Source organism: Pseudoalteromonas denitrificans DSM 6059 (genome assembly GCF_900112265.1).
GTDB lineage: Bacteria > Pseudomonadota > Gammaproteobacteria > Enterobacterales > Alteromonadaceae > Pseudoalteromonas > Pseudoalteromonas denitrificans.
In genome coordinates this window covers 120,543-178,213 of record NZ_FOLO01000006.1, presented here as the reverse complement: position 1 = coordinate 178,213, position 57,671 = coordinate 120,543, and the positions used below count along the sequence as shown (strand labels likewise).

The window sequence follows — 57,671 nt, the reverse complement described above, 5'->3', positions numbered from 1 at the left end:
TAATAAATTGAACTTTATTCACTTTAAAAGTAATTTAAATAAAATTGCTTACTTTTATAATCCGGATAACCTCATGGTTATTCTGTTTCAATGAGGTTTGAGGGGAGGGGGAGTACTTTCTATTCTTATTCGACAGTATAGAATTCCTGATATAAACTTTTATGTAATATTAGGACAATAACTTAGATAAAATTTATTTGTTAATGTCTATTTTTATTTTGGTGCTTAAAGGAATGATAATTGGCTTAAAATTTCTTTAAGGAATAAATTATTAGGAGTTCTTTAAATGAAAAACTCTAAACTATATTCAATCTCTTCATTATTTATTTTATTAATAGTGCAAGGTTGCACTAGTTTTAATACTAAAAATGACAAGTCTGATCTAAATATAACAAATAGGTCTGACAATGAGTTAATGACCAAAGATGAAACACAGATTGAAATATATAATTCTTCACAAGACACTCACCATAAAAATATAAAAAAAGATTCCAAAAATGAGCTGGTTAGTGAGATTGAGCGTGAAATACAGCACCTGACTATGGACTTAGTTGCTAAATTAAAAAAGCTGAACGTGAATCAATCTATAGTCGTAATGCCTGTCAGCTTGTCTAGCCAAATGCCATCTTCATTTTCAGAAGCAAGAGAGCATATTGCATCTTTATTTATTAATGAGTTATTTGAATTTGGTTTTCCTGTTGCTGTTTATCAGAAAGAACAAAAGATTTCCGATTTAACTTTAGAGTCCCATATAAGCCTCTATCAAGGGCGGTATATTATTAATAGTTATATTAAAAGTACGGCTTCAGGATATATTCAGTCAACAGCAAAGGCGACTTTATCTACAAATTTACTTGAGCAGTTGGAAGATGGTGTTAAGGTACTTAGATAGTATTGTTAAACTTAAGGTTCATTAAATTCAATATTATATTGTAAAGTTATAGATGAGGATGAGTTTTGTACTTTTGTTAGTGTTAAAGTACCACCAACATATATGTCTAGAATGCCATCACTGCCTATTCGGATCCAAGTTTCAGCTTCTGAAATGGGGGCCGATACATCGTCGCCAAGGTTGTTTTTTAAGCGACCTTTAGGGGCGAAAAATACACCTCCTGAAATATCATCAACTTTATGCAATATAATTTTTAACATCAAATTAGCATCACCAAATATTTTATAGTGACCTAAAGTGTGAGAGTCAATGCAAATTGTTTGTGGGCTCGTCATTGTTTCTGTGAAAGGGTCTAATTCACAAGAACCAATCCTAGGTATAGTTTGCCCAAAAGAAATTGTTTTTTGTTGTTGGATATACTCTTCTAGTGCCAGTGCAGGGATTGGGTAGAATAATACTGAGCTTAAAAAAGAAATTACCTTAATTTTTAAATTAACATTTATTTTTAACAATGAAATTACCTCTTGCATGTTATTAAAGCTGAACTATGAAACCTATACCTTTGATTGATTCTGGTAAGTTTTCCATTTGAGTTTGGGCTTCTATTCTATCTGAGTATTGGCCAATGTAGACTTTGCAAAAGTCATTTTCATGCCTGTTAAATGTGTTTCTTAGTTTTAGTAAAGTGAGTTCATTTATTTTTTCAATGCAATAGTTTACTTTTGAATAAGCACCAACTTGAATGCTAAAAAGATTGTTGTTTAGAGTCTTAATTTCATTTGGCATAAGTTGTGATTTAACTGCTATTTTTATAGGTTTCATTTGTATGGCGGGTATTAGAGCTTTGTTATCTGAGTGATGAATGGGCGCATCTATTTTAGTATTAATTATAGTTGTAAGTTTCGCTTTGGTTTCGATAGCAAGCTCATTTATTGCATCTGTGGTGTTTGTTTTGATAGGAGTGAGGGTGAAATCAGTTGCAGTATAATATTCAACAGCCCCGTTTAACTCTAAATGAATTTGTTTGGGTGCTGATTTTAGTCCTTTATTTTTCAAATACTTAGGGTCTATTTGTAATGTGTATTCACCAGGCCACATTTTACTAAAGTAATATTCATTATCTAAATCTGCGGTTACCTGTTGGATCAACTTGTTATGTGTATTTAATATTTGCATAGGAATAAACTTGGCACTTGCTGATGCCTCTGCAATTTCTATCTTTCCTTCGACTTCAGTTGCATAATTAAAAGGTATATCTAAGCTAATAACCCCTCCTGGGTGAGTATAAAACCTAAAATTTTCATGGATCGCTTTAAGTTGGGGTGAGTGAGTATTATCTGTTTCAAAATAAACCTTTACTGGAGAATTTGCAGAAGTACCAGGTAAATAAGCTGTACCAAATTTGTTTGTTTGTATGTTTTTCCAATATGGATATGAACCAAATTCAACACTAACAAGAGCATCATCATATTCGTCGTATAAAGCATTTTTGTTATTATCTATAAAAGTAAATAAATCTAAGGTTCCTGTGGCGGGAGAGTAAGTGTTTTTTAAATTGAATATTTGATTATGATAATCATAATCTAATGCAAAATTGACACCTAAGCTTATTTGCCAGCGGCTATCATCTGAATAATTAGTTCCTAAAATTAAGTTGTAATCATCACGACGCCAACTTAAAAAATTTGAAATTCGATATTTATCATCTGATTGATAATTAATGGACATATTTGTATTGAGTCTGTTTGAGATACGCCAATTTAAAGTACTATTAATTGATTTGAACTTTCCTCCTGAGCGGTTATTACTAAAATCAAACTTTCCAGAAGCCCTAAAATTCAAGTTTTTAGTAATTGGGATAGATGCCGAAATCTGATCAACTACTGAGGTATTTCCGATATCATTATTTTTAGTTTGAGACCAATTAACTGCATTACTAAAGCTCACTTTCTTATAACGCCAAGAGATTCGTCCTGTGAGGTGGTTTTGTTTTGAGTCAAAGCTAGTTTCATTTTGAAGTTGTGATGATGCATTGGTTGAACCGCTAATACCATAACCTAAAGATCCAATTCTGCCATTTAAACTACCGCTAAATCCTAACTTATCTGGAATTTTTTCGTTAGTACCTAAAACTTGGTAATTATCGGAATAGCTCATGCCCAGTTGATAATGCGTCCAGCGACCAATAGCCCCAGTTAAGTTACTATCTAAATTATAACTATGTGCTTCTTGTACTTTCAGGTTTAGGTTGAGTAGTGCGCTGGGTAGCTGCCGGGTAACGGATACGATAGCTTCTTCGGCACTATTATTATTTTCTAAATCTTTTTCAAGGAATAAGGAAAGACCTAGGCTTGTTTTGTTGTTAAGTCCATATTCACCTTGAATAAATCCTGCTGGAGCAAAATCAATATCATTGTTGAGAACGTTATTGCTATTTAGTAGACTATGATTTGTATCAAAAACACCGCCTTTGTACTTGATTTCTCCTGGTTTAAGTAAGTTTTGGCCAACTAATACATCTCTTACTATTGTCTGTTGCTCGCCAAAAGAACCATAGGTTTTAATTTCAAAACGATTGCTACCATAATTTGTTTCAACATCTTTAAATACAATGCGACCATTTTCATCAACAACGCCCGTATCGATTAAAAAACCATTTTGATATAACTCAGCTTGCCAATTAGCAGTTGCATATTCATCAAGTGTAATTTTTCCAAAACTATTATCGTAGCGTTCTTTAAAACTGGTAAATACTAAGCCTACACCTGTGTAACTGCTGCCTGAGCGTGTATTAGAAGCAGAAACATCACCAAATGAATAACGGTTAATATTAGCAATTAGTTTCTCTGTAGGGTTAAGTTTACTGCGAGAAAGAGTTAAGCGTTTTTTTAATGATCCTGTATTGGTTTGTGCAATGCTAATATTGGCTGAATGAAAAAGTATGTCGTTAAAAGTATTTAAATTTACATTATAGTTATCGTCCGTATCACTAGCTGTGACAGCAAAGCTGATATTACCGCTGGGTGGTGTAAATGCTCTATATTGATCATTGATAATAAAACTATAACCAAGATCTGTCATTTTTGTCGGTTTAAATACTTCTCTTTGGGCTCGAGCTATTCTGCTTTGCAATGGGAATGGCTGAGTTTTTGGGGCCAACAATACGGTGAGATTTGGGTTATCAACGGTTATGTCAGCGTCTATTAAATATCCTAAGGTTTGGGTATCAATAAATAGTTGGTTATCACTTATCAGTATTGATACATTCCAATTAATTTCATTAGATTGCTCTTGCAGAGATAGAGTTATTTCCTTCCCGTTAAGTTGTCCCTTAAAGCTTTTATCTCTTTTATCATAATTTAAATTAATTTCTAATGCTGATATTGAGGCATTAAATGGTAATAGCAAAACGTTATTATGAATATAAATATCTGAGCTATTAAATAACATTAAGCCATCATCTAATATTAAGTCATAAATTTCATAGTTTAAAGGAGACTCTTCCAACCAAATAGTTTTAGCTAAAAGGCGTTCTGAAAAGATTAAAATAAATATTAAGAATAAATTTAATTTAATTATATTTATCATTAGACTATCTACTGGTTTAATTCAAAGCTGGTTGTTAAGTCACCACCAAAACGGTTTTGCTCTTCAAACTTAATGGTGAGTTTTCCTTTGGGAGGCCTTTTTAAAGTGATACTGATGGGGATATCGGTTGTTTGTTGATAATGAGACAGTCCTTTTAATATGCCTATTTCATCTCCTGTTTCGTCTAGTATACTAATATCGCCGTATAAAGAGCGTTGACCTATGCGATTTAATACAAGTTCAATTATCTGATACTTTTCTTTTTTAACAAGTTTTGCCTTCGTAATTTTAACTATTGCATCAAGCTTTCCTTTTCTGACAACTACGGGAATATGGAAAACAAAATTAGGGATTAAATTAAGTCCATTAATTAGTTTAGGTTCAGCATTTTTACACTCTAGGTTGAAGTAGCTCACCCATTCACCATCAATTTGTTGTTTTAAACCTCGGGCTAGTATTTTTACTTTTTGGCTTGCTCTTGGTGGAATATACACGTTTTTAGGGGAAGCTCTTAACATACCTGAAGCACTGGTATTTAATTTAGAACCTTTTTTAGCCAAAGTGAGCTTTCCTGTATCTGATATTAAATAATCAACAAAATTAATTTTGCAGGCAGCTTTGCTACTACCTTGATTAAAAATACGATAATTGTGGTAAGGGTTATCTTCGGTGAGTAAAACTCGATATTCAATAAAGTGAATGTTAGGTTGAGAAAATAAAGGCAAGGAAATAAAAAATAATATACTGGTAAAATAGCAAGTTTTGTTACAAGTAAAGAGTGTAGACATATAGTATTCCTTTAATGATTCGGGAAAAATTACTTTATGTTATAGCTGCTTAAAGTTAGTTGTTGAGCAAAATAAACACTCTCATTTTAAAAGTATTTATTGTGCTCAATTTTTAATTTTTAATAGGTCGCTGTAATATTATAGTTGGCTGTATAAGGAGTGTTCGCAACCAAGTCAGTACCGCCTATGGTTATAGTCCCTCCAACTACCACACCCATTTGAAAAGCAGCACTATCCCCTAAAGTGCCGCTAGTTGGAGTGTCTGCAAACAAGATTGTTGCAGTAGCAAATGTAACTGCACTATCATCTCTGACCATAAAACCTTTAGGTGAAAAAGAAAAGTCACCACCGGTGGCTACTGAGCCTAAGGTAAGTGTGAAAGACTGATCTGTTTGCCCTTTTACTGTATACACACCAGCAAGATTGTTACCAGCACCAGTTGCAACAGCTAAACAGCCTGTGCCAGTAATCGCATCTTCAATATCAGCATTTGGAATAGTGCCATTGTTACCATTATTTGCAGCAAGTACATTTACATCCATAGTACAGGTTGATGCGGCTGTTCCTATGACATTTTGGCCAAAGGATAGTGCATTATTTTGCGTTATTTCAAGGTCTTGAATGGTCACGAAACCGACATTGAAAGGGGCGACAACAGCAGAGGTTGATAAGGAAGCAGAGATTAAAACTGTTCCTGCTAGAGCACGAGTTATCATGTTTTTTTTCATAATGTTATCCTATTTGAAATAAAATTGCCTGAATTGTAAAGTCAAACTGATACGCTTCTGAGGCAGTTTACCCATAATGTACTTTCGTCTGGAACTATCACTAGTGACAGATGTAAAGTTACCCTTAATGATATTAGTACATTTTTTGTACTTTTTTTAGTTTTTCATTTTTATGAGAGTCGAAGAAGTACCTTCTAAGCAATAAAAAGAACATGACGGGGAATTTCAAACATTCGAATTAAAATTAAGATTGTTATAAACAGGGGCTACTCTGAATTATTTAATAAATAGGGTATATAAAGTACCTATTAGTGGAGTTGGAATTTAAACTTATTGACCTTTAATAATAAGATCATTCCCAGCCACGGTAGGAAAGGCACTTTTCATGACAAAGTAAGGCATAGAAAGTGAATTTGCTGCCAAAATATTAGCATTACTCATTTTCATTAATCGAGAGTTAATATTTATGCCAGACTTGCTGTAATTTATGATGCCAGAAACAACGAATGTGTTTGCAGAAATACTGTGTGACTGACGTTTAAAAATGAAACTACCATATTCAGTGGTTTTAATATGGGTATTAAGGTTTGGCTCAAGTAATTTGAAGCCTGCTTGATGTAAAGAAATTATCAGTATCTCAGCGAGTTTATTACCAAAGGCATGTGTATTGTTTAAATTATCATCTAAATCTACATAAGATGTAACGCTAACGCCTGAAATTGTACTAATGTCAACTTGGCTGGCGAGCTCAAATGCAATGCGATCGGCATATTTTTTTAATAGTTTATAGCTTGAAGATGTTTCTTTTATTTCGGTATTTTCAAGCGAGTTAGGCTTGTAACCATAACCATATTGGCTAAATCGACTGGCATAATGCTCATCATGGTACTGCATAGAAGAGCAACCTAAAATGATAAAGATTAAAAAACCACTAAAGCAATAACGTTTCATCAGTTTGCCTTTCGTTAATTAAAAAGAAAATGAAAAAGCTCATTTACTAATATAAGTTTAAGCAGTCATTGTGCTTTTTGTACATTTATACACGATATTTTTTCTTTATTTGGTTATGGTCGTTTATTGTTAAGTACTGAACTCGGTGATTTTACTACATGAAATTGATACATATAAATAAATGCTTCAGGGTACCTTAGTTCTATTTTGTGCCAATAGTCTAAAGTTTGTTTATCTTTATTTGTGGGGTTTTGCGCTAAAATAAGTTTGAACTCTTCTCTATTTTTAATTGTTGGGGACATGCTTACAAAAGATAAATTGCACTTATTTAATAATGCTTTAATTTCTGGGATTGAATACTCTATTTGTTGAGGATGGATTAATAAATCATATAAACCGTTTAAATAAAAAAAATCAGATACTTGATACCATGCATTAGCTTTATTTTCAGTCGTTAATTGGCTTCGCCATTGTTTTATTCCTGAGCGTGTTATGCCTTCCTCATCCGTTTTTAAAAATGTCATAATATTTTTTTTAATATTTTTTAAACTTTTTCTTGCTGCTCTGCTGTAAAATCCCAGAAACATACGACCATTATCAGTAAGTACTTTATTTAACGCAGCTAATCCATCACTGGGACATGCCATATGGTGTAAAACTCCAGTACATACTATATAATCAAATCTCAGCCCTAAAGTATCAATATCTAAAATATCAAGAAGTATAAAATTTACATTTGAAATGTCATATTTTTTTGTCATTAGTTCAGCATAAGCTATGCTAGTTGGACTTAAATCTATTGCAGTTATATGAGACATCTTATGAGTGATGGCAAAATCGATTAATTGCTGTCCGGTACCGCACCCTGCAAATAAAATATCTGTTTCATTCGTTTTAACCTGATTGCTTACCTTTACACTCTTCCATTTTGGATAAGGGTTCTCCATATAAAATGATTGAACAAGCTTAGATGTTTTCTGATTGATGATGCCTTTATTTTTACTTAAAGAAACATCAGTATAAAATTGTAAATCTGAAGTGAGACTTTTGAATTGATCATTTTTAAATAGATCTTGATTTTTTTTCCAAAGCATCAAAGACTCTTCAAAAGATGAATGGCAAATCAAAAGTAAAAAGTGTTCTAGTGTAGTGTTTTGATTATCTAGTATTTTATTTAGGTAAAGTCTGTCTTGCTTGGTATTTGAATAGAGGCCATCATTCAATAAGGTTTGACAAGCCAAGGACGATAGAAAAGGTAAATATGCGTGAATGTCATCACCTTCAACAGCGCGACTTAGTATTTCTTGCCTGCTAATAAGGATTAAATTTTCGGTAAAATAGTCTGTGATTAAGCTTCTCTCAATAAGTTTGCAAAAAACTTCATCTTGTAACAATAGGTCTATTGCATGAGTAAACGAATTACTTGCTAAGGATAGTGCTTTTGGGTGTTTAGAGATCAGCTGACGCCATAATAAAGGTATAACTCTAAATTCTAATTTTACTAGTTCCATCGCTAATTTTAAAGGTTTTTCTAGTAATGGTACATATGATTTTAGTTCACTTTTTTCAAGTATATTTAACAGTTCTTCTAAATCTTGATATTGATTATTACCATGACCTAATGCATTTAGAATACTGGTGATCGCTTTATTCCAGTTTTTTAAATTTGAATAACAAATTGCTAAGTTAGAATACGCAGCTGATAAATTGGGATTTAGATGTAATATAAACTCTAACCCTGTTATTGCTTCATGATATTTACCTTGTCCTATAAGTTGCTTACAAGCTTTTAAGTAATCTTGAGTCATAAAATGTATTCTATATAAATAATATTGGTTTTAATTATTACTTATAAAAAATTTATTGTTAGTCTGAATGCTATTTTATTAATGCTCCACAATGGAAGCTTCACTAAAATGCATTTGCAAATTATTTTATATGATATCAGTATTTGACGACCTGATTTTCAAGTGAATTCAAACCTTATGAACTTCTACTACATTTATAATTTTTACGTTCTCGCTTTACTAAATCGACGTTGAATTTATAATTCGTATCAACAAAGAGGCTTGGTAGTTTCTATTTTGAATGAACTTTTAGGGAGAAATAATTCTAGCACTGAAGCTATGTGTAAATGGATAGATTAACGATAGTCTTTTTTGTATAAATCTTTTCATAATTATTGCTCATTGATAGAGAGCAATAATTATTTCATTTGGAATTTTAAAGTAATATCTAACTTAATAAAAAATATGAAACTATTCTTATTAAGTTAGATACGTAATTAACTCTTCTGAACCACCAATATGTTTACCCGAAATAAAGATTTGAGGCACAGTATCTTTGCCTGTGATTGCTTTTATACTTGTAATTGATGCATCTTTCCCTAGTGCGATTTCTTCAAAAGTTAAGCCTTTTTCTTTTAATAAGGTTTTAGCTTTTTGACAAAATTGACAACCAGGTTTTGTAAAAATTGAAATTGCTTCTACTGGTTTTTGATTTGGGTTGATGTAATTCAACATGGTATCGGCATCTGATACTTCAAATGGGTCTCCGGGTACATCTGCTTCAATGAACATTTTATCAATTACGCCATTTTTGACTAACATTGAATAACGCCAACTACGCTTACCAAACCCTATGTCTGACTTATCAACTAACATGCCCATGCTATCAGTAAATTCACCATTTCCATCAGGTATCAATTGAATGTTTTCAGCTTCTTGATTAGCAGCCCAAGCATTCATCACAAATGTATCGTTTACTGAAATACATATTATTTCATCAACGCCATTTTCTTTGAAAGTAGCAGCTAACTCATTAAATCTAGGTAGGTGAGTTGATGAGCATGTTGGTGTAAAAGCACCTGGTAATGAAAATACAACAACGGTTTTATTTTTAAATAGTTCATTTGTTGATAGTGTAATCCAGTCATCATTTTTACGCATTGGAAATGTGATACTTGGAATTGTGTGACCTTCAATATTATTGAGCATAATGAACCTTATAAGTTAGTCTGATTTATCGTCTGAGTTCAGTATTGCTTAAATTTTATAATAGGTCTAATTGATTGTAGTTATCAACGCAATCTATAAAATAGATTGAATTCAAAATAGCCATTGTTTTAATGATTAGTTAAGTGTTTTATTGCAATGTTAAATTAGGAAATGTTACTTATAACTCAGGCTCTTTAAGTTCGACTAAAAGTACGATATCACTTGTTTGAATATTGGCGAGTAATTTATCACCGATACTATTTGCTATGGCGCTGCGAGTATAAACTTGATTAACTCTAACTTGATTAGCGCTTGTAATTATATATGGCTGCTTATTGCCTTCAGGATCTGTAAAATATGATTGATATGCGATTGAAAATGACTGCCCTTTTTTAACACCATGCTCTTTGCCTAAATTAAAAGTAATTGTATTTTCTTTTATATGTTTTATTTGACCTTGTAGAGGTAGACAAGATAATTTTTCTTGTAAATCAAGGCTGATTTGATTTGACAAATTATTAATTGATTGCCCATATTCTGAATGCCAAAATTTTTGACTTTTCACATCGACTCTAGCTGTTTTTTTGAATCGCCAAATTCCACTTGTCGAGTAATCTTTCTGCATTACAATTTCTTGAGTTAAAGCATTAAAAAGAATAAGTTCATACCCAAAAAAACGTTCAAAGCGATTTGACTGCCAAAACATGAATTCTGAATTTTGTTTTTCACCCATAGAAATATCTTTAATTTTAGATATTAAAACATATTGACTATCACTTTTATGAGCCAATTGCTCAATGATTCTAGGGTTAAAGTTATAATGTTGGTTAAAAAACTCTTCGGTTCTTATTGCATGTTGGTAATACGGTCTTGGAGTTATCGCTCTGTCGGCTAACTTTATTGATTTGAAAATCTTTTCGCCAAATATTTTATTTATGTCAAAAATTTGACCTGTTCGGGCATGTTCTCTGTTGGGCATTTGTACTTGAGTGATAGCTAAACTTTTTTTAAATTCTGAAGCAAAACATTGTTGTTCATTTGCAAAGATATCTAAACGTAAAGTCACAGACACTGTATCTTTAGAATAAACTTCATCTATTAGCTCTATTCTTTCAATTTCACCATGAGAGCTAATATGTGTTTGCTCTTGTGTCATTACACCATTAGCAACTGTTTGTATGCTTGATACCGATGCTCCCGCAAATATAAGAGCTTGTTTTATTGCATCCTCTATTGCTCTGTTTTTTGCACTATTGTTATCACCATCTCTAACTTGAGATTGTCCTGTTGATTCATACCATTGAGCTTGGGAAAGTAAAGGAAAGTATAAGAAAAATAAACACAAAAATTTGTACATAAAAAACTCTCTAATATTTATTTGATCTAAAATAATAAACCATGAAGTTTTACATAAAGCAATTGTTATACCAAGGGTGAAAGCAAAGGTAAAAATGGGCATATAATGTGCATGTACGTTAAGATTAAATTAATCACCTTATAAAATGGCTGGCATTATGAAGAAACCTTTGATTATAATTTGTTTTATACTGCTACTTAGCGGTTGCGCTAATGTATTTGATAAACATATTGAATATGCTTATCAGGAACCCGATAGTTATCCTATATTAAAAGCAGTTGGGTATGCACCAATTAGTTTACAACCGGGTAAAAATCAACAGCAGAAGGAAATCCTTGCTATTAAAGCCTCTAAACTTGAAGCGTATAGAGAGTTAGCTGAACAGGTTTATGGTCAACAGATAACTGCGAATGCATCTGTTCGAGGTATGATCACAACTAATGATACATTAAATTCAAAAGTACAAGGGGCTGTACGAGGTGCTAAAGTTATTAAAAGTTATGCTGTGGGGGATAGTTATGCCACTGAACTAGAACTTGATATGAAGTTGGTTCATGATTTGTATATTGGCCAAGTAAAACCAAGAACAGTGAAAAAAATTACTTATTACTGATTCTTAAGTTGTAAATAATTGGCTTTTAAAAATTAGAGTTATCTCTCTAAGTCTTTATGGTTAGATTACTTGGCTTTAGGAAAGTTTTTCCTTGAATCGGTAAAAATAAATTGACTGATGTTTTATCTAACTATATTTTACTGGTACTAAGTTGTTACGTTTAAACAGTTTAGTGTTGGAGTTATGTTTAATTATTCATGACTTAATTATTATCCAGTAAACAAAAGGATGGTCTAAATAGTCAATTTTTACATATTGATAATTTAGCCTTTGTAAAAAATGAAACGAATCTTATCATTGTCAATTGCAAGCTTACTTACATTTAGTTCTTTATCAGCTAGCGCAGTAAGTAATGAAGTTGTTATTCCGGAGTTATTAAACTCTTCAACTATTTCATCAGTATCCGCAGATCGACCTTCTTTAGTTACCAGTACTTACAGAACTAGTATGTTTCTTAATCAAGGTCAAAGAAAAACTTTATGGAAAACCTTTTCTAAGGAAGCAGATTATAATCAATTAGCTGCTTTTGTCGCTATTTCTTATGGTGATTTAAGAAGTGTGAGCTGTAGAATTTCACTTTATAATGGCAGTAGCAGTCAAGCATTTAAACAATTGAATTGTGGCCGCTCTCAACAATGGAATCCAACGACACCAGATGTACCAGTACTAAACTCTACTTTGAGAGCTAAAATTGAACTTTATAATGCTGATTTTACACAGTCTAGTAAGTTAGTGAATCTCATTTTAACTCCTAATTTTGCAACAACAGATGATAACGATTCCGATGGTTTACCTGGTTGGTTTGAAACTTTAAGAAACCTATCTGATTCAGACGCAACGGATGCAGACTCAGATAGAGATCTTGATGGTTATACTGCGTTTGAAGAATATCAAGCGGGTACTCACCCATCAGACTCAAATAGTAAACCACTATAAGGTCGCTTTTGACTAAACCATAAGTATATTTTATAGGATGAATTACTTATGGTTTTATTATTGATTAAAAGTCAGAAGATAGAAAAATAAAAGGAGAGTAACTTTAAGTTTCGTTGAATTTTAGTTTTATTGCCGTTGTTAAGTAATGCTTTTATGCTTTTATGCTTTTACCTAGTAGGTTACCAGATTGTGATAAACCTTTTTTGTCATATGTAATTGACTTTATTGATCCTAGTAAGATCTCTGTTACTTTTTTAACTGCTACTTGAGTTTGGTGAGCTGCATGGGTATTAATATCGTTTTGTTGCTTGCAATTTGTTAATTGTTCGTTGATATTTTTTATGTCGTCATCAATATTTGGCAATATTTTTTTAAACTTATTTAATGAAAAGTCGGAAAGTTTTTTATCTATTTTTGATATTTCTTCTAAAATAATAAGTTTTTCTTTGGCTGTACTTTCTAATTTATCACCATCTCTAGTATTAATAGCTTCTAACTCATTTTGCAATGTTTGCCATAACGAGCTTAGGTTCTTCTTTTGAGCAACCAAAGACTGTTGAATACTTGCAATTACCTGTTCATTTTCCATAATTTCACTAACCATATAAATCAAATTCAAATTTAGCGATGTTTTCAGCTAATTTTTCAGCATTGAGTTGATAATTACCTTCGCTAATTGCTTTTTTTAATTCACTTACTTTTTTGCTGTCAAAACCTGAAGATTGTTCTGCTTTTTCATGCAAACCTCTTAATTGTTGTGCCTGAGGTGTCAGGTTTACTGAATCAGTTGTTGTTTTTGCTAATGTTGCCGGTTGCTTTTGGGCTGCCGCAACATCTTTATTTACGTTGAGCTGTTGTTGTTTTGTATAGGTAATATTTTGTTGATTACCTTTGTTTACTTGATTAACCATGAGACAGTCCGCCCAAAAAATTTCATTACTATAATTATCGGCCAATTAATTAAATAGTTTAGCATATATATTAAATACTTACTTGTACTCTATCAACACCTAATACTTTAACGTGTAACGTCTTGCCAGACTTGGCATTTTTAACTGATATTCTTTGATCTAAAATACCATCTTGAAGTGCAAAACCAGTTGTTTTTACACTTAATCCTTTAAATTTTGCAAAAATAGTAACTTTGTCTCCCTTACAAACCATGCAAACTTGATTATAAGTAATCGCAGAACCATTTTTAATATTACGTTTACTACGACTTCCGATTAAATATTGTATGTCATTTTTATCTAAGTATTGATTTCGAATTAAATGTTTTTGTTTTGATTGCATACTTAAGTGTTCTTTGGAGATTATTTCTCCTTTTATTATGTTTTTATTTATCACTACAATTGATGATAATTCGATAATTTTAACTTGAACATAAATATGCCATTTTTTTTCATCTAAACACTTAATTTGTATTGTACTTTGCCGATTACTTCTTTGAGATCTGGCTGAATTAATTAATAATTGCGTTTCACAATTTTTATCTGGGATCCTGGAATCAAGAGAAAGAGCAGATAACTCTCTTTTTCCTTCGCTTAATTCTGGTAGATGTTGTTTCACGTAGTTGATGGCTAATAGCTGTAATTCGTTTTTAGAATAGATCTTAGCTGCAATATTATTCGATAATAATGCCAATAACATGAAAAAAATAAACTTATGATGATTTTTTTTAAACAAACTCATTATGTTTCTACTATGCTTTATGTTGAAAACAGGGTATAAATATTTTGCGTCAATAATCAGACGCTTGCTGTATATAAATTTACTTATATTTTCAATGAAAGCAAAAATCATTCCGAATATTTAGCTTTTCATTCAGGAGATTGAAATGGCGGGCATTTTAGACTCAGTCAATCAACGAACACAATTAGTTGGTCAAAATAGACTTGAATTATTATTATTTAAGCTAAGAGGCAGTCAGCGGTTTGGTATTAATGTATTTAAAGTGAGAGAGGTTTTACAGTGCCCTCGCTTAACTTCATTACCTAAATCAAATTCGTATATTAGAGGTGTTGCTCATATTCGTGGGCATACTATTTCTGTTATTGATTTATCAATGGCAATAGGAGGTAACCCCATAGATGATATCGAAAACAGCTTTATTATCATTGCAGAGTATAATCGTTCTGTTCAGGGGTTTTTAGTTGGTTCGGTAGAGCGTATTGTTAATATGAATTGGGAGTCCATTTTACCTCCACCATCAGGGTCTGGCCGAGATTCTTATCTTACGGCGGTTACTGAAATTGAAAAAGAGTTAGTAGAAATATTAGATGTTGAAAAAATATTAAGTGATATCTGCCCTGTAGATACTGATGTAAGTACTGAGATTATGGCTGATGGTGAAATGCAGCAGGATTTAGGTGAGAGGATCATTTTTATTGCTGATGATTCCGCCGTAGCTCGTAATCAAATAAAAAGAGCATTAGAACCTTTAGGTATTCAAACTGAATTAGCAAAGAATGGTAAAGAAGCATTAGTAAGGTTGAGAGAAATAGTAGAGCAAGATTGTAAAACAGATATTACAGATCGAATCGCTTTGTTAATCTCTGATGTCGAGATGCCTGAAATGGATGGTTATACTTTAACTGCTGAAATTAAAGCTGATCCTAGGTTGGCGCCTTTACATGTAATTTTACACACATCTTTAAGTGGCGTTTTTAATCAAGCTATGATTGAAAAAGTAGGTGCAGATGACTTCATTGCTAAATTTAACCCCGATGAATTAGCCGCTGCAGTTAAAAAATGGGTACATTGTGATTGATTTTAAACTGAAAATAAACTGTAGGTATATCAAATTTGGCTAATAAACACTTAGAACAGCACGAGTATAATAAATTTCGTACTTTTTTAGAGCAACAGTGCGGTATTGTTCTGGGTGATAACAAATTGTACTTGGTTAAAAGTCGATTAGCACCCTTAATGTCTCGTTTTGAAGTTGATACATTATCAGAATTGGTAAATAAAACTTTGAGTCCTCGGGAGCGGCAACTACGTGCCGCAGTTGTTGATGCAATGACAACAAATGAAACTTTGTGGTTTAGAGATCAATATCCTTTTGAACTCTTGAAAAATAAAGTTTTTCCTGAATTTAAAACTTTAAGACGCCCAGTAAAAATATGGTCAGCAGCGAGCTCTTCAGGACAAGAACCTTATTCTATTGCTATGACAACGACAGAATATCAAGCAAAAAGTCCGGGCTGTTTATCTATGGGAGTGCAAATCGTTGGTACTGATATTTCCAACACTATGTTGGATTTATGTAAAAATGCAGAATACGACTCTTTAGCTTTGGCGAGAGGACTATCTACCGAAAGACGAAAAAAGTTTTTTGTTGATAGTGGGCACGGTATGGCAAAGGTTGTAGAGCCAACACGAAAAATGGCATCTTTTAGGCATTTGAACTTATTAGATTCATATGCTTTGATGGGTAAGTTTGATGTCATTTTTTGTCGAAATGTACTTATTTATTTTTCCCCTGAAATTAAATCAAAAATTATTGGTCAATTTGCTCAGGCATTGAACCCGAAAGGTTATTTATTTTTAGGTGCATCTGAATCTATGACAGGTTTAAACGATGATTTTGAAATGATAAGATGTAACCCTGGAATAATATATCAAAAGAAATAGTTGTACTTTTTAAAAAGCTAAGTAAAAAAAATGGCTTAGCTTTTATTCTCTATCCCATTCATATCGTTATTATTTTTATTCTCTAACTAATACCCTTTATATAATCTAAAGTCAGTTTGTGTTTTGGCCTAAGCCTTGCAGTATCTATCTAAAGTCAAAATTTTGGAGGGGTTATGGCAATCAGTTTTGAAAAAGCATTTGGCGTACATCCAAGTGCTATGATGGCAAGAACTCAGCGTGCAGAAATCATCGCAACAAATATCGCTAATGCAGATACACCCGGTTATAAAGCTAAAGATCTCGATTTTGAAGCTGTATTAAATCAAGCAAAGTCGAAACAAAATGGTTCTATGGTTCGTACACATGAAAAACATTTTGATATTAACGCAAATTCAATAAATGCGAATGCGCAGTTTCGTAATCCTTTACAGCCAGATACTGGCGATGGAAATTCAGTTGATGTACAAGTGGAACGAAACTTGTATGTACAAAACTCAGTAGAGTATCAAGCAAGTCTCAGATTTTTGACTGGCAAGATCCAAGGGCTTAAAAAAGCACTTAATGGACAATAGGGCATAGAGGTAATTTATGAGTTTATTTAATGTATTTGATATAGCTGGCACGGGGATGAGCGCACAATCAGTGCGACTTAATACAACTGCGAGTAATCTTTCTAATGCCAATACTATTAGTTCAAGTGTTGATGAGACTTATCGTGCTAGGCATCCAGTTTTTGCCGCTGAGCTGACAAAGGCTGCCGCTGCTCAAGGTGGAGAATCAGTAGGTGTTAAAGTTTTAGGTATAGTAGAAAGCGATAAACCGCTTCAAGTCGAATATAGTCCGGGGCATCCTATGGCAGATAAAGAGGGTTATATTTACCGTCCTAATGTGAATACAGTTGAAGAAATGGCAAATATGATCTCTGCTTCACGTGCATATCAAACAAATGTACAAATTGCAGATGCTGCAAAAACAATGTTAAGTAAAACGATTTTACTTGGCCAACGTTAATAGGGGAATAAAATGTTTGATCCGATTAATGGCAGTCAAAGTAGTAGTTACGTTGATAGCTTGCGAAAAAATGATGAAAAGGCGGCTGATACAAAACCTCAAGGACAATTGACTCAAGAGGATTTCTTCACATTAATGACAAAACAGTTAGCAATGCAAGATCCTTCAAATCCAACAGATAATGAAGCAATGATGCAGCAAATGACGAATATGTCTATTTCTGAAGGGATAACTAATATGTCAAATAAATTTGATGTATTTACTGAGTCAATGACGTCTAATCAAGCATTGCAAGCATCAAGTTTAGTTGGTCGCGATGTACTCATTGATACGCATTATATAACGAATACTCCCGGTGAAGAAGTCTCTGGGAGAATTCCACTAGATTATCCGGCATCTGATATCAAAATACGTATTGAAGATGAAAATGGAGTTGTGGTAGGTGAAGTTCCTATGGGCGCATCAACAGGCGGAAATTTAGAATTTAAGTGGGATGGTAAAGATTCTAGTGGAAATCAAGTTCCAGATGGTAAATATATTGTCAGAGCTGTTGGATTGGTACAAAACGTTCCAGATGAAGATGGTAATTTAAAAGCGCAACATATCGAATTACCGGTTCAGGTTCGTACTCGGGTGGATAGTGTGAGTATGGGTCAAAATGGAACTGGATTAACACTCAACTTTAATGATTTAGGTAGTGTTAAATTTGAAGATGTGATTGAAGTCAGTTAATAAGGTAGGAATTTAATATGTCATTTAATATAGCATTAAGCGGTTTAAAAGCATCGCAAAAAGACTTAGATGTTACTGCAAATAATATTGCAAACGTTAATACCTATGGTTTTAAAGAATCTAGGGCTGAATTTGCAGATGTATTTTCTTCTTCAATATTCTCTAGCTCTAAAACGCAAAATGGTGGTGGTGTAGTAACACAAGATGTTGCTCAGCAGTTTCATCAAGGTAGTTTATTAATCACTTCAAATTCTTTAGATATGGCTATTAGTGGAAATGGTTTTTTTGTTACAACAGAAGGACCTTTAAGTCGAGACTTTACCTACACCCGTGCAGGTGCTTTTAAGCTTGATTCTGAAAACCGCATAGTTACTTCTGATGGTAATTTTTTACAAGGGCTACCCGTTAATACGGATGGTTCAGTAAAATCAGTGAGTTTAAGTACTACAGCACCGATTCAAATTCCTGATAGTGCAGGTTCTCCTTCAGCAACAGGGCAAATTGACCTGAGTTTTAATTTAAATTCAAATGCGACTAATTTAGATCCTGCTTTATTTGATCCTACGGATACAACAACTTTTACATCTTCAACTTCAACAGTGGTTTATGACTCGTTAGGAAATAGTCGAATAGCCGCTGTTTATTATGTTAAAACAACAAATCCTGCAGCACTGGGTGCTTCTGGTGGTGCTGCACCTGGTACGCCGGGTGTCGTTGGTGGTTCTGCGGATACTAATAATAGTACATGGGCAATGTTTTCAACCGTTACCGATGATGCGGGAAATGTGGTTAATGTGGATTTACAGCAAGATCCAAACGTTGCTAATCCTGGTGCATTACAGTATCAGGCAACATCGGGGCAAAGGGGAATGTTACTACAGTTTGATAGCTCTGGTGTTGCTGTACCTGGTACTTTCCCTACACCAAGAACTGAACCTTTAGGTACCGTAGCAAATGTGACTGTTCCGGTTGTGATACCGCATGATGGCGCTGGTGTTATAAATAATGGTGCGGATCCTGATCAAACTTTTAATATGGTAATGACTAAATTAACACAAGTTTCAGGAGCTTTTGAAGTATCAGCTCTAAGTCAGGATGGTAAAACAGTTGGTCGCTTAACTGGTATTTCTATTGGGACAGATGGTTTAATCGAAGCTAAGTATTCAAATGGTGATACGCAAGCAATTAGTAAAGTTGCTCTAGTTCGTTTTCCAAATGACCAAGGTTTAACTCAAATAGGCAATACAAGCTGGACATCAAGTCAAACCTCTGGTGAACCGCTGGCTGGAGAAGCTGATTCAGGTACTTTTGGTTCGATCCGTTCGGGAACATTGGAACAATCGAATGTAAACTTAACGGGTGAATTAGTTGATTTAATCACTGCACAAAGGAACTTTCAGGCAAATTCAAGAGCACTTGAAGTAAATAATTCAATCTCTCAAACGATTTTACAAATTAGATAATAAAATTCGATAAAGTAAAGGTTTTAAGTCATACGGTTTTAAACCTTTATTTTTTCAATCCAAACACCCAACCCCTCCTAATTTCAAAGAATAACTCTTTAATATATTTTTATTTGGCATCGATTTTGCTTTATTAGACTATATATCATTTTTTTGGCGCTTTATTATGGATAAGCTTTTATACATTTCAATGAGTGGTGCAAAGCAAAACCTCATAGGAACAGCTGTTAGTGCCAATAATCTAGCTAATGCAAAAACAACAGGTTTTAAATCTGATTTTGAACAAGCGCGTTCTATGCAAGCATTTGGAGAAGGAATGCCTTCTCGAGTTTTTGCTTTGGAAGAAAGGCCTGGGTCAAATATGGAACTTGGACCAATAGCAACAACAGGGCGTAGTTTAGATGTTGCAATTACAGGAGGCGGTTGGTTAAGTATTCAGGACGCTGAAGGAAATGAAGCTTATACACGAGAAGGCAATTTACATGTTTCCTCTACAGGTCAGCTATTAACTGCTAGAGGAAGTACCGTTATAGGTGGTGGTGGACCAATAATCTTACCTGTCCCTGTCGAAAAAATTGAAATTGCTAGTGATGGAACAATTCAAGTTAGGCCGCAAGGTGCTCCTGCAAATTTTATGGAAGAAGTGGATCAATTAAAGATTATAAAACCAGAAAATAATAATCAACTTGAAAAAGGGCTTGATGGTTTATTTCGACCTAAGGATAAAGGTATTGAAGGTGATTTATGTGGTTTTTGTGAACTAGATCCGGGAGTGAGAGTGATAAGTGGTGCACTTGAAATGTCTAATGTAAATCCGGTTGAAGAAATGGTCGGCATGATTTCACATCAACGTCAGTTTGAGTTGCAAGTCAAAATGATGAAAACAGCAGAGAAGATAGATGAAAGTCAATCCTCTTTACTTAGAATTGTTTAGGTAGGAGAAATAAAATGAACCCAGCATTATGGATCAGTAAAACAGGGCTCGATGCTCAACAAACCGATATTTCAGTTATTTCAAATAATTTAGCTAATGCCAGTACTGTAGGTTATAAAAAAAGCAGGGCTGTATTTGAAGATTTATTATATCAAAATATCAATCAACCAGGTGGGCGCTCTTCTCAAGATACAGAACTTCCTTCTGGTCTCATGTTAGGTGCTGGTACTAAGGTTGTTGCAACGCAAAAAAACTTTTCTCAAGGAAACTTGTTAACAACTGATAACTCAATGGACTGGATGATCCAAGGGCAAGGCTTTTTTGAAGTATTGATGCCTGATGGCACTCAAGCTTATACACGAGCTGGTCAATTTACAACTGACGGCAACGGCCGAATAGTAACCTCTGGGGCTGGTTTTCCAGTTCAACCTGAAATGAATATCCCTGACGATGCACAATCACTAACAATATCTCAAGATGGCGAGGTTTCAGTGCATATTCGTGGACAGGCTGATAACGTTGTGATTGGTCAGTTAACGATTTCTGATTTTATTAATCCAGCAGGTCTTGAACCAAATGGGCAAAACTTATTTACCGAAACGGCTGTTAGTGGTGCGCCTGTTCAAGGAAATCCTGGTGTGCAGGGGTTAGGGATTTTAGTACAAGGCGCATTAGAAACTTCTAATGTGAATACAACTGAAGAATTGGTTAATTTAATTGAAACACAGAGAATTTACGAGATGAACTCAAAAGTGATATCTGCGGTAGATGAAATGATGAGCTTTATTAATCAGCAGTTGTAATGAAATAGGAGGTTTGGCAATGCATAGCTTATTAAAAGTACTTAAACCAACGGTAAATATTTTATTATGCAGTACTCTTTTTGGTTGTGTTTCAACTGCAAATCGTCAAGTTGTTGCTGATGATCCATATTTTACACCAATAGCGCCAGCGCTTGAGGCGAAAGATATCGTTGCTACTGGGTCTTTATTTAATGAATATAATGCAAATGATATGTACTCAGATAGAAAAGCGGTGAGAGTTGGGGATATTATTACCGTAATGTTAAAAGAGTCCACTCAGGCTTCAAAAAGTGCAAAAACTGAAACAGATAAAGAAACTGATTATAGTTTAGATCCTATAGTTGGTTTAGGTGCTAAAAATGTCAATATCGGCGGACAAAGTATTCAGCTTGGAATGAAATCTGCTGGTTCATTTTCAGGTGATGCAAAATCTAATCAATCCAATAGCCTAAGCGGTAATATAACGGTGAATGTAATGCGAGTTTTAGCTAATGGTAATTTAATGATCCGTGGTGAAAAGTGGCTGACATTAAATACTGGTGAGGAGTTTATTCGTCTTGAGGGAACGGTAAGGCCAACTGATGTGAGTGCAGAAAATACGGTTGAATCAACCCGTATTGCTAATGCACGTATTCAATATTCAGGTAAAGGTGATTTACAAGAGTCACAGAGTCCCGGTTGGTTATCTAGTTTCTTTTTAAGTGTTTTATCTCCATTTTAGGAGAGGTTAATTATGAATAATATTATTATCAAGTGTGCTCAACTTTTTGGTTTATTGTATTTTGTTCTGTTTTCAATACATGTAGCGGCGGAAAGGATTAAAGATGTTGCTATGGTTGAAGGCATACGATCCAACCAATTGCTTGGTTATGGTTTAGTTGTTGGTCTACCTGGCACTGGTGAGAAAACACGATATACCGAACAAACGTTTAAGGCAATGCTTAAAAGTTTTGGTATCACATTACCTGAAAATGTTCGTCCTAAAATTAAAAATATAGCGGTTGTAGCCGTTCATGCTGAATTACCTGCATTCTCAAAGCCAGGACAAAGAGTTGATTTAACAGCATCTTCGATAGGTAGTGCAGGGAGTTTACGAGGTGGTACTTTATTGCAAACATTTTTAAAAGGTGTTGATGGTAATGTTTACGCAGTTGCTCAAGGGAGTCTGATTGTAAGTGGTTTAGGAGCAGAAGGTTTAGATGGAAGTAAAGTCTTAATAAATACACCTACCGTTGGAAGAATTCCAAATGGTGCAACAGTTGAACGTTCTGTTCCAAGCCCGTTTGCTCAAGGTGATTTTATAACTTTTAATTTGCATAATGCAGACTTTACATCAGCAAAACGTTTAGCTGATTCCATCAATGAGTTAGTTGGTCCGAATACGGCGCGTCCAATGGATGCCACATCCATTAGAGTGACAGCTCCAAGAGATGTATCCCAAAGAGTGGCCTATTTGGCAACTTTAGAAAATCTTGAGTTTAAACCTGCAGATACTGGGGCTAGAATTATTGTTAATTCCAGAACTGGAACCATAGTGATTGGTAAAGACGTAAAGTTGCAGCCAGCAGCAATTACGCATGGTGGATTAACGGTTACAATTGCTGAGCAATTAGATGTGGATCAGCCAGATCCGTTTTCAGAAGGTCAAACTGTTGTCACAGCTCAAAGTATTATTGATGTTTCTCGTGATGATACTCGAGCTTTTGTTTTTGATCCTGGTGTCAGTCTTGATGATTTAGTCAGGGCTATTAATGAAGTTGGGGCTGCTCCTGGGGACTTAATGGCGATACTTGAAGCATTAAAAGAAGCGGGTGCATTAAGTGGTCAGCTGATCGTTATATAATTAACTTATATATTTTATTTGGGTTAAGTGAGCAAAAATAGAGTGGATTCTTACCGCTTTCTTTGAGGCTCACTCTTTAAGGTTATACCGCTCTAAATTCACTCCTATCTCACTTGGCTTAAAAGTTGCAACTTCTTAATTATTATTCGCTAAGTGCCAAAGAATTGTTATGAATGAAGTCAATCAACATATGCCAAGTAACTATTTTGATCTGAATAGTCTTAATGATTTAAGACATGATGCAACAAGTAGTGATGGTAATGATAGAGCAGCCTTAAAAAAAGCTGCACAGCATTTTGAGGGCATATTTATGAATATGCTTATGCAGAGCATGCGAAAAGCCAATGAAGCTTTTAAGTCTGATAGCCCTATGAATAGTAGTGCAACGCAGTTTTATGAAGGTATGTTTGATCAGCAATTAACTTCTGAGCTTTCACAGAATGGCTCTTTAGGGTTAGCTGATATGATTGTTCAACAGTTAAGTCCTGATTATCAAACTTATAAACCAGCCTCAATATTAAGAAATGACGCAAATATCAGTAATAATATCAAGCAAGAACCCAGTATTTCTACAGGTTTTGTATTGCAAAAACCACATACAGAAAAATTAGAAGAAAAAGAAAGTTTTCCACAGTGGATCACGGATAGATTTAAACAGCAACAAGCTGAATTTATGACAAGTAAGTCAAAAGAGCCCACTCAAGTAAAATCAGAGAGCCCTGTCAAATTTGAAAGTTCGGAAGACTTTATTAGTTCGATATGGCAATTTGCTAAAAAAGCAGCGGAAAAAATTGACCTAAACCCTGCCGTTATGATTGCTCAAGCTGCACTTGAAACGGGTTGGGGCAAGCATATTATTAATCAAAAAAGTGGTTCTTCAAGTAATAATCTATTTAATATTAAAGCGGATAAGAGCTGGCAAGGTGACAGTGTTAATAAGTCGACGTTAGAGTTTGAAAATGGTGTTGCCGTCAAGAAAAGCGCTGCTTTCAGAGCTTATGAAAGTATTGAAGATAGCTTTAATGACTTTACCGACTTTTTAAAGTCAGGCACTCGTTACAAAGAAGTTCTTACCAAATCCTCAGACCCGGAACAATTTTTGCATTCTTTACAGAAAGCTGGTTACGCCACAGATCCTAATTATGCAAATAAAATTATCAGCATATTAAAAAGTGAAAGATTTAATGAAGGATTAAAGCAAGTTGTGGGTGATTAATTATAGGATTATTTTGGAGTCGTAAATTATGGGTTTTGGCATTTTATCAACAGGGGTCTCAGGATTAGCCGCAGCTCAACGAGGTCTAGATACAACTGGTCATAATATAGCTAATTCGAATACCGAAGGCTATAACCGCCAAACGGTAGAGCAGAAATCAACAATTGGCATCCCATTCGGTGGTGTTTTCTTAGGTAATGGCACTCAGGTTTCTTCTATTTCTCGTTCATTTAATGAATTTTCATTCTCAGAAGTGCTTTACAATAAAAGTCAGTTTAATTTCAATAACTCATTAACAGTTAATGCGGGCCGACTGGATAATTTTTTAGCTGACAGTGATACCGGAATAACAAAAAGCATAGAGAGCATGTTTAATGCGGTTAATGGTATAACAGAAGAACCCACAATAATATCTGCCAGAAATGTTTTTTTAAGTACGTCAGAAGCCAATGCGAAACGATTTAATAACATGTTTACCGAGGTTGAACAGCAGCATTTAGGCAATATAAATCAAGAAATAGAAACCACTATTTCAGCCGTAAATGAAATTACAACACGTATTGCTCAATTAAATGGTGAAATAGCTGTTGCATCTTCTATTGCTGAAAGTGGATTCCCCCCAAATGATTTACTTGATAAAAGAGATTTACTTGTTAGTCAGCTAAGTGAGTATGTAGATGTAGATACATTAGAACATAAAGATGGCACTATAAACTTAACTGCAGGTTCTGGCTTAACACTTGTAACAGGTGTTTTTGCTATTCCTTTATCGGTTGAGAGAAATGAGTTTGACTCTACTAAGCTAGAAATAGGTATGGCTCCGACTACTGGAACGGTAAATAAGTCAATTGTAACTGATCAAATTCAAGGAGGATCTTTAGGGGGAATAATAAAAATTAGAGATGATCTTTTATTACCTTCTATCAGAGATATGGGCAAAATGGCAATTGGTTTTGCTGATACTTTTAATCGACAACAATCTTTAGGCCGAGATTTAAATGGTGCTGTTGGTACGAATTTATATAAAGATATTAATGATCCTCAGGTTGCATTATCAAGAACACTAAACTCAAATAAAAATGCGGCCGTAACTGATTTTTCAGTCAATATCACAAATGCTTCATTACTAACAAATCAAGATTATTCAATGGAGTATGTTGCTGGTAATTTAGACGTACGTGACGAAGCTGGGACCCTCTTGGTATCATTCAGCCCTGCTGATATAACAGCTATGTCACCACCAACTAATACACGGTTTCAAATCCCAGGTACAGGGATAGATATTAATATCTCAAATAATAACTTAGCTGCGCCAGTTCCTCCAGCTACTAATAACCCAAAGTTTTTAATTCGACCAACTTATACAGGAGCTAGCGATATAAGCCAGGTAATAGAGGATCCTAGCTTAGTTGCTGCTGCGGATAATTATTTAGCAACAGCAGATGTTGTTAATCCAAGTAATGTCGATTTTGAATTGTATGAGATATCTAATACTGCTGATGCTAACTTCCCTAATGCGGCTAATTTCCCCCCCCCGTTAGACCCTCAAGTTAGAGTTGTAATCAATGCTACAGGCACACAATACAGTTTGCAGAATTCAGCTGGTGCAGCACTAGGTGCGCCAGCTGGGGGCCCATTTAATATTCCTGCAGATCAAGTTATTGATGTGCCGGGTATGCGCGTTAAGTTAACGGGTAATTTAGCTGGTAATGAAGTTTTCACTATTACTCATCAAGATGGCGCGCCACCATTTGATACTAAAAAGTTTGGTCCTGGTGATAATACAAATGCTTTGACTATGCTGGATTATCAAAATAAAAAAACATTAGATGGTGGTACCAATACATTTTCAGAATCTTATGCTGAGTTAGTTACTTTTGTTGGTGTAATAACACAAAGTGGCAAAATCAGCGCGAGTTCATTTCAAACTTTATTAGCTGGTGCAGAGCAAAGAATGGCTGAAACATCGGGAGTAAACCTTGATGAAGAAGCTGCAAATCTATTGCGTTATCAACAGGCATATTCAGCTTCTGCAAGAATAATAACAGTAGCAAATGAGATATTTAATACGTTAATACAATCATTTCGTTAGGAGATTAGTCATGTGTTTTTTGTTTATTACGAATCAATTTTTTTATGCTTTTAGCCTATCTGTTTTGAAAGCCATTTCCCAAAAAATCGTTTGTTAGGAGAACCGTTATGCGTATCGGTACACAAAATTTTTACGATCGTAGTTTATTCAGTCTTCAAACTAGGCAATCAAATCTTGATCGAGCACAAGAAGAGTTATCTACAGGGAAAAAGATATTAAGGCCTTCTGATGATCCCGTTGCGTCAAATACAATAATTAAACTTAAAAGTGAAATCAGTGTTTCAGATCGTTATGTCAATGCACAGGGAACTGCTTCAAGGTTTAATGAAGTAGAAGAAAGTAATTTATCAAGTATGAATGTCATTATGCTTCGTGTACAAGAGTTGTTAGTGCAAGCTGGTAATGGTTCTTTAGATTCTGTTTCATTAAATGCGATAGGAATAGAGCTTGATAAGCGAGCTGATGAGTTATTTGCTTTGTCAAATTCAAAAAATTCAAATGGTGACTATTTATATTCAGGGTTTCAAACAAATACTATACCTTATAAAGAAGATAAATTTGGTTATGCCCAATATCAAGGGGATAGTGGGCAAAGAGAGGTACTCGTTGCTGCAAGCTATAAAGTTGAAGTAAATGATCCGGGAAACAGTTTCATTGATAATGTAAGTTCTCCATACGGTCATTTTTTAAATACAGCTGGGGGGGGAAATACAGGGACCTTAGATTTATCAGTTGGTTTAGTATCTGACAGTACAGAATTTACTCAACCCACCGCTCCAGCGAGTGCATATCAAGTTGTTTTTTCAGGAACGGCACCAGCACCAGCAACTTCTTATCATGTAATTGATGTTCAAACAGGTATTACAGTAACCCCTTCTCGTAACTTTACACCTGGTGATGATATTCAAGTGCAGGGGATCAGCATTAAAACTGATGCAAGTACAAGAGCAGAAGTCAATGATACATTTAGCATTACGGCCGCGCCAGGAAATACTGAAAAATCTTTACATTGGGTATTAAAGCAAGCCATTGAAACAATGAAAGTAACAGGAAATAATTATACTGCTATGCCTAATCCAACATCAACTGTTGGTATTTCAGGAGGTAATATAATTAAACCTGATGAGCATACTTTAGCCGATTTTGACATTATTTTGACACCAGGGGCTCCAGATACGGTTCAGGTTAATGAGGTTGATCGGTCAACGATACCCGTAACTGTACTTTCAACACCTGTGCCTGCGCAAACTTATAATCCAACGGGCACTAAATTAGAGTTTAATGGTATTGAGCTAGATCTTGCCGGGCCAGCACCTGCCGCAGCGGATACTATTCGCCTCGATAGGCCTGAAAGTTCTCGCAGAGGTCAATTACTTGGCGATCTTCAGCAAGATTTAAAAAATGCCTTTACGAATGTTGATAATATTCGCTCTCAAGTGGGTGCCAGATTAAATACAATCGATAATGAAGCTAATGCACAGTTTAAATTTAAAGAAGTTTCAGTAACCGCGCTTGCTAATTTAGAAGAAGTTGATATTTACGCCGCAATGCAGACTTTCCAATCATCAATGACAGGTTTACAAGCCTCACAACAGGCATTTGCTAAAGTTCAAGAGCTAAGTTTATTTAATTTTATATAAAGCTGGCACATTGTTTGCTTTTTAATTAGGTAGTTAGTTTTTGATTTAGTAATTGGGCCATCAAGAAACCGATTTGTCCTAAGGAGAAAGTAAATGTCTTTGTTCATTAATACAAACGTGGCTTCATTGAACAGCCAGCGTAATTTAAGTAAATCGTCAGCTGGTTTGGATACCTCGTTACAGAGATTATCTTCAGGCCTTAGGATTAATAGTGCTAAAGATGATGCCGCAGGATTGCAAATATCAAATCGTCTTACATCTCAAATTAATGGGTTAAATGTTGCCGCTAGAAATGCAAACGATGGTATTTCAATGGCTCAAACAGCTGAAGGTGCACTACAAGAAACTACAAATATTTTACAACGTATGCGTGATTTAGCGCTTCAAGCTGCCAATGGTACATTTTCAAATACAGACAGAATTGCAATACAAGAAGAAGTTGCTCAATTACAACAAGAAATTGATCGTATTTCAGAAACAACCAGCTTTGGTGATAGAAAATTATTAAATGGTACATTTGGTTCTGAAAGTTTTCAGGTTGGTGCCACTGCATTTGAAACTATTAGTGTAAGTATAGGTGCTTTTTTTGCTGATACGATAGGTGCTGAAACCCACTTATTACAAAAAGAAGCATTAGGTGATGTTAATACGGTTGGTGAAGTTGTCTCCGGTGGTACAGCCATAGGTTTAGGTGGAATTGGTACTTATGATGCCAGGGGGAGTGCAAGTGGCTATTTAGGATCTCAAGGTTCAGTTGTTGCTGTCGGAATACAAGGAGCACAAGGTTCTGCGACTGCAACTGTAACAGGTACTGCAACGGCACTTGATTTACAAAAAGCAATTCAGTTAGCGACACCTACTACTGGAGTTGATGCTGATGCAAGAACAGTTGCAACACTAGATTTTGTTTCTACAAGTAGTTTTGGTTCGTTATCGGCCGAAGCAACAGTTACATTTGAGTTAAGGGGGTTAAATACCGACCCGACTATTCCAGCGCCTATTATTAAGGCTAGTTTTACTAATTCAGAGGATTTATCATCGGTTGCTAATTCTATCAATGCACAAACTAGTGAAACAGGGATTGCAGCAACATTAACTTCAGAAGGGGATTTAAAATTAGTTAATGAACGTGGCGATAATATTGAGATTACAAATTTAACATTATCTGATGGTGGCGCGGGCTCATTACTTGCAATTAGTGCAAATACATTTGAATATGAAGGCGATATAACTTCTTCTGCACAAATTATTTCTTCAACTACTATGGCAAGTGATCCTACTATGTCTACTAATAGTATTGCATTTGTTGGGGTTGTAAGAATGACATCTAATGATGACTTCCGTATAAGTGCCAGTGCTTTATTAAATCAGAACCTTAATGGTCAACAACTATCTAACTTAGAAAATGTTGATGATATAGATGTTAGAACTGCAATAGGTGCACAAATGGCTGTTGATGTTATTGATGGTGGTCTTGCATTTATTGATTCTCAAAGAGCGGGTTTAGGTGCAGTTCAAAATCGACTACAATCAACAATTTCCAATTTAACCGTTGTTTCAGAAAATGCATCTGCGTCACGTAGCCGTATCAGAGATACTGACTTTGCAATTGAAACTGCTGAATTAACAAAAAATCAAATATTACAACAAGCAGGAACATCAATGTTATCGCAAGCGAATCAAATACCACAAGCGGCATTGTCTCTATTGGGCGGCTAACTTTGACCGAATTAAGAAAAAGCGGCAAGCTTTTCTAAATTAAAACAAAAAGGAGACACTGTCTTCTTTTTGTTTTTTAAGGTTAATATTTTATAAATGAATTAAAAAGGAAAAAAACTTCTAAAGTAATTCTTCTTGATGCCGAAAAACTTATTGAAATAGAAATTTAACAATTTCTTTTAGTTAATTAGGAGAATTAATTATGGCTCTGTCTATAGCAACGAACACGGCATCATTAAATGCCCAAAGAAACCTAACTAAGTCATCAGACATGGTTGGAACGTCATTATCTCGTTTATCTTCAGGTCTTAGGATCAATAGTGCACGTGATGATGCAGCAGGTTTACAAATTTCAAATCGTTTAACATCTCAAGTTAACGGTTTGAATGTAGCAACACGAAATGCAAATGACGCTATCTCTTTAGCACAAACAGCTGAAGGAGCTCTACAAGAAAGTACTAATATTTTACACCGTATGCGAGATCTTGCCCTACAAGCGGCGAATGGTACATTCTCAAATGAAGACCGTGGTGCAATTCAAGAAGAAGTATCGCAATTACAATTTGAACTTGACCGTATAGCAGGTACAACCGCTTTTGGTGACCGTCGTTTATTAGATGGTTCATTTGGTTCTGAAGGTTTTCAAGTAGGTGCAAAAGCATTTGAAACAATTACGGTAAGCATAGGTTCATATTTTGCTGACGATATTGGTGCACAAACCTATAACTTAAGAACTAATGCCGATGGTGCTGTGGGTACTGTAGCTGATTCTGGTGCGGCTAATGCTGGTTTAGGTGGTATAGCTGCTTATGATGCGATTGGTACTGGTAGTTCATATTTAGGTTCACAAGGTTCTGTAATTCAAATCGGTATTCAAGGTGCTCAGGGCTCTGCGACTGCGACTGTTACAGGTACCAGTACGGCGCAAGATTTACAAAAAGCAATTCAATTAGCGACACCAACAACAGGTGTTGATGCTGATGCACGTACTGTTGCAACTTTAGATTTTGTTTCATCTAGTAGTTTTGGTTCATTATCAGCAAGTTCAACCATTACATTTGAATTGCGTGGTAGTAATACTGATCCGGCCGTAGATGCACCTATTATTAAAGCTGATTTTACAAATAGTGAAGATTTATCTTCGATTGCCAACGCAATTAACGCTGTAACTAATGATACAGGCATTGCAGCTTCGCTGACATCTGAGGGTGATCTAAAACTTGTCAGTGAAAATGGTGATAATATTCAACTTACCAATGTAGCCTTTACAGGTGGTGCAGCTGGTACATTAATGACTGTAAGTGCGCAAACTTTTGATTATGAAGGTGATACAAACGATACTGCACAAGTTGTCACTTCAATTACGGTTGCTGAACAAGCTGCGCAGATGTCACAAGGTACCATAGCTTTTGTTGGAACTGTGCGAACAACATCAGCAGAAGATTACCGAGTAAGCTCAACTGCTGATATTACGCAAAATGTTGCAGGGCAAGAGCTATCTGAGTTATCAAATATTGAAGATGTTGATATGAGCACTGCAGTAGGTGCACAAATGTCTGTTGATGTTATTGATGGTGCCTTGGCCTTTATTGATGGGCAACGTTCTACGTTAGGTGCGGCGCAAAACCGTTTAACTTCTACAATTTCTAACTTAACTAATGTAAGTGAGAATGCATCAGCATCACGTTCACGTATTCGTGATACTGATTTTGCAACAGAAACAGCTTCTTTGACTAAAGCACAAATACTGCAACAAGCGGGAACATCTATATTGGCACAAGCTAATCAGATCCCACAAGCAGCATTAAGTTTATTAGGTTAAGCATTGAGTTAGTTGTTTTAGAATATAGAGCCAATTGAATGTAAAGAGGCCAAGGAGTGGTTTCTTTACATTATCCGTGCTTTAATTACATGAGTATTAGGGAGGAATTATGGAAATAGTGACGCAAACGATTCCAATCGCTAGTTCATCTAATGAAAATCAGACACATAAGTCTGCGGTTGAATCCATAACAGTAGGAAATACAGAGAAGTCATCTGAAGATCCTAAGAACAAGCAATTTTTAGACGAAAATAAAGTTAAAAAAACAGAAGCTGAAGGCGAAAAAGATATAAAGAATGCCAATAAAGTGGCGCAACAATTGCAAGATTTTGTTTCATCGATCAATAAAGATTTACGATTTTCAGTTGATGAAGAGTCAGGGCGCGATGTGATCTCTGTTATTGATAAAGAATCGGGTGATTTAATTCGCCAAATTCCATCGGAAGAGATATTAGATTTAGCATCTAGAATATCTGAAGCTGCGGGGATTTTAATTAAAAAAGAAGTATAAGGTAGATATTATGGCATCTATAACTTCCCCAGGAATAGGTTCAGGCTTAGATGTAAATAAAATCGTAACTGATTTAATTGCGGCTGAGCGAATCCCTTTTGATTCTCGGCACGATAGTGCACAAAAGGATATCACTGAAAAAATCTCAGCCTTTGGCAAATTAAAAAGTAATTTATCTGATTTAGATGATGTATTATTTAAATTAAAACTTCCTACTACTTTTAGTAAACGCAGCGTGGAAAACGCATCTACAAAATTTGATATTGAAGCTGGATCTGCTGCTCAACCTGGTAGTTATAATATTGAAGTAGAAAAAATTGCGACCGCCCATAAAATTACATCTCCAACAATCGCTGGATTTATCGGTGAAGGTACAATGAAAATTGATGTTGGATCAAATACAGCTAATATTACAGTTGCAGCCGACGATACCCTTCAAACATTAAAAGATAAAATTAATAATTTATCATCTAACCCAGGTGTAACAGCTACTATAATCACAGCCGATGATGGTGAACATCTTGTATTAACAGGAAATGAAACTGGGCTTGCAAATGAAATTAAACTCACAATCACAGATGATGATGGGGATTTAGTTGATGGGCTTGGGTTATCTCGTTTAAGTCAGGATGGAACAAATAACTTTTTCACTGAAAATACACCAGCAGAAGATGCAAAAATAAAAATAGATGGCAGCTTAACAATTACTAGCGCATCAAATAAGGTTGAAGGGGCAATAGAAGGCGTTATATTAAATTTAAAAGAAGCCCATGAGGTTGGTAAATCAGATATTTTCAAAGTTTCATTAGATACAGACAGTGTGAAAGAAGAACTTGAGAAATTTGTTGAATCTTTTAATAGTACTGTTGCTCAAGTTGTTGAACTCTCAGCTGTAAATGTTGATGCGGGAACTAAAGGTATATTAACAGGTGATGGTACATTGCGTACTATGATGAATCAAATCCGTAATGCAATCGCACAACCTGTGACCTTATCTAATGGTTTACAAGTTTCAATGTCATCAATTGGTATTACGACACAAAGAGATGGTACCTTAGAACTTGATAATGATAGATTAACAAAAGCTATTTCAACTGATTTTGATCAATTCAAAGAATTATTCTCCGGAACGGACGGTGTTGGCAAAAAACTTGCTACGATAGTAACTGAGTATAAAACGACAGGTGGTATTTTAGATGACCGAATTAATGGCTTGCAAATATCATCAAAAGATTGGGATGATGAAAAAATAAATTTTGAAAAACGTTTATCCTCAACTGAAAGTCGACTTTATGCACAATTTTTAGCCATGGATCAAATTGTAGCTAAGTTAACTAATACTGGAACTTTTTTAGATAATCAGTTAAGTAATTTACCTGGGTTTACAAGTAAAAAATAAATAGCAAGTGAGAAAATATGACAGATTCAGTTTCAAATGAAGAGCCTGCGGTAGAGATTTTAAGGCAAGTCCTGAGTTTAACGTTTCAACAGAACCTCGAAGTTTTAAAAATTCACTTTCCAAATTTTTATCAACGTTTCAAAGACTATAAACCTACTGAGTATGGTTTAGAAATGGATGATAAAGGTCATTTGAATATCGCTGGAAAAGAAGGCTTCATCTATAATGAAAACCCTAAGTTGCTATCCGAAGCGCAATTTGAGATGTACTTTTCATCACCTCTTCGAAATATATATCGATTAAAGTTGATTGATGCAGCCGCAGTGGATGACATGTTCAAACATGTTGGTTTACTTCGCAATTTAGTTTGTGCGGGCGATGAAAGCATAGAAGAAAGCAAAGATGCGCCATATGAGAACCCCAAGTATTATCCTTTAATGTGTTTAATTGGTGTTGGCTTGGGTTACCACATTGAAAAATTAAGCGAAAAAGATATAGGTCATCTTTATATTTATGAACCTAATAATGATATTTTTTTCGCCTCTTTACACGTAGTTGATTATAAAGAATTAATAGAGAAATATACTGAGGCAAATAAAGGTATAACGATTCAAGTTGGTTCAACACCTGAATTTTATATTGAAGATTTACATAAGCTATTATTTGAACGAGGAGTATATCGTTGTGGTGTATTACCAATTTATCGTCACTATAACAGCCCTGAATCTGATGAAGCCCTTGAACGCTTATTGGACAATGTAACTAATTTTTATTCTGGTTTTGGTTTTATGGAAGATGAGATGATTTCTGTCAATCATACTTTAAAAAACTTAAGAGATAAAAATAGAAGAGTCATAAATAGTACTGTTCAGTTGGGTGATAAAACATCAAAACCTGTGTTTATTTGTGCTAATGGACCAAGCTTAGACTCGTCTATTGCTTTCTTAAAAGAAAATAGAGATAAATATCACTTATTTTCTTGTGGTAGTGCGCTTTATCCTTTATATAAAGCAGGTTTAACACCTGAGCTTCATTTTGAACTTGAGCGTACAGAGGGGTTATTCGATTGGGTTTCTGTTATTGAAGATAAATCTTATTATAAAAATATAGCCATAGTTTCGATGAATACAGTATCACCAAAGGTACTTGACTTATTCGGTGAGTCTTATATTTATATGAAACCTAATGATGGTGGCACTGATTTAGTAAGAATGGCTTTTCTTGATACATTTGATCAATCTTTACATTTGTTTGGTTCTAACCCGACAGTAAGTAATGCAGCTGTTGCTTTTGCAACTAAAGCGGGTTTTAAAGAAATGTATTTAATTGGAGTCGATCTTGGATTTAAGGATGTAGAGCATCATCACTCAAAAGACAGTGTATATTTTGAAAAATTTAAAGATGTTTATAAAGCTACCACAAATGGTAATAAAATGCTGGAAGGGAATTTTTCAGATACGGTAGAAACAACAGCACATTTTGATTTTGGTCGCCATGTTATTGAGTATGTATTACGACGCCCAGATAATGAAGATGTTAAATGTTATAACTGTTCTGATGGTGTCAAAATTCAGCGAGCAGAACCAAAACATCTTGAGGATATTACTTTTACAGAACATCAAGATGACTTTTCAATTCATAAATCTCTATTTGAACAGTCTAAATCTGAAGCGTACGACTATGCTTTTTTAGTTGAGAAGCTAAAGGAATATAGTACTTTGATGTTTGAGTTAATGGATAAAGTTGCAAACCCGAAATTTAAAGGTATTCAAGCAACTCATAAAGAGTTGATGGACGTTTTTAGTTATCAGTATAATCTTATTCATGATATGGCGATTAAACAAAATTTATATGCGGGTCGTATGCTTTCGGGAAGTACTAATTACTTACAAGTACCAGCAACAGGTTTAATGTATATCATGAGAACCGATGAGAGTAGAAATAAGTTTTCAGGTAAGGTTCTTGATTGCATGGTTGATTATTTTGCTGAAATGAAGCAAGTTTACCAGACTAAAATTCTTGATGAACTAGATTAAAAAGTTGATTATTATGTTTCTCTTAGTCAATTTAATAACAAGATAAAACTTCAAGCCAATATGATTTATATTGGCTTTTTTTGATCTTAAAATAAACTTTTTCACTATGAGTTGGAGATTAGTATGGAGTGGGTTATTGCTGGTGGAGGCTTTAAGGGAATATTAGCTGCAACGATTCTATTGAAAAAAGGTCAAAAAGTGACCTTGATTGAAAAAAGTAATGCGCTTGGTGGCGTAATGAGAGGGATTGAGTGGGGTAAGTATCATCTTGACTTAGGGTGTCAAATATTTGATAACTCATCATCCGAAATTACATCATATTTATTTGATTTAATGCAGCAAAATATTAGAAAGGTTGATGTGAACTATGCTGGTATGACCAAAGGCTGTAAAAGTGAAAATTATACAGTCCCAGATTTAACTTTATGTAAGGTAGATTTTAATATAATCAAAAAAGAGTTAAAAGAGATTGCATCCAAACCGGATATAAAAAAAAATGAAACTTTATCTGATTACCTTGATAACCGGTTTGGTCTTTATGCTGCAAAATTTTTAAAGGAAGCAGCTTATAAAAAACTACAGTATGACCCAACTAAATTAGATGCGACAGCAGCAAGTCTTTTATTTTTTGATAGGGTTAAACTATTTGATGAAAAAACGTCAATTAAACTCAAAGAACAAAAATTTTATGATGAGCGTTTAGCTGTTTTTACTAATAATGATGCAATGCAGTTTTATTCTGAGGCTGCAAAGTTTTACCCTTTCAGAAATTTTTATCCAGATAATGGAGGAATGAGGCAGTTTTGTGATGGTGCACTTGAATACTTAAAGGAACAAGGTGCCAAGTTGATATTTGAACAATCAATTGAGTCTATCTCAAAAGATCAAATACAACTGAAAAATGGTGATTTAAAAAAAGTAGATAGGTTAATTTGGGCTGCTGAGTTAGATGTGCTTGAATCTATTTTATTCGATGAAAATTCTTTAAAACAGTTTATCCATCCAGTTCCTATGGTAGTAGTCTATTTTGAAGTACCAGTTAAAAATATAGGAAGTTATACATATTTTCATGATCATACACCAGAGCAATTAATTTTTAGAGCTTCGGCTCCTGGGCTGTATAGTGGACAAGTTATTGATGGTAAAAGTTATATTTGTTGTGAAGTACCAACTCATCTTAATTCAAATATATGGCTTAATGCTAAAGCTTATATAAATACAATTTGGCAAGAAGCATGTAATTTAAAAATTTGCTCAGGAGAAATGCCTAGCACTTATAAGTTACTTCAAGCACCTATTACCTTCAAATTACCTTTAGTTGGTTATCAAAAAAAGTTTGAAAAAATACAACAAAAAATATTGAAAGATCATTCTAATATTATTTGCATTGATCCCGTACAAACATCTTTGACTGATATAGCCTCTAATATCTTGAAAGAATTAGAAAGTTAGCATTATTATTTTGATTTAAATCAATTTATTGATCTCTTAGGGATTTCGTATTAGCTGGGTTATGCAACACTTACTAATACAATCAATTTAAATATGGCCTAAGAATGAAAAAAAATAATTGCATAATTGCAGGTGGTGGGATCTGTGGTTTATTTTCAGCTATTTTATTAACAGATTATTTTGAAAATGTATACATTATCGAAAAAGAGTCTGAATGTGGAGGGCTGCTCAAGTCAATAAAATTACCAAATGGTGCTATTTTTGATCAAGGAACACATGTTCCAAATACAACATTGATCCCTGAAATTGACAATATATTATTTGGCAAGGAAGAAGAGCGACACTTATATTGGAATGATCTTGGTAAGTTACGATCTGGTAATTATTTCAATGGTCGTTGGAACTTAATTAATCAAATGCTTGATGTTCGTAATTTACCTGATGATATTTATCAAAAAGGTATTATTGAATTACTTTCATTGACTAAATTGAGCCAAGCTGAAAATATTGTAAGCTTTCTTTGTGAAACTTTAGGCCCTACTTTTACTCAGCATGCGATCGCACCAATTGCACAAAAACTTTATGGGAATGAAGTCGAGCTGTCAAAACTAGTAACTAACTCTTCTGTCAGTTATTTTGGTTTATCGCGAGTAATGGCTTTAGACTCAATTGTAAGTAAAAAGTTAAAAGAGCTGCCTGCCTTTGATGAAAAACTAGCGTACCATAATGAAAAAGATTTCGAACAAAGGTTAAGAAAAGATAAAGTACCACAAAGAAAAAATTATTATCCTAAAAATAATCAGGGGGTTGGATTCTGGGTAGCGCATTTATTAAAACAAGCTAAAGATAAGGGGGTGAAATTTTTTACTAATGATTATATAGATAAAATTAATCATGAAAATAAAAAGGTTACTTCAATCGAATTAGGTAATTGTAAAGAAAAAATCAGGTGTGATTATTTATTTTGGACTGCCCCTCCCGTCTTAGCATTAGAAGCGGCTGGAATTAAGGTGTTACAGACAGATGTAACTTTTAGGAGTGCTTGTATTTTTCATTATCAAATTGATAGGCAATTATTGAATACGGAGTCGCATTATGTTTGGAACTGGGATAGTAAATATAAAGGGTTTAGAATTACTTTATATTCAAATATGCAAAAAGATATTATAAGTAATACAGCAAAACTGACAGTTGAAACTTTGTGTAAACCTGATGAGGTTGATTGCATAACGCTTGAAGAGATGTTTAATGAATTAGTTAGTATTGGATTAGTCGATAAATCATCCTTAATTTTAAGTCAAAAAAAGCAAATAATTCATCATACTTTCCCTATACCAACTTTTGAATTTGTAGACGCTGTAGCCAGCCATTATGAACAATTGTCTGGCGCATTTAAAAATATTCATATTGCAGGACGCTTCGCAGGAAAAAATTGGTTTCATGAAGATGTATTTAAAGGTGTATACTTTGATTTAAAAGAAAAATTTGGTTCTACCAGTTAAAAAGTTATTATTGGTGTGATAATTGCTGTTAACTTAAAGAACTGCTTGATAGCCATTATAGTGAAAAAATATGAAAAAATGCACTAAGTGCGGATTACCTGAAACATATGAAACAATAGAGTTTAATCAGTTTGGTATTTGTAATATTTGTTTGCAAAAAGATCATAAAGACGAAAGTATAAACTGGCATGATCGAAAAGAAATGCTAGATGACTTAGTTGCACAGTATAAAGGTAAATATGATTATGATTGTATAGTGCCTTTTTCAGGAGGAAAGGACTCAACTTTCACGCTAAAGTACCTAATTGAACAGTATGGTTTAAAACCGCTTGTTGTTCAATTTAATCATGGTTTTTTACGACCCCAATTACTTGAAAATAACGAAAGAACCCTAAAGAAAATGGGTGTGGATTTTATTACTTTCACACCAAATTGGAAACTTGTTAAGCGTTTAATGCTTGAGTCTTTGATACGAAAAGGTGATTTCTGTTGGCATTGTCATACGGGAATATTTTCGTATCCTATGCATATTGCGATTAAGTTCAATGTGCCCTTGATATTTTGGGGGGAGCCATCATCAGAATATACTGCTTATTATGATTACAGAGATGATGAGATTGAGTCTGTGGATGAAACTCGGTTTAATCGTTATGTTAATTTAGGCATAACAGCCCAAGATATGGCCGGTATGATAAAGGATGATTTTAAATTTGATGAAAGAGACTTGTGGCCTTTTACTTACCCAAAAACTCGAGATCTAAAACGTCTTGGTTATCACTCTGTTTGCTTAGGATCTTTTATTCCATGGGATGTTAAGAAGCAGTCAAAAGAGATAATGGATGAATTGAATTGGCAAGGAGATCAGGTTGAGGGAATGCCATGGGATGTATACCCTTATGAGAAGATAGAATGTTATTTGCAAGGTGTTAGAGATTATATTAAATATTTGAAACGTGGTTATTCAAGGGTTTCTCAGATGACAGCATTAGACATCAGAAATGGTCGTATGACAAAAGCTGAAGCTGATGAATTAGTTGAGCAGTATGAAGGTAAACGCCCGCCATCATTAGAGTTATTTTTAGAATACCTTGATTTAACGGAAGATGAATTTAATCAAATAGTATTCAAAACGGTTGTACCTCCTTTTGTGCCGGATTTTGATAACATCGAAGATGCACCTAAAACAAAAGATTTTGATACGTGGTTTAGAGAATCAAAGGTCTAGGTATAATTTTGAATGATGTTTTAATTGGAATTTTAGATATTCAGCTAGGAAATTTAACTTCAGTTGCAAATGCAGTGTATGAATCAGGTTTTGATTATCAGTTAGTTTCTACACCTAATGACTTTAAAAAAATCACACATCTTATTCTACCTGGGGTTGGTTTTTTCTCAACAGCGATGGCTCATATTGAAAAACAAAATTTAAAAACGGCAATTTTAAATTTTGTTTTGGTGGATAAAAAACCAACAATGGGTATTTGTTTAGGTTTTCAACTTCTATCGGATTATAGCGAAGAAGGCGAGTGTGAAGGATTGGGTCTTATATCTGGAAGCGTTAAAAAATTAATATCAAAACACCTTTTAATTCCGCATACAGGCTGGAATAGTGTTTTAAGTCAAGTTGAACACCCTGTTTTAAAAGGTATTAAAACTAATCGTGATTTTTATTTTGTGCATTCATTTCATTTTGAAGTCAAGGATACCAAAAATATTTTGTCTTTGACTGAGTATGGCAATAATATTGTCAGTGGTATTTTCAGAGAGAATATAGTGGGTTTTCAATTTCATCCTGAAAAAAGCCAAAACAATGGTTTAAAGTTAATAGAAAATTTTTGCTATTGGGATGGAAATAGTAAATGTTAAAAAAACGGGTTGTACCAATATTATTGTTGAAAAATGGTCGTTTAGTTAAAGGTGTTAAATTTAATCATTATCGCGATGTGGGGGACCCAATACAAAGTGCGGCCGTTTATAATTCACAAACAGCCGACGAATTAATTATTTTGGATATAAATGCCACCCAAGAAAGCTACTTTGATTTATTAAAAATATTAGCTGAATTGACAAAGTCTTGTTTTATGCCGTTGGCACTGGGTGGTGGTATTAGAACTTTCGATCAAGCGGCGCAATTAATTCACTCTGGTGCAGATAAAATAGTATTAAATACTATTTGTTATCAAAAACCTGAACTGGTATCTGAATTGGCAAAACGTTTTGGTAGTCAGGCTATTGTTTGTAATATAGATGTTAGGAAGCATATCGCTTCTAATAACTATATTTTATATTCACATTCAGGTAAAACGCATGAAAAGGTAAGCTTAGCTGCACATTTAAAAAAAATGCTCGATGCTGGAGTTGGGGAGTTTATGGTGCAATCTATTGATAGAGACGGCACTATGCTTGGGTTTGACCAATTTCTGGTAGATGAAGTTATGAGTCAAGTTAAGACGCCCCTTTTAATAGCGGGAGGCTCTGGTAACTATCAACATTTACATCAAATTTTTACTCAAACAAATGTAAGTGGCGTTGTATGTGGTAGCTTATTTAATTTTTCTGATTCGAGCCCAATTAGAGCTAGAGCATATTTACTAAATTATGGTTTACCATTTAAACTTGTGTAATACATAATGAAATTATACGATTTAGAGTAAAGATGAAAAAAGATATTAAGAGTATAAAGTTAGAATCATCAATGCTAATACTTCGAAGTATCACTACTGATGATTGCAAACAAGATTATCTTAATTGGCTACAAGACCCTAAGGTAAATTGTTTTCTTGAAACGCGATGGCAAAAACAAACAATAAACTCCATTTATGAATTTATTGTTAATATACAAAAAGATGAAAATAACTATTTATTTGCTATTGTAGATAAATCAACAAATAAACATATTGGAAATATTAAACTAGGTCCAATAAATTGGCGACATGGCATAGCAGAAATCAGTTATTTTATTGGAGATGTAGACTTCTGGGGTAAAGGGTATGCAACGCAAGCTATTAGCACTTTAACTGAATGGGGCTTTAAAAAGCTAAAACTACATTTTGTAAAAGCTGGTTTTTATCAATCAAATATAGCGAGTCAAAAAGCCTTAGTTAAATCAGGTTATGAGTTTCAAGCTATTTTTAAAAACGAACTTATTGCTGCCAATGGAGTTAGAGAAGATCACGTTTGGTATGGAAAATTTAATCAGTAATATACTTGGTGTTTAATTTGCATAAAACTATTGATATATGCATAGGTGATGGGTTTTATGACAGTGCCAGAGAATAATATGAAAAAAGAAAATGATAGTAAATCACCTGATTTAAACTTATTAAAACAAGTTTTAAATATGACATTTGAAAGAAATTTACTTGTACTTAAAGAAAAGTTCCCACAATTATATAACAGGTTTTATAACTATACTCCGAAGGAGTATGCCTTAGAAATGGACCCTAATGGCTTTATAAATATAGCCCATAAGGGTGGGTTTATGTATCACGATGATCCTAAAAAGTTATGTAATATTCAATATGTGGAATATAAAGTTGCTCCAATAAAAAGTGTTTATTCTGCAAAGCCTATCGACCCAAAAGAAGCCCCTGTTCATTTTGAACACTTAGACTTTGTTAATGACTTGGTTCTTAAAGCTGATGATCTGATAAGTAAAGAAGCTTCTAATAAATACGATCCACCGGAAAGCTTTCCTGTCCTATTAGTACTAGGTACTGGGCTTGGATATCACTTAGAATTGTTACAAAAAGAGGATATAAACCATATTCATCTTTATGAACCAAACAATGATTTATTTTATGCCTCTTTATTCATCATTGATTATGGTCAATTAATTAGTACTTTTGAACAACCGGGGAAAGGTATTTCTATAGAAGTTGGTTCATCTCCAGATCAATTTGTTGAAAATTTACATCATTTATTTTCACAAATTGGACAGTTTCGTACGGGGGCAATGCCTGTTTTTTGTCACTATAATGATGAAGTATCTGATAGGGCGCTTAAACAGTTTTTTGACAGTAGTACTCATTTTTATGCTGGTTTTGGTTTTTTTGAAGACGAGATATTATCCTATAATCATACGGTTCAAAACTTAATTAATAAAGCAAATTTATTGCCAGAAAATTTTAAGATGGGGGATGCTTTAGATAAACCTATTTTTATTTGTGGAAACGGGCCTTCTCTAGATGCAAACATTAAATTTTTAAAGCAGGCACAAGATACTTGTTATATTTTCTGTTGCGGGAGTGCTATATATCCCTTGTATAAAGCGGGAATTGTTCCCGATGTTCACTTTGAGGTAGAGCGTACAGAGGATGTTGCTGGATGGATTAAATTAATTGATGATCCTGAGTTTTTTAAGAAAGTTCCTATAGTTGCTATGAATAATGTAGCTCCAGAAGTTATTTCTCTGTTTTCTGATGCTTATTTATTTTTGAAACCGAGTGATTCAGGGAGCGATTTCCTTAATTCTTTAGATACAAAAAACTATAGTGGGTTAATGACTTTATTTGGATCAAATCCCTTAGTTGGTAATGGGGGGTTAGCATTTTCGACAAAAGTTGGTTTTAAAAATATTCACTTAGTCGGTTTAGATGTAGGTTATAGAGATGTAAAGTATCACCATTCTAAAGATAGCGCTTATTATACTGAATTTGATGGAAAATTTGCTACCGATAGGATCGGTGTTAAAGAGGTTCCTGCAAACTTTGGCGGAACAGTATTTACCGAAACTGTTTATGATCACAGTAGGCATGTGCTTGAATGGGTTCTAAGGCGTCCAGAATATAGAAATTTAAATTGTTTTAATTGTTCTGACGGTGCAAAAATAGAAGGGTCAATACCTAAAAGAACAGAAGAAATTGATTTAACTAAACTAAGTAAAAAGGTCAATTTTAATTTACTACTTTCTCAAAATGCTATTAATAATGATTATGATGTTAAATTGATAAATAAAACTTCAATTGATAATAGTAAAAAGCTATTTTTAGAAATAGATGACATTTTTCATAATAAATTTAAAAAAACTAAGCCAAACTTACATCAACTCATCAATATTTTTGCAGCACAACAAAATCGCATTTTGACCATAATTAAACATGAAAACAAATTTGTTGGTCGTATATTATTATGTAGTTTGAATCATATGCATGTAATTGTGATAGGTAAGTTATACACAATGAAAACTAAATCATCTAGAGATGAATATATGAAAATTTCTCTTTCTATGATGGTAGACTATTTTAAAAAAATGAAAAAACTATATCAAGCTGAAGTATTAAATAAGCTTGATTGATATTACGCGAGAAACATTGATGTGAAAGTGCTTTTTAGAGTTGATGCGTCTAAGAATATCGGTACGGGACATGTAATGCGATGTTTAACGCTCGCAAATGTTCTTAGAAATCATGGCTGTAAAATAGAGTTTGCGTGTATACAAAGACAAGGCGATTTGATCTTATTTATACAACAGCAAGGGTATAGGGTTGCGATTATTCCATATAAACAAAACGGTTTAGATAATAACTTAACGCCTGAATCTATTTATCAAAATGATATTCAAAAGAAAGATTCACACTGCTTTATTAATAAACTAAGCGTATCTAACAAAGATATTGTTGTTGTTGATCACTATGGTTTAGATCATCACTGGGCTAGCGAAATAAAAAAAACAGCTTGTCGAATTTTGGTTATTGATGATTTAGCCAATAGGCAGCATATATGTGACTTTCTATTAGATCAAAATTTACATGAAAACCCTAGTAGCAGATATAAAAATAAAGTTGACTTAAACTGTAATTTATTTCTAGGACCTAAATATGCATTGCTTAGACCTGAGTTTTATTCAGAAAGACCTTTGTTAAAACAAGTGAATAAACGAATACCACATTTTTTAGTTTATTTAGGGTTTGTTGATCCTAAGGATACAACCTCCAAAATTATAGCTGCTATTGAAAGTTTAGAATTTGAGGTTAAAGTAGATTTTGTATTAAGTGAGTTACATCCTAATTTTCGGGAATTAAAATCAAAGGCTTTAGAATTAGAAAATATTGATATTCATTTACAACCAGCAGATATACTCTCAATTTTAAAAAGGGTTGACTTTGTAATTGGAGCTGGTGGTAGCGCGACTTGGGAGCGTTGCTGTTTAGGTATACCTTCAATTTTATTTGCCTTAACAGAAAATCAAAAAGTACTAGCGGAAGAGTTATCAAAACTAAATACAGTATTATATTTGAAAGAAAAGGATGTAGTATCAGTTGATAAGATCAAGCAGGCAATTATAGCTATGGTAAAAAGTGAGGCTAAACGCTTAAGTTTTTCAGAAAGATCACAAGCTTTAGTTGATGGCGTTGGAGCTGAAAGGGTTGCAGCTATCATGATGAATTCTTTAGCAAAAGATAATAAGCCTGTTTTTCTAAAAAAATTAAAATCAACAGATGCAAATATGATCTTTGAATGGCAGCATGAACCTGATATGAGAAAACATTGCCGGATAGATGCGCCTCCAGAAAAAAAAGAGCATGAACTTTGGATTAAGTCTCGCGTAAATTGCCAAAATTCTGTCACTAATATTATTTATCATGATGAACAAGCAGTTGGCATGGTTCGATTAGACAAGCTAGTAAATATAGATGCTTTAGAAGTTTCTATTTTATTAACGACTCAATCTCGCGGTTTGGGTATTGCTAAAATTGCTTTAAACCTTTTACTTGCTAAATATAAAAAAAATCCAATTCGTGCATATATAAACGTTGATAATATTACCTCACAATATTTATTTTCCAATCTTAACTTTGTACCTTTAGATAATAAAAACTGGTGGATCCTTAAAAGCCCACCTCGGAAGTATTAATGAATCATTTTGTAGAAATAGCAGGAAAAAAGATTGGCAAAGCATTTGCCCCTTATATCGTTGCTGAATTATCGGCCAATCATTGCGGCTCGCTAGATACGGCTTTAAAAGCAATTGAAATTGCAAAAGAGTCAGGTGCTGATGCAATAAAATTACAAACATACACAGCAGATAGCATGACTATTAATTGTGATAAAAGTGATTTTAAAATAAAGGGTGGGCTATGGCATGGCTATAGTTTGCATGAATTGTATGAAAAAGCGCACACACCCCTTGAGTGGCATCAAGCATTATTTAACAAAGCAAAAGAGGTAGGTATTACGCTATTTTCGACTGCGTTTGATGAGTCTGCCGTTGATTTTTTAGTGAAACTTGATACTCCTGCTTTTAAAATTGCCTCCTTTGAATTAACTGATTTATCTTTGATAAAGTATATTGCCAAGACAGGAAAGCCTATGATCATGTCAACGGGTATGGCAAATTTGTCTGAAATAGAAGAAGCTGTCTGTACGGCAAAAAAATCAGGATGTGAAGACATTATTTTATTGCACTGCATAAGTAGTTACCCCGCACCTATAGATCAATCAAATTTAAAAACCTTAAATGATTTGTCAAAACGTTTTGGTCTTGTTGTTGGTTTATCTGATCATAGCCTTAGTAATAATGTATCCGTGGCTGCTGTTGCTTTAGGTGCGAGTTTTGTAGAGAAACACTTTATTTTAAATAAAGATAATAATAGTCCTGACTCCGATTTTTCAATAGAGCCTGAAGATTTAAAAAATTTATGTCTATCTACGAAGGAGGCATGGCAAGCATTAGGGCAAATTAATTATAAACAAACTGCTGCTGAACTTGATAATGTTAAGTTTAGGCGATCAATTTACTTTGTCGCGGATGTCAAAAGTGGTGAATATATAACAAAGCAGCACATTCGAAGAATTCGACCTGGGTTTGGTTTAGCCCCCAAATACTTCGAACAATTAATTGGTAGAAAAGCAAGTTGTGATATTGATGCTGGTACACCAGTAAGTTGGCATTTACTAGAAAAAAATTAAGCCGAATAATTTTTTATCAGAAATTGAATGTATTTATACTATAAATGAGTAATAAATAGGAAAACATAAGCATGAATAATAATAAAATAAAAAAAATTCTCATTTTGAATAATGCTTGTGGCCCAATAACTAAACTATTAATGGAGCTTTCAATTTTAGGAGTTGAAATTGAAATATTTGATGCCACGCTAGACTCTAATCTTGAGGAATTGAAGAATACAGTTGAATCTTTTGCTCCTGATTATATATTACAACAAAATCTTAATGTATTTGTTTTAACTGGAAAATTCGGGGCTCAGGCTGCTGAATGGTTAGCTTCAACTAATTACAAACAGGTATTCTGGTTTCTAGGCCGACCTGATTCCGGTGGTAGTCCGTATCTCTTGTATACATGGTTACAATTAGATTACTTTAAAAATGCACTATTTCTATGTGGTTCTAAACAATATGAAGAAATTTTACAGAGGTATGGAGCTAAAACAGCGTACTTTCCATTTGCAATAGATCAAAGTGAGTTCCATGTAAATTCTGAATCAGTTTTAAAATATGATACATTTTATTGGAACAGTGCTGCCCATAATGTGATTTTAAAATATGATCCAGTTGAAAATATTGAAGTGATATCTTCTACTCATTATTTAGCACAAGGAGCTGCAAAGAACCTATTCACTACTTGCATTAATAATATTCCTGCTTTAGCGGAAAAAGCAAATGAGCATTATCAAAAATTTTATAAATTAATTTCACCATATTTAATACAGTTTTTTACTACTCCGGATCTTTGCGCTATAAAATATGAACACAGAAGAGCTGTGTTTTTTAATCAAATTTCTAAAGTTTTAAGCCCTGAAATTTACTATATTGTTTTATGCAATGCTTTACAGTTAGACCGTATTTTTGATGATTATCAAAATTATGATATTTACAATAAGGCTAGCTTTTTGTTTGATGGCATTTGTGAAGGTGGTATGTGGAAGCAGTTAGGATTAATGAATAAAACGACTGAAATAACTAACTTAGAAGCTTACAGAAGCAGTAATATCACAGTATCTTACTCAACATCACTGACGGGGTTAGCACCTTCGTTAGTGCCTTTAGAGGTTTTTGCTTCTGGTGGCTTTTCTATTTCAGAACATAGACCTGAAATTTATAGTTTATTACCAATTCAAGATAAAGTGACTTATCAAAATATCGAAGAATTAAAGCAATTAGTAAAATTATACTCTGAGAATGAAGCACTTCGAAATAAAGTAATTGAAAAAGCTCAAACACATATATTATCGCACCATACGTATAAAGTTCGCGCTAAAGAATTAATTCAAATTTTAACTAACATTTAGTTGTAAATAACATATATAGGAGTGAATATGGAACCAATAGTACGTTTATTAGCAAGAGACAGGCTCATTAGAATTTTGCAAGCTTATATATCAGTGAAACTACCAGACCGTATAGGAAAGATATCTGTCTTAGATGTGGGGTGTGGAAATGGCTTTATTTTGCGCGAATGCATAAATATAGGCGCTGACTTTAATGCTTGCATGGGAATTGATTTAGATGAGAATTTAATTGCTGAAGCCAAAACAAAATCACCAGCTGGTTTTAAATATCATTGCCAAAGGTTGGAAGAGTTTGCTGCTGATGGGCTTAAATTTGATATTATTATTACTTCAGGCTTTTTTGCTTATTTCGATAATCATCATATGAAGTCTATATCTTTAATTTTAAAAAATATGTTAAACCCTAATGGTTTAATGATCACTTCAAATTATGATAAAGACTGGTTGAAATTAGATAATGGTCAACTCAGAGGACTGAATTATTCAATAGATGGTATCCGTGCTTTTGACTTTTCACAAAATGAATTAAGCCAATTATTAGGAGCAGAGTTTAAGCATTTAAGCCAGCACCCTCACTTGATCAGCGGTGATAAACTTAATAAGTTTTCAGAGCTATTTAATAATCCGAGTAAATATTCAGCATATGAATCATTATTAGATTCAAATGCTGTAAAAGCTACAACTTACTTAGATGTTTACGCTCCTTGTTAAAGACAAATACACCTTTCTAAATAAAAAGCTTCGGCTAGCTCGACTCCTACTTGAGAACCTCTGGACTGAGCCAAAGCTTTGACCGCATCAATTGAGCGAGCATGAGGCCAAGGCATCATTTCTTTATTATAATCTACAAGGGTTTGGGATTTGATTTGCCAATATTCACTAATATCAATAAACCAATTCGGAGTAAATTGCGCTTGACTACTTGGTTGCCAATCCGTACCAGACTTAACTTCAAAGCATAAAATTTGTTTAACTGGGCAGTTTGGTTGTGGTCTGCATGCAGTCATTACTGCTCTGTGTGTTAGTTGGTGATCTATATTTAAATCTTGTGCGCAGTGAGTATAAATGACATTAGGCTGATAATACCCTATAACGGATTCTATCGCTTGGACTACTGAGAGTAATGGAATGCTGTCCATTTGATTATCTGGGAAGTTAAATTGATGAATTTTTGAAATGCCTAAAGTTTTTGAGGAAGCTTTTAGCATCTCATTTCTAACCGTGATTTCATTTGTTATATGTTCAGGGCGAGCGCTTACACCATCGGTCATTACAATTAATTCAACAATATCGCCATTATCAATATGTTTTGCAATAGTACCTGCACAACCTAATGCTTCATCATCGGCATGGGCAGCAATAACGAGAACCTTATTCACAGTTATGTCCTATATTTTGAGTTTTTAAAATATTTATACTGTTACTTCCATAATTACATAGTAAATCTAAAATACAAAGGTGAGAGATAAAGTCGCCTTGCATTTGTTGGTATGTTGGATGTTTATAATCATGGAATGCAATGTTAATATTATTTTTAATAAATAGCTCACTTTCCAAATAATCACGCCCAAATGGACCTGATAAATAAGTTTGAGTCTTAAAATTTTTACATATATCTAAGACAAGGTCTGACTTTGTAGTTTGAAAGTCATATTCTGAACTATAAATAATAGGTGTTTTAATTTCTAAAGCATTTAAAAAAAATGTAAGTTGCCATTTTAAAATGTCACTTAACAGTTCCCATTTTTTTTCATAAAAATGATTGAGTTCTTCAGCGTATAAAGCAAAAAAAGGAGATTTTTTATAATTAAAATAGAGTGAGTTCCAATGCTTTTTTTGCCACTTCTGGGTGTTATTTACTTCAATTTTATTTAAGGCTAGATCTCCAAATTTTCCAGATGTTTTAAGTGGTATCGTTAGCCAACACCAACCCTGTGCTGTTTTAATTTTATTGCGATTGACCATGGAGTTTTTCTCAAATTGCACATGATCTAATACGATATGTTGCGTGCTATTACTAATACGCTCAAAGTATCCTAACCAAGGTAAATAAGCTGGTTGATTGATTGAAGTGATCATTATACTTCTAGTACCTTTTTGGTTTGCATGGCAATAAAATGCGTATCTTCAATACTTAAGCTTGGATATAAAGGCAAAGATACCGTTTTTTGAGTTATGCTGTTTGCATTAATGCAGTGTTTATCTAAAAGTTCATTACTTTCAAATGGGTTTATGGCTGTTATGCCTTTAGTTTTTAAATCGTGAATTACTTTTTGATACCTACTACTTAAAACTATGGCACGATATCTGACATGCGAAAGTTCAGATGACGTATTATCTAATAAGGTTAAGCCTGCATCTTTGTAAATTTGCCATCTAATTTGCCTTTGCTTTATAAATTCAGGTAATTTTTTAAGTTGTACTCTCCCTATGGCAGCCTGAACTTCTGTTATGTGAAAGTTAAACCTAGCGTTATTATCGTGTTGCTGATCAAATTTTATATAATCTTTTGCTTGTTCAATTAAATTTTTACTTTTACTGACTAACATGCCACCTTGACCACCACTAGAGATCATTTTTGTGGCGTAAAAAGATAAAACGCCTAACTCACCCATTGTTCCTAACATTTTGTTATTGGTTGAGGCGCCTAATGCCTGTGCCAAATCTTCGATAATTGGTTGATTACAGCTAGGTAACTTGCTTGATAATCCGTATAAATAAGGGTGAATTAATGCGTCAAACTTTTTTTGTTCACTATCAAAAATTACTGAATTCTTTTTATTATCTAAGTATATTATGTCTGCTTGGTTTAATGTGCATGCATGCTTAAGGGAACTACAAGCATAACTGGGGATCGCAACGGTTTTATTCTTTAATTTAAGAGTTTTCAGCGCAATAAATAATGCAGCACTGCCACTTGTTACGCATACAGCATGCCCCTGAGGTAAACCTAAATACTCACAAATATCATCTTCAAAAGCTTGAGTATGATAACCTTTTACTAAATCATTGCTAATAATGACACTTTGGGCTGCACTAGCTTCATCTATGCCCATTGTTGGCTTGTTATGAGGTATTGTTTTGAAGTTATTCATTATTGTTTTTTTTTGTCTGTAAACAAGCTGATTTATAGTAATCTTTTTTAATTTGCATTGGGTTGCCTATCACTAAAGAATAGGGGGGAATTTTTTTTGCCTCAACGATAGTTCCAGCAGCGATTACGCTATGATGCCCTATATAAGCACCACCTTTAATAACACTATGCGAACCAACAAAAACATTATGTTCAAGTATAATGTCTTGACGTTCAACTTTATCACTAATACCTAATGTGAGCTTGTGTGAGTCCGCTGCATTAATCGCAACAAAAGAAGCGATGTCACAGTTATCACCAATTTTAACCGTGCATTGTGTTGCATTTACTTCGGTCATACCCCCAATATATACATTTTTTCCGATATCGGGCTCACCATTAATCCAAACTAAGGCATGGAAGCGATTGGCTTTAAAGTGAGTTAGTTTTTCAAATAAGGATTTAAAAATCTCTAATTTCATGGTTTTAAATATCCCTTAATTTTCCATATTCCCCATGGCTAGTAAGTCGCCTTTCTTTATACTTTTATTGGCTTTTAAACCTAATATATTTTCAAAAAGGGCTGGAGGCAATCCATTACCTGGTCGCCTTAGACCAATGTTTTTAATGTCTAATGTATCACCTTCTTTGATATCTGATAGCGCTACTATGCTGCGACGCGCTAAAGTGCGCATATCTTGTTCGGCAACTGATGGTCTGATGATTCCACTGCCTTTCATTATATGGGCTGTATGAATTGCATCTCGCCATTGTTTTAATGATTCTGGGTTCTCTGAAAACCAATGGTCCGGGCCAGGCATATCATTACTTAAGGTAAAATGTTTTTCAAATAAACATGCGCCATAAGCTACGGCTAAAGAAGATGCCAAAATACCTTGAGAATGGTCTGAAAAACCAAGGGTAAGCATGGGAAATGCATTCCTAAGGGTTGTTAATTTTTCGAGGTTGATATCTTCAGCTGGCGTGGGGTATTGGGATGTACATAAACATAATATAACAGGGTAACCATCTAAAGCATTTAACGTTTCTAATGCTAAATATACGTCGGCCATATCTGCCATTCCACAAGAAATTATCATAGGAAGGTTAGCTGCGCGGTATGTTTTTAATAAAGGAATATTTGAGAGGTCATCAGAGCCTATTTTAATTGCATCTATGCCAATTTCTAATAGTAACTTTAGATCAGAAGGGTTTTGCGGGGTTGAAAGAAACATAATCTTCTGTTTATCACAATACAATTTAATTTGATGCCACTCTTTTACACTGAACTCCATGCGCTTAAACATATCTAACATGGGCTCTGTAATTTCTTTACCTTGAGATTGATAAGTAAACATTTGTTTTGCATCACCACAAAATTCTTCAGCTTTAAAAGTCTGAAACTTAACTGCATCAACGCCTGCGGCTTTTGCTGTATCAATCATTTTATATGCTGTTGCTAAATCACCATTATGGTTAATTCCTGCTTCAGCTATGATGAAGGGAGGTTGATCGGCTGCGATTATTTTATTGCCAATTACAACTTGATTCATTATTAGAGCCTTTATTTTATTAAATAGAAATCAAACATATGAGTTGATTGAAATATTTGTTTATTGATTGGCATCTTATGGCATTCACTAAAACCTAATTGTAATGCTATTTTTTTAAGTTTCTCATAGTCGACCCAAAATCTGTGATTCAATTCTTCTTTTATCGCATTTTGTTTATCTTCATTTGACCAATCTAATCTTTCGTAAGAGGCTATATGGGCATCTTTAAGGGAAAGATCTGTTGTTTGGCTAACGAATACACGCCCTTGCCTTTTTGTGACATCGTAAATATTTTTAAGGATGAGGCTGAGTTCATCATAAGAGTCAAAATATTGTAACGCACCACCAACAAGTATTTTATCGTATTGTTTATTTTTAGATTTTGTAACGTTTAGTGATAATAAATTGTCTTCGTATGCATTGATATTATTAAAGTTTTTACACTCTTCTTTGGCCCGTTTGATTGCCTCAGTTGAATAATCAAATAAATCTATTTCCTTAACTAAAGGGGAGAAATACAAAGATAAATATCCACACCCACCAGCAGCATCTAATAAAGTATCTTCGGGTGATACATTACCTAGACCTTTGACGAGATCGGATATATAAGCAAAATAATCACTAATTGAATAGTTACTTCTGCCCATAGTTGCAAAGTGGCCGCTTTGTTTGGCCATGTTATTCCATCGTTTCTGCCAGAATTCGCTTCTGCTTTGTAATATTTCAGTCATGTTTCCCTTCTTTGCTAGGCTTTTGTGACGCTAAAAGTGATTTTGCGACTCTGAGACTACCTGCACCATCACATAGTTTATGGGCGAGATCAGATAGTAAGCTCAGTTTGTCTTTATGCTTGATTAGAGTAAGCAAAGTATGTACCACGGCTTGCTTGTTTAACGTGAGCTCTTCACCTAAATAAATACCTTCCATTACATTTGTAACTAAGTTTATATTTCTTTGCTGATTTTCACAGGTTTTAACTATTGCACAGGGAACACCTAAACTAAAAGCTTCCCATAGCATATTGCCAGCTGCGGTAATGATTAGGTGCTGTTTAGTCATTATTTTGGCTATGCATTGGCTATTAATTTCAAAATTAATACTATTTTTAAAGGTGCTTTTTAATCTTTTAATATGTGGGTTTGATGAAGTTCCCATCAGGGTTATATTTAAGTTAGGCATTAATTCTAATAACCAATATATGAGTTTCCCTCCTGTATTAAGGGGATCTGTCGCACCTATGCTAATAAGTATATTTATTTTTTCATTTACTTCAGGAGTTTGATAGCTTCTTGTCTGGCTTAAAAATTCCGGCCTTAGTAAAATATATTCAGGACCTAATAGTAATATGGGTCTGTTGCTAAGGGCTGAATAAACATCTGCATTAGTTGCAGCAGGATCCCAAATGCAGTCAATACCTTCAATAGCAAGGCCAGGATCATTTAATAGCATGAGTTTAGTTGATGATTTATTAAAGTTTTGCCACCAAGTAGGTGTGAGTTGGTACTGATCAATAATGATCCAATTAGGTGTAATATTTTCATTTTTAAGTTCTTCAATACAATTATTTGCATCAATATTATTATTAAACTCTCCATCTGAGGGCGTTTTAATTGTTAGTAATTGGTGCTGACTTTTTTTAATGTTTAGGTTTATGTCAACGGAAGGTTCAGCCATGATAAATATACAGTTTATATTAGTCTCATCTAAAGCTGCTATTTTCTTTAGCGCGTTGGCTAAAGTTAAGCAGCGCGTGAAGTGACCTAGTCCAACTTGAGTATTTGCATCACATCTAAAAACATAATTCACTAGCGTACCTTGAATACAGGTTGTGTTACGACGCCTTTAAAATACGCTTCTATATTACCTAATTTATTTATTTCTACGACCTTAGGGATGATTTTTTGATAGGCTGCCAATAATGTGTCTATATGTGCTTGTGTATGTGAAAATGAAATATTATGTGCGCCAGAGCAGAGCAGTCCATATTGATGCATTTCCTGCTGCATATAGGAGGAAAGCTGTTGTGGGCTGGCTTTGTCAGTTTCTGACATCATTAAAAATGACCATGCCGGATGACCTGAAACATGAAAGAGAGACTCTGCTTTTGATTGAATAATGATCTCTTTTAAACCATTTATAAGCTCAGTGCCAATGTGAGAGATATGTTGTAAAACGTCTTCATTTTTTAATTTTGTGATTGTGGCTTTTGCTGCCGCCAAAGATAATGTTTCCCCACCAAAAGTACCGGAATAAAAAATATCTTCCATTAAGCACATAATTTCTTTTTTGCCTGTGACTGCTGACAAGGGGAAACCATTTGCCATGCCTTTACCAAATGTTGCTAAGTCGGGTATTACATCAAATAAACTTTGGGCTCCACCAATATCGAATCTAAAACCTGTTATAGTTTCATCAAAAATGAGAAGTGCATTGTTTTTATGTGCTATTTCTTTTGCTTTTTGTAAAAAATCATTTTCTGGGTAGGCTACGTTCATAGGTTCCATGATCACAGCTGCTATTTTGTTGGGGTTTTTCGCAAAAAGGCTTTCTAAAGATGCTAAGTTATTAAACTCAAATTTGTGAGTCAGGTGTTTAACGGATGCTGGAACACCTAAATCACGGGTCGTAGAACCTATATACCAATCTTGCCAGCCGTGATAACCACAAACTGCAATATGCTCTTTCCCTGTATATGCTCTGGCTAAACGGACTGCAGCTGATGTTGCATCGGTACCATTTTTTCCAAAGCGTACCATCTCAGCGCAAGGTACTAATTGTGTAATGAGTTCACTGACTTCGAACTCAAGCCTATGAGGTAATGAAAAAGAAACACCATTGCTCAGCTGCTCTATTACTGCTTTATCTATATCAGGATCGCAATAACCTAACATGACACTCAATAAACCATTTACAAAATCGATATAGTGATTGCCATCAGGGTCAGTCACTATTGCACCTTTACCACTTTCTAAAAATAAAGGTGATACTTTATGAGGGTAAACTAGTTGGCTTTTACTAAAAGTTTGAGAGCCCAAAGGGATAGTTTTCAGGCTTCTTTTTAAATATTGTTCTGATTTTTCAAATGAAAACATACTCATAATTCTAAGTAATCCAATATATTTAGCGTCGTAAAATTAGGTTTTTTATGATATAAAGCAGCATAAACCTGAGAAATAAAATCGAAATCATCTTGGGTATCTAATGTCCAGCGCATTAATGAGTGATCATCTTGTTGCGCAATATTACCCATGAAAAATTGTGTTGTATTTTTATCTATAAAATATGTGACATGTTCTCTGTCTTCGTCACTTGTTGCTGTTTGATTTATCCTTGTAAGTGTTTCCTTGCTCAATACTTCTATATCTAACCCGTCTGGAAAGCTTCTAGGATAAATGTTACTCGTATATTCATAATTTCCGTTAATATGATGCGTAATAACTTGGTCAATTAATTCAGGATCAACAAGCGGACAATCTCCAGTTAATCTAACAATATGTGTTGCTTTATAATGCTCAGCGGCGTCATTAAATCTCTTAAGTACATCATTTAAATCACCTCTGTAGCACTCAATACCTATTTTATGACACAGAACTTCGATAGGTGTATCGCTGTGCTCTTGGCTTGTAGCGATTATAAGTTTATCTATTTTTTTACTTCTTAAAGTGCGCTCTATTTGTAATGCTAAAACGGGCTTACCTAAAATTGGTTTTAGCACTTTACCTGGTAATCTACTTGAAGACATTCGGGCTTGAATTATTGCTAATATCATTATTTTTCTGCGTAATATTGTGTTCGTGTTAGACCTAAATAAACCAAATGTAACGGCTTATTATTACATACTGTAAATTCTTTTAAATAACCTTCCTGTTCATAACCACACTTTTCAAATGCTTTTATACTGCCAATATTAGTATGGTAGGCACCAGCTTGTATTTTATTAAGGTTAAGCTGTGAAAACGCAAAGTCTGTGACTAAAGAGATTGCTTCTGTTGCAACACCTTTGCCCCAATAACTTTTATCTCCAATGAGTAAGGAGATATCGGCTCGTCTATGAATAACATTTAGTACATTGAGCTTTATATTACCAATATGCTTGTGGGTATGGGTACAGCAAATAGCAAAAAAAGGTTCACCTTGTTTACTGGTTATAAACTCACGGATCTGGCTTTTTGATTGCGGTGCATATCTTGTCTCAAGGTTTCGCTTTATTTGTGGATCATTTAGCCAATTATAATAGTCATCAGTGATATCTTCTTCACGAACTTCTCTTAGATATATCGAAGCTCCTTGGCAAAATGGAGTCAGTGCAGCCATAGTTACCTCCTTTGCGGCCAGTTTGCAGGATAAATTAGTGCTAAGTCTTGGCTTTTAAATGCACTCGCATTAAATGCGGGGGCTTGCTCAAAAGCTTGCTTTATTTGTATTAACTCTTTGTAGTGACAGCAGCCAACTACTAAAGCGTCAATTTGTGGAATAGACTTAAGAAAACCTAAGCTTGCACTTAATCTATTTAGGCTAATACTTGATAAATGTTTATCTAGTTTATAAAGGATTTTAAATTGGTGAAAATATTCAGATAACTCAGCTATATTCATTAACAGTAGGCCTTGTAAAAATACTGAGCGTACATGAATTTCAATACCTTTCTCTTTTAACTTGTTAAGTAACCCTGCCTTAATAAAGCGTTGATCTAAAATATTTGCTGGAATTTGAATTATATCTAAATCAAATTCAAGGCAAGCCTCAAGCTGTTCAGGAAAATAAAATGAAGCACCTATTTTAGTTATTTTTTTATCTTTTTTTAGCTTTTTTAATTGCAATAGAATATCTGGGTTTTTAATTAGTAAATCAGCATCATGTAACATTAAAGCATGTAGTTGAGAAACTTGAAGTTTATCAAAAGAGCAATTTAATAGCTGCTCAATGCTTTGAGCATTATTTACTTGTGGAGGTAATTTTGAAATTATTTTTGAATCTTGAGGTAAAAATGAGCCTAAGATTGTTTCTGAATTCCCATAAGCAGCAGCTGTATCAAAAGTATTTATCCCTAAGTTTAGTGCTGTTTTTAAAATTTCATGAGCTTGGTTTACGCTGACTTGGCCTAGTTGATTGCTAACACCATAATCAAGACCTA

General features: G+C 34.1%; 54 protein-coding genes and 1 pseudogene (1 of these 55 only partly in view). 33 read left to right on the top strand and 22 right to left on the bottom strand.

All coding sequences use genetic code 11. The features are described 5' to 3' along the window. Positions 1–286 precede the first annotated feature (286 nt). Positions 287–892, top strand: coding sequence for a hypothetical protein (locus BM088_RS06390; protein ID WP_091981835.1), 606 nt, complete (start codon positions 287–289; stop codon positions 890–892). An 11-nt stretch (positions 893–903) separates the two neighbouring features. Here the strand turns inward: BM088_RS06390 and BM088_RS06385 are convergent, their stop codons facing one another. From BM088_RS06385 to BM088_RS06350, 8 genes are all read right to left on the bottom strand, one after another. Beyond that, positions 904–1,404: a hypothetical protein gene (locus BM088_RS06385; protein WP_143085040.1), complete on the bottom strand. Its 501-nt coding sequence runs from the start codon at positions 1,402–1,404 to the stop codon at positions 904–906. A 22-nt stretch (positions 1,405–1,426) separates the two neighbouring features. Further along, a complete protein-coding gene (locus BM088_RS06380; protein ID WP_091981827.1) occupies positions 1,427–4,480 on the bottom strand; it encodes a fimbria/pilus outer membrane usher protein in 3,054 nt (1,017 codons plus the stop codon). An 8-nt stretch (positions 4,481–4,488) separates the two neighbouring features. Beyond that, positions 4,489–5,268 carry a hypothetical protein gene (locus tag BM088_RS06375; RefSeq protein WP_091981823.1) on the bottom strand — a complete coding sequence of 260 codons (780 nt, stop codon included), beginning with the start codon at positions 5,266–5,268 and terminating at the stop codon, positions 4,489–4,491. Between the two features lie 119 nt (positions 5,269–5,387). Beyond that, on the bottom strand, positions 5,388–5,996 hold the full coding sequence (locus BM088_RS06370; RefSeq protein ID WP_091981819.1) for a hypothetical protein: 609 nt from the start codon (positions 5,994–5,996) through the stop codon (positions 5,388–5,390). A gap of 330 nt (positions 5,997–6,326) precedes the next feature. After that, positions 6,327–6,947 (bottom strand): FlgO family outer membrane protein, encoded by a 621-nt coding sequence (locus BM088_RS06365; RefSeq protein WP_091981816.1) that lies wholly within the window; start codon positions 6,945–6,947, stop codon positions 6,327–6,329. 113 nt (positions 6,948–7,060) lie between these two features. Beyond that, positions 7,061–8,755, bottom strand: a complete 1,695-nt coding sequence (locus tag BM088_RS06360; RefSeq protein ID WP_091981812.1) for a methyltransferase domain-containing protein — start codon at positions 8,753–8,755, stop codon at positions 7,061–7,063. A 459-nt stretch (positions 8,756–9,214) separates the two neighbouring features. Beyond that, positions 9,215–9,943: a glutathione peroxidase gene (locus BM088_RS06355; RefSeq protein WP_091981809.1), complete on the bottom strand. Its 729-nt coding sequence runs from the start codon at positions 9,941–9,943 to the stop codon at positions 9,215–9,217. A 178-nt stretch (positions 9,944–10,121) separates the two neighbouring features. Further along, on the bottom strand, positions 10,122–11,300 hold the full coding sequence (locus BM088_RS06350) for a flagella assembly protein FlgT (protein WP_177207967.1): 1,179 nt from the start codon (positions 11,298–11,300) through the stop codon (positions 10,122–10,124). A gap of 157 nt (positions 11,301–11,457) precedes the next feature. On the opposite strand from BM088_RS06350, the gene BM088_RS06345 reads away from it, so the two are divergent. Together BM088_RS06345 and BM088_RS06340 are read left to right on the top strand one after the other, a co-directional pair. Then, positions 11,458–11,913: an LPP20 family lipoprotein gene (locus BM088_RS06345; protein ID WP_245763769.1), complete on the top strand. Its 456-nt coding sequence runs from the start codon at positions 11,458–11,460 to the stop codon at positions 11,911–11,913. Between the two features lie 279 nt (positions 11,914–12,192). Next, positions 12,193–12,849 carry a hypothetical protein gene (locus tag BM088_RS06340; RefSeq protein WP_091981798.1) on the top strand — a complete coding sequence of 219 codons (657 nt, stop codon included), beginning with the start codon at positions 12,193–12,195 and terminating at the stop codon, positions 12,847–12,849. A 151-nt stretch (positions 12,850–13,000) separates the two neighbouring features. On the opposite strand, the gene flgN is transcribed toward BM088_RS06340, so the two are convergent. The 3 genes from flgN to flgA all read right to left on the bottom strand — a co-directional run bounded on the left by flgN (position 13,001) and on the right by flgA (position 14,541). After that, entirely contained in the window at positions 13,001–13,438 is a 438-nt protein-coding gene (gene flgN, locus BM088_RS06335; RefSeq protein WP_177207966.1) for a flagellar export chaperone FlgN, read from the bottom strand. 7 nt (positions 13,439–13,445) lie between these two features. Continuing rightward, positions 13,446–13,760, bottom strand: coding sequence for a flagellar biosynthesis anti-sigma factor FlgM (gene flgM / locus BM088_RS06330; protein ID WP_091981791.1), 315 nt, complete (start codon positions 13,758–13,760; stop codon positions 13,446–13,448). 70 nt (positions 13,761–13,830) lie between these two features. Continuing rightward, positions 13,831–14,541, bottom strand: coding sequence for a flagellar basal body P-ring formation chaperone FlgA (gene flgA / locus BM088_RS06325; RefSeq protein ID WP_177207965.1), 711 nt, complete (start codon positions 14,539–14,541; stop codon positions 13,831–13,833). A gap of 145 nt (positions 14,542–14,686) precedes the next feature. On the opposite strand from flgA, the gene BM088_RS06320 reads away from it, so the two are divergent. The 30 genes and pseudogenes from BM088_RS06320 to BM088_RS06180 all read left to right on the top strand — a co-directional run bounded on the left by BM088_RS06320 (position 14,687) and on the right by BM088_RS06180 (position 48,622). Then, the gene (locus BM088_RS06320; RefSeq protein WP_091981784.1) at positions 14,687–15,619 is read left to right on the top strand and encodes a chemotaxis protein CheV; all 933 of its coding nucleotides are present in this window, start codon (positions 14,687–14,689) and stop codon (positions 15,617–15,619) included. Between the two features lie 35 nt (positions 15,620–15,654). Then, positions 15,655–16,485: a CheR family methyltransferase gene (locus BM088_RS06315; RefSeq protein WP_091981781.1), complete on the top strand. Its 831-nt coding sequence runs from the start codon at positions 15,655–15,657 to the stop codon at positions 16,483–16,485. A 173-nt stretch (positions 16,486–16,658) separates the two neighbouring features. After that, complete coding sequence (flgB, locus tag BM088_RS06310; RefSeq protein WP_091981777.1) at positions 16,659–17,057, top strand: flagellar basal body rod protein FlgB; 399 nt, start codon at positions 16,659–16,661, stop codon at positions 17,055–17,057. 16 nt (positions 17,058–17,073) lie between these two features. Then, positions 17,074–17,496 (top strand): flagellar basal body rod protein FlgC, encoded by a 423-nt coding sequence (flgC, locus tag BM088_RS06305; protein ID WP_091981774.1) that lies wholly within the window; start codon positions 17,074–17,076, stop codon positions 17,494–17,496. Positions 17,497–17,508: 12 nt separating this feature from the next. After that, entirely contained in the window at positions 17,509–18,228 is a 720-nt protein-coding gene (locus tag BM088_RS06300) for a flagellar hook assembly protein FlgD (RefSeq protein WP_091981770.1), read from the top strand. Positions 18,229–18,245: 17 nt separating this feature from the next. Then, positions 18,246–19,691, top strand: coding sequence for a flagellar hook protein FlgE (gene flgE / locus BM088_RS06295; RefSeq protein ID WP_091981766.1), 1,446 nt, complete (start codon positions 18,246–18,248; stop codon positions 19,689–19,691). A 166-nt stretch (positions 19,692–19,857) separates the two neighbouring features. Then, on the top strand, positions 19,858–20,625 hold the full coding sequence (locus tag BM088_RS06290) for a flagellar basal body rod protein FlgF (RefSeq protein WP_091981763.1): 768 nt from the start codon (positions 19,858–19,860) through the stop codon (positions 20,623–20,625). Between the two features lie 14 nt (positions 20,626–20,639). Next, a complete protein-coding gene (gene flgG / locus BM088_RS06285) occupies positions 20,640–21,428 on the top strand; it encodes a flagellar basal-body rod protein FlgG (RefSeq protein WP_091981759.1) in 789 nt (262 codons plus the stop codon). 19 nt (positions 21,429–21,447) lie between these two features. Next, positions 21,448–22,149: a flagellar basal body L-ring protein FlgH gene (flgH, locus tag BM088_RS06280; protein ID WP_091981755.1), complete on the top strand. Its 702-nt coding sequence runs from the start codon at positions 21,448–21,450 to the stop codon at positions 22,147–22,149. Positions 22,150–22,161: 12 nt separating this feature from the next. Beyond that, a complete protein-coding gene (locus BM088_RS06275) occupies positions 22,162–23,271 on the top strand; it encodes a flagellar basal body P-ring protein FlgI (protein ID WP_091981750.1) in 1,110 nt (369 codons plus the stop codon). Positions 23,272–23,440: 169 nt separating this feature from the next. Beyond that, positions 23,441–24,487, top strand: coding sequence for a flagellar assembly peptidoglycan hydrolase FlgJ (gene flgJ / locus BM088_RS06270; protein ID WP_091981747.1), 1,047 nt, complete (start codon positions 23,441–23,443; stop codon positions 24,485–24,487). 28 nt (positions 24,488–24,515) lie between these two features. Next, positions 24,516–26,579, top strand: coding sequence for a flagellar hook-associated protein FlgK (flgK, locus tag BM088_RS06265; protein WP_091981743.1), 2,064 nt, complete (start codon positions 24,516–24,518; stop codon positions 26,577–26,579). A gap of 107 nt (positions 26,580–26,686) precedes the next feature. Beyond that, the gene (gene flgL / locus BM088_RS06260; protein ID WP_091981738.1) at positions 26,687–28,219 is read left to right on the top strand and encodes a flagellar hook-associated protein FlgL; all 1,533 of its coding nucleotides are present in this window, start codon (positions 26,687–26,689) and stop codon (positions 28,217–28,219) included. 93 nt (positions 28,220–28,312) lie between these two features. Further along, positions 28,313–29,938, top strand: coding sequence for a flagellin (locus BM088_RS27890; protein ID WP_091981734.1), 1,626 nt, complete (start codon positions 28,313–28,315; stop codon positions 29,936–29,938). A 202-nt stretch (positions 29,939–30,140) separates the two neighbouring features. Further along, a pseudogene (locus BM088_RS28080) lies at positions 30,141–31,160 on the top strand (flagellin N-terminal helical domain-containing protein); the annotation flags it as partial. 69 nt (positions 31,161–31,229) lie between these two features. After that, on the top strand, positions 31,230–31,760 hold the full coding sequence (locus BM088_RS28075) for a flagellin (protein WP_425439278.1): 531 nt from the start codon (positions 31,230–31,232) through the stop codon (positions 31,758–31,760). A 109-nt stretch (positions 31,761–31,869) separates the two neighbouring features. Continuing rightward, positions 31,870–32,271 (top strand): flagellar protein FlaG, encoded by a 402-nt coding sequence (locus tag BM088_RS06245; RefSeq protein WP_091981727.1) that lies wholly within the window; start codon positions 31,870–31,872, stop codon positions 32,269–32,271. A gap of 10 nt (positions 32,272–32,281) precedes the next feature. Then, positions 32,282–33,670, top strand: a complete 1,389-nt coding sequence (gene fliD, locus BM088_RS06240; protein ID WP_091981723.1) for a flagellar filament capping protein FliD — start codon at positions 32,282–32,284, stop codon at positions 33,668–33,670. Positions 33,671–33,687: 17 nt separating this feature from the next. Then, positions 33,688–35,706 carry a motility associated factor glycosyltransferase family protein gene (locus BM088_RS06235; protein ID WP_091981718.1) on the top strand — a complete coding sequence of 673 codons (2,019 nt, stop codon included), beginning with the start codon at positions 33,688–33,690 and terminating at the stop codon, positions 35,704–35,706. A gap of 123 nt (positions 35,707–35,829) precedes the next feature. Next, positions 35,830–37,158 (top strand): FAD-dependent oxidoreductase, encoded by a 1,329-nt coding sequence (locus BM088_RS06230; protein WP_091981714.1) that lies wholly within the window; start codon positions 35,830–35,832, stop codon positions 37,156–37,158. A 104-nt stretch (positions 37,159–37,262) separates the two neighbouring features. Beyond that, positions 37,263–38,660: an NAD(P)-binding protein gene (locus BM088_RS06225; protein WP_091981711.1), complete on the top strand. Its 1,398-nt coding sequence runs from the start codon at positions 37,263–37,265 to the stop codon at positions 38,658–38,660. Positions 38,661–38,730: 70 nt separating this feature from the next. Continuing rightward, positions 38,731–39,885 (top strand): N-acetyl sugar amidotransferase, encoded by a 1,155-nt coding sequence (locus tag BM088_RS06220; protein ID WP_091981707.1) that lies wholly within the window; start codon positions 38,731–38,733, stop codon positions 39,883–39,885. 8 nt (positions 39,886–39,893) lie between these two features. Then, on the top strand, positions 39,894–40,526 hold the full coding sequence (hisH, locus tag BM088_RS06215; RefSeq protein ID WP_091981704.1) for an imidazole glycerol phosphate synthase subunit HisH: 633 nt from the start codon (positions 39,894–39,896) through the stop codon (positions 40,524–40,526). Beyond that, the gene (gene hisF / locus BM088_RS06210) at positions 40,520–41,284 is read left to right on the top strand and encodes an imidazole glycerol phosphate synthase subunit HisF (RefSeq protein WP_091981700.1); all 765 of its coding nucleotides are present in this window, start codon (positions 40,520–40,522) and stop codon (positions 41,282–41,284) included. The genes hisH and hisF overlap by 7 nt, the downstream gene beginning before the upstream one ends. 32 nt (positions 41,285–41,316) lie before the next feature. Beyond that, positions 41,317–41,862, top strand: coding sequence for a GNAT family N-acetyltransferase (locus tag BM088_RS06205; RefSeq protein ID WP_091981695.1), 546 nt, complete (start codon positions 41,317–41,319; stop codon positions 41,860–41,862). A 78-nt stretch (positions 41,863–41,940) separates the two neighbouring features. Beyond that, positions 41,941–43,956, top strand: a complete 2,016-nt coding sequence (locus BM088_RS06200; RefSeq protein WP_177207964.1) for a motility associated factor glycosyltransferase family protein — start codon at positions 41,941–41,943, stop codon at positions 43,954–43,956. A gap of 21 nt (positions 43,957–43,977) precedes the next feature. Next, positions 43,978–45,516 carry a UDP-2,4-diacetamido-2,4,6-trideoxy-beta-L-altropyranose hydrolase gene (pseG, locus tag BM088_RS06195; RefSeq protein WP_091981688.1) on the top strand — a complete coding sequence of 513 codons (1,539 nt, stop codon included), beginning with the start codon at positions 43,978–43,980 and terminating at the stop codon, positions 45,514–45,516. Then, complete coding sequence (gene pseI / locus BM088_RS06190) at positions 45,516–46,571, top strand: pseudaminic acid synthase (RefSeq protein WP_091981685.1); 1,056 nt, start codon at positions 45,516–45,518, stop codon at positions 46,569–46,571. Before pseG (BM088_RS06195) ends, pseI begins: the two co-directional genes overlap by 1 nt. Before the next feature lie 71 nt (positions 46,572–46,642). Further along, complete coding sequence (locus tag BM088_RS06185; RefSeq protein WP_091981680.1) at positions 46,643–47,911, top strand: glycosyltransferase family protein; 1,269 nt, start codon at positions 46,643–46,645, stop codon at positions 47,909–47,911. Between the two features lie 27 nt (positions 47,912–47,938). Continuing rightward, positions 47,939–48,622: a class I SAM-dependent methyltransferase gene (locus BM088_RS06180; protein WP_091981675.1), complete on the top strand. Its 684-nt coding sequence runs from the start codon at positions 47,939–47,941 to the stop codon at positions 48,620–48,622. Here the strand turns inward: BM088_RS06180 and BM088_RS06175 are convergent. The 11 genes in view from BM088_RS06175 to BM088_RS06125 are tightly spaced (at most 15 nt apart) and all read right to left on the bottom strand, a layout consistent with a single transcriptional unit that may run on beyond the window. Continuing rightward, entirely contained in the window at positions 48,619–49,290 is a 672-nt protein-coding gene (locus BM088_RS06175) for a PIG-L deacetylase family protein (RefSeq protein WP_091981671.1), read from the bottom strand. The two genes, BM088_RS06180 and BM088_RS06175, sit on opposite strands and share 4 nt — an antisense overlap. Further along, entirely contained in the window at positions 49,283–49,990 is a 708-nt protein-coding gene (locus tag BM088_RS06170; protein WP_091981667.1) for a WbqC family protein, read from the bottom strand. Before BM088_RS06170 ends, BM088_RS06175 begins: the two co-directional genes overlap by 8 nt. After that, a complete protein-coding gene (locus tag BM088_RS06165) occupies positions 49,990–51,006 on the bottom strand; it encodes a DegT/DnrJ/EryC1/StrS family aminotransferase (RefSeq protein ID WP_091981664.1) in 1,017 nt (338 codons plus the stop codon). The genes BM088_RS06170 and BM088_RS06165 overlap by 1 nt, the downstream gene beginning before the upstream one ends. After that, positions 50,999–51,466, bottom strand: coding sequence for an acyltransferase (locus BM088_RS06160; RefSeq protein WP_091981661.1), 468 nt, complete (start codon positions 51,464–51,466; stop codon positions 50,999–51,001). Before BM088_RS06160 ends, BM088_RS06165 begins: the two co-directional genes overlap by 8 nt. 15 nt (positions 51,467–51,481) lie before the next feature. After that, entirely contained in the window at positions 51,482–52,537 is a 1,056-nt protein-coding gene (locus tag BM088_RS06155) for an N-acetylneuraminate synthase family protein (RefSeq protein ID WP_091981656.1), read from the bottom strand. An 11-nt stretch (positions 52,538–52,548) separates the two neighbouring features. Next, the gene (locus BM088_RS06150) at positions 52,549–53,268 is read right to left on the bottom strand and encodes a class I SAM-dependent methyltransferase (protein ID WP_091981653.1); all 720 of its coding nucleotides are present in this window, start codon (positions 53,266–53,268) and stop codon (positions 52,549–52,551) included. Then, positions 53,261–54,343: a UDP-2,4-diacetamido-2,4,6-trideoxy-beta-L-altropyranose hydrolase gene (gene pseG, locus BM088_RS06145; protein ID WP_177207963.1), complete on the bottom strand. Its 1,083-nt coding sequence runs from the start codon at positions 54,341–54,343 to the stop codon at positions 53,261–53,263. The genes BM088_RS06150 and pseG (BM088_RS06145) overlap by 8 nt, the downstream gene beginning before the upstream one ends. Continuing rightward, positions 54,343–55,635 (bottom strand): aminotransferase class III-fold pyridoxal phosphate-dependent enzyme, encoded by a 1,293-nt coding sequence (locus tag BM088_RS06140; RefSeq protein ID WP_091981645.1) that lies wholly within the window; start codon positions 55,633–55,635, stop codon positions 54,343–54,345. The genes pseG (BM088_RS06145) and BM088_RS06140 overlap by 1 nt, the downstream gene beginning before the upstream one ends. Next, the gene (locus BM088_RS06135; RefSeq protein ID WP_091981640.1) at positions 55,632–56,306 is read right to left on the bottom strand and encodes a cytidylyltransferase domain-containing protein; all 675 of its coding nucleotides are present in this window, start codon (positions 56,304–56,306) and stop codon (positions 55,632–55,634) included. Before BM088_RS06135 ends, BM088_RS06140 begins: the two co-directional genes overlap by 4 nt. Further along, positions 56,306–56,851 (bottom strand): GNAT family N-acetyltransferase, encoded by a 546-nt coding sequence (locus BM088_RS06130; RefSeq protein ID WP_091981637.1) that lies wholly within the window; start codon positions 56,849–56,851, stop codon positions 56,306–56,308. Before BM088_RS06130 ends, BM088_RS06135 begins: the two co-directional genes overlap by 1 nt. Positions 56,852–56,853: 2 nt before the next feature. After that, positions 56,854–57,671: the 3' portion of an aldo/keto reductase gene (locus BM088_RS06125; protein ID WP_091981634.1), read on the bottom strand. It continues 28 nt past the right edge of the window; the window shows 818 of its 846 coding nt (coding positions 29–846); the start codon falls outside the window, past its right edge — the gene reads right to left on this strand; it ends in the stop codon at positions 56,854–56,856.

Coding starts and splice junctions, on each gene's coding strand:
- flgJ (WP_091981747.1), top strand. CDS start 23,441: ATGAATGAAGTCAATCAACATATGCCAAGTAACTATTTTGATCTGAAT.
- flgH (WP_091981755.1), top strand. CDS start 21,448: ATGCATAGCTTATTAAAAGTACTTAAACCAACGGTAAATATTTTATTA.
- BM088_RS06230 (WP_091981714.1), top strand. CDS start 35,830: ATGGAGTGGGTTATTGCTGGTGGAGGCTTTAAGGGAATATTAGCTGCA.
- BM088_RS06355 (WP_091981809.1), bottom strand. CDS start 9,943: ATGCTCAATAATATTGAAGGTCACACAATTCCAAGTATCACATTTCCA.
- flgG (WP_091981759.1), top strand. CDS start 20,640: ATGAACCCAGCATTATGGATCAGTAAAACAGGGCTCGATGCTCAACAA.
- BM088_RS06165 (WP_091981664.1), bottom strand. CDS start 51,006: ATGAATAACTTCAAAACAATACCTCATAACAAGCCAACAATGGGCATA.
- BM088_RS06360 (WP_091981812.1), bottom strand. CDS start 8,755: ATGACTCAAGATTACTTAAAAGCTTGTAAGCAACTTATAGGACAAGGT.
- flgN (WP_177207966.1), bottom strand. CDS start 13,438: ATGGAAAATGAACAGGTAATTGCAAGTATTCAACAGTCTTTGGTTGCT.
- BM088_RS28075 (WP_425439278.1), top strand. CDS start 31,230: ATGACTGTAAGTGCGCAAACTTTTGATTATGAAGGTGATACAAACGAT.
- BM088_RS06375 (WP_091981823.1), bottom strand. CDS start 5,268: ATGTCTACACTCTTTACTTGTAACAAAACTTGCTATTTTACCAGTATA.
- fliD (WP_091981723.1), top strand. CDS start 32,282: ATGGCATCTATAACTTCCCCAGGAATAGGTTCAGGCTTAGATGTAAAT.
- BM088_RS06275 (WP_091981750.1), top strand. CDS start 22,162: ATGAATAATATTATTATCAAGTGTGCTCAACTTTTTGGTTTATTGTAT.
- BM088_RS06130 (WP_091981637.1), bottom strand. CDS start 56,851: ATGGCTGCACTGACTCCATTTTGCCAAGGAGCTTCGATATATCTAAGA.
- BM088_RS06170 (WP_091981667.1), bottom strand. CDS start 49,990: ATGATCACTTCAATCAATCAACCAGCTTATTTACCTTGGTTAGGATAC.
- BM088_RS06380 (WP_091981827.1), bottom strand. CDS start 4,480: ATGATAAATATAATTAAATTAAATTTATTCTTAATATTTATTTTAATC.
- BM088_RS06160 (WP_091981661.1), bottom strand. CDS start 51,466: ATGAAATTAGAGATTTTTAAATCCTTATTTGAAAAACTAACTCACTTT.
- pseI (WP_091981685.1), top strand. CDS start 45,516: ATGAATCATTTTGTAGAAATAGCAGGAAAAAAGATTGGCAAAGCATTT.
- BM088_RS06370 (WP_091981819.1), bottom strand. CDS start 5,996: ATGAAAAAAAACATGATAACTCGTGCTCTAGCAGGAACAGTTTTAATC.
- BM088_RS06155 (WP_091981656.1), bottom strand. CDS start 52,537: ATGAATCAAGTTGTAATTGGCAATAAAATAATCGCAGCCGATCAACCT.
- BM088_RS06200 (WP_177207964.1), top strand. CDS start 41,941: ATGAAAAAAGAAAATGATAGTAAATCACCTGATTTAAACTTATTAAAA.
- BM088_RS06150 (WP_091981653.1), bottom strand. CDS start 53,268: ATGACTGAAATATTACAAAGCAGAAGCGAATTCTGGCAGAAACGATGG.
- flgL (WP_091981738.1), top strand. CDS start 26,687: ATGCGTATCGGTACACAAAATTTTTACGATCGTAGTTTATTCAGTCTT.
- BM088_RS06185 (WP_091981680.1), top strand. CDS start 46,643: ATGAATAATAATAAAATAAAAAAAATTCTCATTTTGAATAATGCTTGT.
- BM088_RS06390 (WP_091981835.1), top strand. CDS start 287: ATGAAAAACTCTAAACTATATTCAATCTCTTCATTATTTATTTTATTA.
- flgA (WP_177207965.1), bottom strand. CDS start 14,541: ATGAGTTTGTTTAAAAAAAATCATCATAAGTTTATTTTTTTCATGTTA.
- flgC (WP_091981774.1), top strand. CDS start 17,074: ATGAGTTTATTTAATGTATTTGATATAGCTGGCACGGGGATGAGCGCA.
- BM088_RS06320 (WP_091981784.1), top strand. CDS start 14,687: ATGGCGGGCATTTTAGACTCAGTCAATCAACGAACACAATTAGTTGGT.
- BM088_RS06205 (WP_091981695.1), top strand. CDS start 41,317: ATGAAAAAAGATATTAAGAGTATAAAGTTAGAATCATCAATGCTAATA.
- BM088_RS06135 (WP_091981640.1), bottom strand. CDS start 56,306: ATGATATTAGCAATAATTCAAGCCCGAATGTCTTCAAGTAGATTACCA.
- BM088_RS06365 (WP_091981816.1), bottom strand. CDS start 6,947: ATGAAACGTTATTGCTTTAGTGGTTTTTTAATCTTTATCATTTTAGGT.
- BM088_RS27890 (WP_091981734.1), top strand. CDS start 28,313: ATGTCTTTGTTCATTAATACAAACGTGGCTTCATTGAACAGCCAGCGT.
- BM088_RS06220 (WP_091981707.1), top strand. CDS start 38,731: ATGAAAAAATGCACTAAGTGCGGATTACCTGAAACATATGAAACAATA.
- BM088_RS06345 (WP_245763769.1), top strand. CDS start 11,458: ATGAAGAAACCTTTGATTATAATTTGTTTTATACTGCTACTTAGCGGT.
- BM088_RS06290 (WP_091981763.1), top strand. CDS start 19,858: ATGGATAAGCTTTTATACATTTCAATGAGTGGTGCAAAGCAAAACCTC.
- hisF (WP_091981700.1), top strand. CDS start 40,520: ATGTTAAAAAAACGGGTTGTACCAATATTATTGTTGAAAAATGGTCGT.
- BM088_RS06300 (WP_091981770.1), top strand. CDS start 17,509: ATGTTTGATCCGATTAATGGCAGTCAAAGTAGTAGTTACGTTGATAGC.
- BM088_RS06235 (WP_091981718.1), top strand. CDS start 33,688: ATGACAGATTCAGTTTCAAATGAAGAGCCTGCGGTAGAGATTTTAAGG.
- BM088_RS06180 (WP_091981675.1), top strand. CDS start 47,939: ATGGAACCAATAGTACGTTTATTAGCAAGAGACAGGCTCATTAGAATT.
- flgE (WP_091981766.1), top strand. CDS start 18,246: ATGTCATTTAATATAGCATTAAGCGGTTTAAAAGCATCGCAAAAAGAC.
- BM088_RS06340 (WP_091981798.1), top strand. CDS start 12,193: ATGAAACGAATCTTATCATTGTCAATTGCAAGCTTACTTACATTTAGT.
- flgM (WP_091981791.1), bottom strand. CDS start 13,760: ATGGTTAATCAAGTAAACAAAGGTAATCAACAAAATATTACCTATACA.
- BM088_RS06245 (WP_091981727.1), top strand. CDS start 31,870: ATGGAAATAGTGACGCAAACGATTCCAATCGCTAGTTCATCTAATGAA.
- BM088_RS06350 (WP_177207967.1), bottom strand. CDS start 11,300: ATGTACAAATTTTTGTGTTTATTTTTCTTATACTTTCCTTTACTTTCC.
- flgB (WP_091981777.1), top strand. CDS start 16,659: ATGGCAATCAGTTTTGAAAAAGCATTTGGCGTACATCCAAGTGCTATG.
- BM088_RS06225 (WP_091981711.1), top strand. CDS start 37,263: ATGAAAAAAAATAATTGCATAATTGCAGGTGGTGGGATCTGTGGTTTA.
- BM088_RS06140 (WP_091981645.1), bottom strand. CDS start 55,635: ATGAGTATGTTTTCATTTGAAAAATCAGAACAATATTTAAAAAGAAGC.
- flgK (WP_091981743.1), top strand. CDS start 24,516: ATGGGTTTTGGCATTTTATCAACAGGGGTCTCAGGATTAGCCGCAGCT.